Source organism: Verrucomicrobiota bacterium (genome assembly GCA_037139415.1).
Taxonomy (GTDB): domain Bacteria; phylum Verrucomicrobiota; class Verrucomicrobiia; order Limisphaerales; family Fontisphaeraceae; genus JBAXGN01.
Genome location: JBAXGN010000040.1, coordinates 1 through 46,082, shown reverse-complemented (window position 1 = coordinate 46,082; position 46,082 = coordinate 1). Strand labels below are relative to the sequence as shown.

Annotated in this window: 36 protein-coding genes; 27 read left to right on the top strand and 9 right to left on the bottom strand. The window is 54.5% G+C overall.

Features of this window, described 5'->3' with window-relative positions; all coding sequences use genetic code 11:
- Window positions 1–30 precede the first annotated feature (30 nt).
- Window positions 31–690, bottom strand: a complete 660-nt coding sequence (locus tag WCO56_09195; GenBank protein ID MEI7729738.1) for an SUMF1/EgtB/PvdO family nonheme iron enzyme — start codon at window positions 688–690, stop codon at window positions 31–33.
- On the opposite strand from WCO56_09195, the gene WCO56_09190 reads away from it, so the two are divergent.
- From WCO56_09190 to WCO56_09165, 6 genes are all read left to right on the top strand, one after another.
- The gene (locus WCO56_09190; protein ID MEI7729737.1) at window positions 689–1,006 is read left to right on the top strand and encodes a hypothetical protein; all 318 of its coding nucleotides are present in this window, start codon (window positions 689–691) and stop codon (window positions 1,004–1,006) included. The two genes, WCO56_09195 and WCO56_09190, sit on opposite strands and share 2 nt — an antisense overlap.
- A 60-nt stretch (window positions 1,007–1,066) precedes the next feature.
- Window positions 1,067–6,208 carry a PEGA domain-containing protein gene (locus tag WCO56_09185; protein ID MEI7729736.1) on the top strand — a complete coding sequence of 1,714 codons (5,142 nt, stop codon included), beginning with the start codon at window positions 1,067–1,069 and terminating at the stop codon, window positions 6,206–6,208.
- Between the two features lie 52 nt (window positions 6,209–6,260).
- Window positions 6,261–7,754, top strand: a complete 1,494-nt coding sequence (locus WCO56_09180; protein ID MEI7729735.1) for a long-chain fatty acid--CoA ligase — start codon at window positions 6,261–6,263, stop codon at window positions 7,752–7,754.
- 238 nt (window positions 7,755–7,992) lie between these two features.
- Window positions 7,993–8,991 (top strand): IS701 family transposase, encoded by a 999-nt coding sequence (locus WCO56_09175; GenBank protein ID MEI7729734.1) that lies wholly within the window; start codon window positions 7,993–7,995, stop codon window positions 8,989–8,991.
- 577 nt (window positions 8,992–9,568) lie between these two features.
- The gene (locus tag WCO56_09170) at window positions 9,569–11,791 is read left to right on the top strand and encodes a hypothetical protein (protein MEI7729733.1); all 2,223 of its coding nucleotides are present in this window, start codon (window positions 9,569–9,571) and stop codon (window positions 11,789–11,791) included.
- Window positions 11,792–11,807: 16 nt separating this feature from the next.
- On the top strand, window positions 11,808–13,040 hold the full coding sequence (locus WCO56_09165) for an adenylate/guanylate cyclase domain-containing protein (GenBank protein MEI7729732.1): 1,233 nt from the start codon (window positions 11,808–11,810) through the stop codon (window positions 13,038–13,040).
- Between the two features lie 235 nt (window positions 13,041–13,275).
- On the opposite strand, the gene WCO56_09160 is transcribed toward WCO56_09165, so the two are convergent.
- A complete protein-coding gene (locus WCO56_09160) occupies window positions 13,276–14,274 on the bottom strand; it encodes a sugar phosphate isomerase/epimerase family protein (GenBank protein ID MEI7729731.1) in 999 nt (332 codons plus the stop codon).
- Window positions 14,275–14,546: 272 nt separating this feature from the next.
- Between WCO56_09160 and WCO56_09155 the strand changes: the two genes are divergently transcribed.
- From WCO56_09155 to WCO56_09145, 3 genes are read left to right on the top strand one after another with little or no spacing between them, the layout of a single operon-like run.
- Window positions 14,547–15,539 carry a hypothetical protein gene (locus tag WCO56_09155; protein ID MEI7729730.1) on the top strand — a complete coding sequence of 331 codons (993 nt, stop codon included), beginning with the start codon at window positions 14,547–14,549 and terminating at the stop codon, window positions 15,537–15,539.
- Window positions 15,536–15,802 (top strand): hypothetical protein, encoded by a 267-nt coding sequence (locus WCO56_09150; protein MEI7729729.1) that lies wholly within the window; start codon window positions 15,536–15,538, stop codon window positions 15,800–15,802. The genes WCO56_09155 and WCO56_09150 overlap by 4 nt, the downstream gene beginning before the upstream one ends.
- Window positions 15,795–16,214 (top strand): PIN domain-containing protein, encoded by a 420-nt coding sequence (locus WCO56_09145; protein MEI7729728.1) that lies wholly within the window; start codon window positions 15,795–15,797, stop codon window positions 16,212–16,214. Before WCO56_09150 ends, WCO56_09145 begins: the two co-directional genes overlap by 8 nt.
- Before the next feature lie 88 nt (window positions 16,215–16,302).
- Here WCO56_09145 and WCO56_09140 read toward each other — a convergent pair whose 3' ends face one another.
- Entirely contained in the window at window positions 16,303–16,524 is a 222-nt protein-coding gene (locus tag WCO56_09140) for a hypothetical protein (GenBank protein MEI7729727.1), read from the bottom strand.
- 219 nt (window positions 16,525–16,743) lie between these two features.
- Here WCO56_09140 and WCO56_09135 point away from each other — a divergent pair, with 219 nt between their 5' ends.
- From WCO56_09135 to WCO56_09080, 12 genes are all read left to right on the top strand, one after another.
- Window positions 16,744–17,049 (top strand): hypothetical protein, encoded by a 306-nt coding sequence (locus WCO56_09135; protein ID MEI7729726.1) that lies wholly within the window; start codon window positions 16,744–16,746, stop codon window positions 17,047–17,049.
- Window positions 17,036–17,491, top strand: coding sequence for a hypothetical protein (locus WCO56_09130; GenBank protein MEI7729725.1), 456 nt, complete (start codon window positions 17,036–17,038; stop codon window positions 17,489–17,491). The genes WCO56_09135 and WCO56_09130 overlap by 14 nt, the downstream gene beginning before the upstream one ends.
- Before the next feature lie 21 nt (window positions 17,492–17,512).
- Entirely contained in the window at window positions 17,513–17,875 is a 363-nt protein-coding gene (locus WCO56_09125) for a hypothetical protein (protein ID MEI7729724.1), read from the top strand.
- A 6-nt stretch (window positions 17,876–17,881) separates the two neighbouring features.
- Window positions 17,882–19,003 carry a DUF6745 domain-containing protein gene (locus WCO56_09120; protein ID MEI7729723.1) on the top strand — a complete coding sequence of 374 codons (1,122 nt, stop codon included), beginning with the start codon at window positions 17,882–17,884 and terminating at the stop codon, window positions 19,001–19,003.
- Window positions 19,004–19,050: 47 nt separating this feature from the next.
- On the top strand, window positions 19,051–19,770 hold the full coding sequence (locus WCO56_09115; GenBank protein ID MEI7729722.1) for a chromosomal replication initiator protein DnaA: 720 nt from the start codon (window positions 19,051–19,053) through the stop codon (window positions 19,768–19,770).
- A gap of 30 nt (window positions 19,771–19,800) precedes the next feature.
- A complete protein-coding gene (locus WCO56_09110) occupies window positions 19,801–20,502 on the top strand; it encodes a MotA/TolQ/ExbB proton channel family protein (GenBank protein ID MEI7729721.1) in 702 nt (233 codons plus the stop codon).
- Window positions 20,503–20,525: 23 nt separating this feature from the next.
- Window positions 20,526–21,428 (top strand): FtsK/SpoIIIE domain-containing protein, encoded by a 903-nt coding sequence (locus tag WCO56_09105; protein ID MEI7729720.1) that lies wholly within the window; start codon window positions 20,526–20,528, stop codon window positions 21,426–21,428.
- 195 nt (window positions 21,429–21,623) lie between these two features.
- On the top strand, window positions 21,624–21,914 hold the full coding sequence (locus tag WCO56_09100) for a hypothetical protein (GenBank protein ID MEI7729719.1): 291 nt from the start codon (window positions 21,624–21,626) through the stop codon (window positions 21,912–21,914).
- Window positions 21,915–21,919: 5 nt separating this feature from the next.
- Complete coding sequence (locus WCO56_09095) at window positions 21,920–22,480, top strand: 3'-5' exonuclease (GenBank protein MEI7729718.1); 561 nt, start codon at window positions 21,920–21,922, stop codon at window positions 22,478–22,480.
- A gap of 196 nt (window positions 22,481–22,676) precedes the next feature.
- Window positions 22,677–26,927: a DUF262 domain-containing protein gene (locus WCO56_09090; GenBank protein ID MEI7729717.1), complete on the top strand. Its 4,251-nt coding sequence runs from the start codon at window positions 22,677–22,679 to the stop codon at window positions 26,925–26,927.
- A gap of 15 nt (window positions 26,928–26,942) precedes the next feature.
- On the top strand, window positions 26,943–27,191 hold the full coding sequence (locus WCO56_09085; GenBank protein ID MEI7729716.1) for a hypothetical protein: 249 nt from the start codon (window positions 26,943–26,945) through the stop codon (window positions 27,189–27,191).
- Window positions 27,192–27,605: 414 nt separating this feature from the next.
- Entirely contained in the window at window positions 27,606–28,715 is a 1,110-nt protein-coding gene (locus WCO56_09080) for a hypothetical protein (protein ID MEI7729715.1), read from the top strand.
- 1,125 nt (window positions 28,716–29,840) lie between these two features.
- On the opposite strand, the gene WCO56_09075 is transcribed toward WCO56_09080, so the two are convergent.
- Both WCO56_09075 and WCO56_09070 read right to left on the bottom strand, forming a co-directional pair.
- Window positions 29,841–32,876, bottom strand: a complete 3,036-nt coding sequence (locus WCO56_09075; GenBank protein MEI7729714.1) for an FAD-dependent oxidoreductase — start codon at window positions 32,874–32,876, stop codon at window positions 29,841–29,843.
- Between the two features lie 174 nt (window positions 32,877–33,050).
- Window positions 33,051–34,028 carry a D-2-hydroxyacid dehydrogenase gene (locus tag WCO56_09070; GenBank protein MEI7729713.1) on the bottom strand — a complete coding sequence of 326 codons (978 nt, stop codon included), beginning with the start codon at window positions 34,026–34,028 and terminating at the stop codon, window positions 33,051–33,053.
- A 171-nt stretch (window positions 34,029–34,199) separates the two neighbouring features.
- On the opposite strand from WCO56_09070, the gene WCO56_09065 reads away from it, so the two are divergent.
- On the top strand, window positions 34,200–35,228 hold the full coding sequence (locus tag WCO56_09065) for a cysteine synthase family protein (protein MEI7729712.1): 1,029 nt from the start codon (window positions 34,200–34,202) through the stop codon (window positions 35,226–35,228).
- A 390-nt stretch (window positions 35,229–35,618) separates the two neighbouring features.
- Here WCO56_09065 and WCO56_09060 read toward each other — a convergent pair whose 3' ends face one another.
- Together WCO56_09060 and WCO56_09055 are read right to left on the bottom strand one after the other, a co-directional pair.
- Window positions 35,619–38,255 (bottom strand): hypothetical protein, encoded by a 2,637-nt coding sequence (locus tag WCO56_09060; GenBank protein ID MEI7729711.1) that lies wholly within the window; start codon window positions 38,253–38,255, stop codon window positions 35,619–35,621.
- A gap of 19 nt (window positions 38,256–38,274) precedes the next feature.
- The gene (locus tag WCO56_09055; protein MEI7729710.1) at window positions 38,275–39,009 is read right to left on the bottom strand and encodes a DUF1080 domain-containing protein; all 735 of its coding nucleotides are present in this window, start codon (window positions 39,007–39,009) and stop codon (window positions 38,275–38,277) included.
- A gap of 140 nt (window positions 39,010–39,149) precedes the next feature.
- Here WCO56_09055 and WCO56_09050 point away from each other — a divergent pair, with 140 nt between their 5' ends.
- Window positions 39,150–39,539, top strand: coding sequence for a hypothetical protein (locus WCO56_09050; protein ID MEI7729709.1), 390 nt, complete (start codon window positions 39,150–39,152; stop codon window positions 39,537–39,539).
- A gap of 124 nt (window positions 39,540–39,663) precedes the next feature.
- Entirely contained in the window at window positions 39,664–41,271 is a 1,608-nt protein-coding gene (locus WCO56_09045; GenBank protein MEI7729708.1) for a radical SAM protein, read from the top strand.
- 185 nt (window positions 41,272–41,456) lie between these two features.
- Here WCO56_09045 and WCO56_09040 read toward each other — a convergent pair whose 3' ends face one another.
- The gene (locus WCO56_09040) at window positions 41,457–42,503 is read right to left on the bottom strand and encodes an electron transfer flavoprotein subunit alpha (GenBank protein MEI7729707.1); all 1,047 of its coding nucleotides are present in this window, start codon (window positions 42,501–42,503) and stop codon (window positions 41,457–41,459) included.
- A gap of 18 nt (window positions 42,504–42,521) precedes the next feature.
- Window positions 42,522–43,334, bottom strand: coding sequence for an electron transfer flavoprotein subunit beta (locus WCO56_09035; GenBank protein MEI7729706.1), 813 nt, complete (start codon window positions 43,332–43,334; stop codon window positions 42,522–42,524).
- 31 nt (window positions 43,335–43,365) lie between these two features.
- Here WCO56_09035 and WCO56_09030 point away from each other — a divergent pair, with 31 nt between their 5' ends.
- The 3 genes from WCO56_09030 to WCO56_09020 form a co-directional block, all read left to right on the top strand.
- On the top strand, window positions 43,366–43,569 hold the full coding sequence (locus WCO56_09030) for a UvrB/UvrC motif-containing protein (protein ID MEI7729705.1): 204 nt from the start codon (window positions 43,366–43,368) through the stop codon (window positions 43,567–43,569).
- 88 nt (window positions 43,570–43,657) lie between these two features.
- Complete coding sequence (locus WCO56_09025; GenBank protein ID MEI7729704.1) at window positions 43,658–44,596, top strand: SUMF1/EgtB/PvdO family nonheme iron enzyme; 939 nt, start codon at window positions 43,658–43,660, stop codon at window positions 44,594–44,596.
- Between the two features lie 1,289 nt (window positions 44,597–45,885).
- Window positions 45,886–46,082 (top strand): hypothetical protein (locus tag WCO56_09020; GenBank protein MEI7729703.1); only part of this gene is annotated, 197 nt, incomplete at its 3' end.

The window sequence follows — 46,082 nt, the reverse complement described above, 5'->3', positions numbered from 1 at the left end:
TTTCTTATCCTCTCAGCTATCGTCGGCCACTTACACGAAAATATTTATAGCCTCCTCCTTTTGACTCCGCGCATTGCACCACTTCACACAATCATACCACATTACCGTCTGCACCGGGTGGTTGGCCGCCTTCCCAGCCCCGGCCCCGTCAAAGCCGTAGCCATTAGTGGCAGCCCACGTGTACACCGCATCCCATTGCGCCTTTGTCACTGAATTCGTGTCCATGTAAAACGCGCTCACAGTTACCGTGTGCAGGGGCAATGCTGCAGCGTCACTATCTCCGCTCGTATCCCCCATGGTGAAGGTACCAGCGGGGATGTAAGCCATGTTAGTCGGTACCGCGAGCGCCCGATAGAACCGCTGCCCAGAGGCCGGGCCGCTCGCATCCACCCACAAGCATGGCTTGGCCGGGAGTGTGAGATTGGTCAAGGTCGCCCAATTGCCATTCGTTAAATTCACCGCTGTTTGAATAATATAGGCCATCCCCACCTCGCCCGTGATGGTCAACCCCGCATACACTTGGACACTCAGCCCCGGATTGCTTGGCCCCTGCGCCCAGCCACTCAGGACGGTTACGAGCGCCGCCAGAACAAGGCCCTTCTTCAACAGGGTTTCAAAGGAGGATAACAGATTACTGCGCGTCACTGAACGGATGACATTTAAGCCACATTGCCTTTGCATGAAGTTCATGGGCGGTACACTAATGATTACGCCGCTATCCGTCAATCTGGAACGGCAAGTAACGGATTGCCCGTGGGCGCCTCGCTGCATTTCGGAGTTATTCTTAAGCCTGGTCAAGGGGCTGCAAGCGGCCTTGGCCCAACTGGGTAAATGCCCGCTCCACCTGGAGACGGACAACCGCAGCGCCGCCACAACGATCGTGGACCTGAACGGCAACGTGGCCTACTACCTGCGCGGTCCCTCGGGCGTGGTCCCCCAGAAGGCGGACCTGGTGCTGAAGCAATTGCTGGGCGCGGACGCCCCGGCGGGGAAGCCCCGGCCGTGATCGGTGGGATTCCAACAATTTTTGGTTGAATTTACCCACCAACCCGTTTATTACCACTGCATGGCGATCAATCTGCAAGCATTCCAAGAGTTGTTGCAGCAGGCGCACAGAAGGTTGCCCGAAGGTTATTCGGCCTTGGGCACTGTGGCGAGTCTGCTGGAGCATGAGGCGTTGAGGCGCGATCCCGCAACCGAGGAACATGCCACGTTCAATGATCTCTACGCCAAGGTTTTGGAGAATCTGACCGATGCCAAAACCATCTCTGCCCTTTTGGTGGGGGAACAAAAGTTCAAGCTGGATGCCTTGGCCAAGGATAAACTTAAGTGCATCGCACTGAGTTATTCAGCCTCGCCCGCCTTTACCCAGGCGCTCGTCACCAAAGTCAGCGAACGCGCCGCCAAAGTGGAGTTTGCCGAGGGCGAGGATGAGGTGGCGATCTTTGCGGGGGCCATGAATACGCTGCGCACCCTGTTGGATGAGCTGGTGGCGGATAAGGAGCTGGCGGGGATTCTGGAACGGGACTTGCGCAAAGACAAGGCGCTGGCGGAGGAACTGGCGGCGAATCCTGCGTATGCCACGGTAAAAATCAATGAGTTGATGCAAGGGTTGCTGCAGACCATCCGCAAGCGCGAGGATTTTTTGGAACTGATTCTGTTTGCGTTTGGCACCCAGAATGAGCGGATCCAGAATCGCAAGGCGGAGGGGCTCATGGGCGTCCTCAAACAATTGGTCAGCGGATTGGAGCGGCAGAAACGGGTTTGCACCGATAACCTGAAGCGGTTTAAGGTTGGGCACGCGGCGGCCAAACAACATTGCCAGCAATTATCCGCCGCCTTGAATTGCCTGCAACAACTTGCCACCCAAACGGAAGCCGTGCCCAAGCTGATTACCGATCATTTGCAGGCCCATGGTTGCGCGTGCGAGTTTAGGGCCACCTCCATCCCCATCTTGGAACAAGCCAAAACCCTGATGGACTATGCGGATCAAACCGCGACCGCCCGCGAACCGCTGCTGGTCGAGCTTGAGAAATTCAAAAAGGAGCGGGATGAAGCATTGAGCCCCGGCGTTGCGGCGGCGACCTTTATTCAACGGTACTGCAACTTGCATGCGTTGGTGCTTAATACCCAGAATCGCTGTAAAACGTTGTACGTGCAGGAATTGAGGAACCTGTCCAATCTATTGATGGATTGGCCCAACTGCGCGCAAATTGAGGATCGTTTGAAGAAAATTATCGGGGACTATTACCCGCCGATGGAGCCGTATGCGCTTGCTCCCGTCGGTAAACTGGATGTGCGGTCTGATCCATCGGGTTTTGCCATCTTCCTCAATGATGAGGATACTAAAAAGACCTCTCCAATCAGCATCGAGGTCCCGGCGTCCAGAACCTATCGGGTCGAATTGCGCCGCGCTGGTTACCCGCAACCAATGCTGGAAGCGTCTGTTGAACCGGGGCAGATCGCCTCGGTTGATTTCGGACATATTGACCCGCTACCGGTAGAGTTGACGGTGCTGTCCGATCCGCCGGGCGCCGCCATTGCCGTGGCTGCTGGCAGTAGCGGCACTGCCTTTGATGAATTGCCCCAACGCACCGGCGAAGGGGATCCGGTCAGCTTAGTCCCCGGTGATTACCGGGTGCGGATTAGTTTGGAGGGGTTCGACGATCAATCCAAGTCGGTTAAATTGGTGCCCGGCCAACCCGGGAAACTGGATTTTGGCAAATTCAGACCCAAACAGGCCCAGGTGAGTCTGGTCGTGTCGCCTGCCGAGATCAAACACAAGGTCAAAGCCACCTTGGACGGTAAACCATTACCAGCAAGTTCGTGGAACAAACTACCGGTCGAGGCCGGGCGTCAATACACCCTTGAGGTTACTGCCGATGGTTATGTAAAGCGAACGGAGCTGTTGGACGTGACGGCAGGGTTGGTTGCGATTGTGGAAGTTCAGCTTGAGCTGGCGTTGATCCCAGTGGTGCTGACCAGTGAGCCTGCCGGGGCGGAGATCACGCTCAAGCGCAATGGTCAAGTTGTGGCAGGCGGGTCGGAGATACGCGAATCGCTTCCCGCCGGACGTTATTTGGTAACCGTGGTCTTGCCGGGGTACGAATCTCTCAAAGATCAACCGATCGAGTTGGTTTACAAGGAAGGCGAAAGTTTTACCGAAAACTATATTTTAAAAGAAGCGGTGGGGTCACCCCCTCGACCGCAATCACTGGAACTTAATTTACTCTGCGAGCCAGCAGATGCGGTGTTGGAAATTCAGGGGCCAGCCGGGGAATCCTGGGCCGCGACGGGAACTTGGCGGCAAACCGTTGCCGCAGGCTCCTATCAGGTTAAAGCAACGAAGGATGGGTATAAACCTTGGGAAGATGTGATTACCGTTGCAGAAGGCGCGGGCTTGGTCACCAGAAAAATTAATTTGGTCAGTGAGGGCAGCAATAAGCCGGTCACACTGTTGACCATTAATCCTGACCCTAAAGATGCCAGCTTGGAGATTCTGGGACCGAACGGGGAAACCTGGAACTCGACGGGGATGTGGAGCCAACGTGTGCCGGCGGGTTCATATCAAGTCAAGGCGACGAAAGAGGGTTATAAGCCGGCGGAAGAGACAGTGACCGTTGCGGCTGGTGGTGGACCGGTTACCAAGACGCTCAAGTTGACTAAGTTGGTACCGGATATTCTCTTTTCCATTACCTGTACCGATCCGCAAGATGCCGCCTTGGAAATTCAGGGGCCGACCGGGGAGTCCTGGACCGCAACGGGCGCTTGGAGCCTGCGCGTTCCGGCGGGCGCATATCGAGTCAAGGTGACCAAAGAGGGTTGCAAGCCGGTGGAAGAGACAGTTTCTGTCATTGCTGGCGGGGGGCCGATCACCAAGACCTATCGCTTAAGTGCGCCGCCTCCGCCTCCGCCTCCGCCGCCCGGTATTCTCTTTTCCATTACCTGTACCGACCCGAAAGAGGCCGCCTTGGAAATTAAAGGACCGACCGGGGAATCCTGGACCGCAACCGGCGCTTGGAGCCTGCGTGTTCCGGCAGGTTCATATCGGGTCAAAGTGACGAAGGACGGTTGCAGACCGGTGGATGAGGCTGTGACCGTCGCGGCTGGCGGTGGACCGGTCACCAAGACCTACCGATTGATCAAGCTTCCGCCGGATGTCCTTTTTACCGTTGTCAGCCGCACTCCCCCTGATGCTGCCATTGCGATTAAAGGCGTAACTGGCGGTGAGTGGACGGGCACGGGCAGGTGGAGTCAACGGGTAGTGCCTGGCCAATACGAAATCCAAGTATCTAAGTCCGGGTACAAAACCCATCTGGAAAAGATCACAGTATTGGCTACGGGTGGACCTGTTACCAAGTATTTTACCCTTACCCTGCAAACGGAGGTTCCACCCCCGCCGCCACCACCTCCCCCCCCGCCCCCGGGCAAGGTGTCCGTGTCCATCACCGGCATGCCGGCGGGTGTAACGATCACCCTCAAAGGTGCCGGTGGGGAATGGTCGCACAGGGACCGCTTCAAAGAAAGCCTGGAGCCTGGGCAATATCAGTTGTTGGGTAATCTGAGTGGCCATCACCCATACCAGGAAACGATCGAGGTCAGGGCTGGAATATCTTTTTCCAGGACCATTACCTTGAAGCAGATCGAGCCCGCCAATGTGACGGTTACCAGCGATCCTGCGGGAGCGACCATTCTTGTGAATGGCAAAGAGCGCGGCAAGACCGCTCAAAAACTCGCCCTCATGCCAGGGGAGTACACGATTGAGGTCAAATTGGATGGGTTCCTGTCGAAGTCCGAGTCCGTGACTCTGACCGAACGCCAGCCTTGCCCGTTGAAGTTTAAACTTGAAAAAATTGAACCACCTGGCCCTATAAATCCGCCTCCCCCGCTCACTTTGCTTACGATCACCAGCGAACCGAAAGGGGCGAAGGTGCTGGTGGATGGACGGCAAGTCGGTAGGACGCCATGTTCCGTTGAGGTGAATCCGGGCGAGCGGGATATTGAGGTGGATTTGCCCGGGTACAAACGCGGCCATGAGGTGTTGAAGATTGCCAAGGACCCCGTCAAAAAACATTTTACGCTCAAGGAGCCCCCACCGGAAATGGTGCCGCTCACCTTGACCAGTGATCCAGACGGAGCCAGCGTGGAAGTGGATGGCAGCCCCATTGGTGTCACGCCGCTGGAAGAGCATAAACTGTTGCCCGGACCGCATCGGTTCAAGGTGGTCAAGTCGGGTTGCCGGCCATTTTACGGCACCCTGGATATTCCGTCCAATCCCGACGGGCATCTGGAGCACATCAAGTTGGAAAAACAAAATGTCCTGATCTTCATTCTTGCGGGGCTTGGCTTTTTTGCGGTCGCTGCGGTGTTGGTCTATTTCCTGTTTTTCAACTCCGATGATAAAACCGGTGGCAGTCAGCCAAAAACTGGTGGATCGCTACCCGCTACTCAAAATGCCACCACGCCGGCACCGCCCGCACCGGTAGTGTCCACTGTCAGCGTGACGGTGATGTCGGAACCTTTGGGGGCCAGCGTGGAGGTGGATGGCCGGCCGGTTGGCCCACCCACCATGTGTGTCGTGAAAGTTCCCGCTGGCAGCCATACCTTCCGGGTTAGTAAATCCGGCTTCCTGGCGCGGACCATTGAAAAAGAAGTGCTCCGCGATTCCATGCTCGATTTCGGAACTCTGGAACGGGTGGCGGTGGTTGATTCGCGCGGCAGCATATTTATCTGGGCTCGCGAGGAGAGCGGCAAGCAGCGTTATGACGCCGATGTGTACGTCAATGATAAATCCATTAATCAAACCACCCCGGTCTATTGGCCGTTGACGCCAGGGTCCTATACGGTGGATGCGAAATTGCCTGGATTTATCACCGAACCGCAAACGGTGGTCGTTCACGCCAGTGTGACCAACGAGGTCGTGATTCTGCTGAAGAAGAAAAACACGGATTCAAACCCTCGCGCGTCCGTGTCCAGTTCACCGTCTGGACCTCCGGTATCAGTCACGTTGCTTTCCGAACCCATGGGGGCCGCCATTGAAGTGGACGGGGTGCCGCAGAATAGTGTGACCCTCTGTACGTTGGCGATTCCGTCCGGTTTGCGCACCTTGCGTGCCACCAAAGGCGGGTATGAGCCAGTCGTTCTGCACACAAATATTTCCGGCGGGCGGATGATGGTTGATTTTGGTAAAATGCAGCGGGCACCGTGAGTCATCTCTCCACTATGACGGTCGCTTTGATGCTTAGCGGCGGCAAATTCGCATGAATCTTGCCGCTGCTTTTACCGCGCAGGCGGAGCTGAATCCCGGCAAAATCGCCATCTACTGGGGCGATGACACCTTTTCCTATGAGTGGATTCGCAGTCAGTCCGTCCGCCTGGCTGCTGAACTGCGACAGTTGGGGGTGCGTCCGGGTGATCACGTCGGGCTTTGGCTTCGCAATTGTCCCGAGTTTGTTCCTTCGCTGTTTGGCATCTTCATGGCGGGTGGCGTGGCGGTGCCCATCAATAACTTTCTCAAGGCGGACGAGGTGGCCTTCATTATTCAGGACGCCGGTATCAACGTGCTGGTCACAGATACAACGATGGCGGCAGCCGTGGCTCAGCTTGCCGCGACGCCTCCACCTCTGAAGGTTTGGAATGTTGAAAACTTTGCCGCCGCACCGGTGGCGCGCGCGGATTGCCCGCTCTCCTGCTCCCAACGCACTGAAGCGGATTTGGCGGTGTTGTTCTATACGTCCGGCACCACCGGCAAGCCCAAGGGGGCGATGCTCACGCATGGCAACTTGTTGCATAATGTGGCCAGTTGTCATCAGATACTGGAAAGTCAGTCCGCCGACCGGTTTGTGTTACTGCTGCCCATGTTTCACAGCTTCATGCTCACCGTCTGTGTGTTGTTGCCCATGGTGATTGGTTCCAGCATCGTCCTCATCCGGTCCGTGCATCCGGCCAAAAACATCATCCTGGAGGTGTGCCGGCATGGTGCCACCATCCTTCCGGCAGTGCCGGCGTTCTTTCGTGTTTTGGCCCAGGTGGATAGGCCGGTGAAATTGCCGCTGCGGCTTTGCATCAGTGGCGGGGCGGCGCTGCCTGGAGAAATTCTGCGCGAATTCACCGCCAAACTGCCTTACCCGTTGCTGGAAGGGTACGGACTTAGTGAGACCAGCCCGGTGGCCGCTTTTACCCCGATTCGCGGCCCATGGAAAGAAGGTTCCATCGGCCTGCCCATTCCAAACGTGGAATTGAGCGTGCAGGATGATACCGGGAATATTCTGGGGGCTGGTCAGACCGGCGAGATTTGCATTCGCGGCGGGAACGTTATGGCGGGATATTGGAACCAGCCGCAGGCGACGGCTGAAGTCATGCGCGGCCAATGGTTCCTGACCGGGGACATTGGACATCGCGACACCGATGGATATTTTTACATCACGGATCGCAAGAAGGACATGCTCATCGTCAACGGGATCAACGTCTATCCTAGACAGGTGGAAGAACTCATTTACCAGTATCCGGGCATTCGTGAGGCGGCGGTGATTGGCGTGCCGGATGCGCGCCGTGGCGAAGTGCCGCTGGCCTGTGTCTCCTTGAATGAGGGCACCGAGCTTGACGAAAAGGAGCTGCTGCACTTCCTCCGTGAAAAAGTCGCGGATTACAAGGTCCCGCGCCGCATCGTGGTCCTGCCCAAACTGCCGCGCAATGTCACCGGAAAAATCCTGAAAACCGAATTGCGCCAGATGGTGGCGCAAGGGAAATTCTGACGGCTGATTTCTGGTTCCATACTTATATTACTGGTTTAGCATAATTTGACTTCGTAAAGATAAAACTTGCGTCAAGGCCACCCGTGAAGTAAAGTTGCACCGCAATGACAAACCAACATAATATTTCGTAAAACCAGGAGTAATAATGAAAACCAGGAGATGGGGCTGCGGGGCCTCGGCCAACGCCTCATGCACTGTGTGAACACTTTTTCCCACCATTTTAAATCCTATCGGCACGATGTCTCGGTTAGCGCGCCAATACGTTTCCGGTCTGTTGCAAGGCGGCACGCGCAAGAACATGCTGCACATGGCGGAGGTGGTGCCGGAGGCGGATGCGCGTAACTTGCAGCAATTTCTCACTCATTCCAAATGGGATGCCCGCGCCGTGCTGGACCACGTGGCGCGGGAAGCCAACCAGGTCTTGGGCGATCCCGGCGAAGCGTGTCTGGTGCTGGATGAGAGTGGGTTCGCCAAACAAGGCAAGCAGTCGGTGGGCGTCGCCCGTCAGTGGTTGGGCCGGTTGGGTAAAGTCGATAATGGCCAAGTCGGGGTGTTCGGAGTGCTGTGCCGCGGCCCGCGGGCCACGCTGGTGGATGCGCGACTCTATTTGCCCAAGGAATGGACCGAAGATTCCGAACGGTGTGCGGCCGCTGGCGTGCCGGAAACCGAACGCCACTTTCGGACCAAGGACGAATTGGCGGTGGCCATCATCCAGCATGCGCGCGCGCAAAAACTCCAGTTTGGCTGGGTCAGTGCCGACGCGGGCTATGGCAAAAGCCCGGCCACGTTCTATGGGTTGACGGAGCTAAAGGAGACGTTTTTCATCGATCTCCCCTCGGATTTTTCCATTTACCTGGAACCGTTCCTGCCCGCCTTGCCCGCCGCGGGCAAACCGGGGCGACCCGGGGCGCGTTATCGGGCGTCCGTCCCGAAGCAGCGCGTGGACCAACTGCCAGGGTTGGCGGTCGCGGCGGCTTGGCACCAGGTCAAGGTGCGGGAGACCACGCGTGGTCCGTTACGCCTCCGCGCTTGGCGCGGGCGCGTCTATGTGTGGGACGGAAGCGAGCGGGCGCCGTTGCGCCTGACGTTGCTGGTGACGGAAAACCTGGATGGGACGGATCGGAAATACACCCTGACCAACGCGCCGGAAACAACGACCGTGCGCCGGCTGGCGTTTCAGCAACGCCAGCGCTACTGGGTGGAGCGGGTGTTCGAGGACGCCAACCCGACTTGGTGATGTTCAGGAAGGCGTTTCCTGTGTTGCCGTTTCCGACGATGGCCGGTTTGCGCTCGCTGGTTATGATTTGGGGGACGATAGCGCGGAGATTCAGATGTGGAACTTGGTGACCGGAACGAAGGCCGGTACGATCATCAGCACCAACGGCTTGGTGACTTGCCTGGCTTGGGCATCGAGTGGTCACATGGCTGTGTCTGGTAGCTCAGACCATACCGTGAATCTTTGGGACTTGGAGACCGGGCATAAGCTCCAGGAATTCCGTGGGCATGAGGCACCGATAACATGTGTGGCGATTTCGCCTGATGGCAGGCGAATCGTTTCCGGGAGCATGGGCCACACTTGGCATATCGGAAGCCCAATCGTAAGTGATGCCCGCCATAATACGAATACCCGGGCAGTTCTTAAACTTTGGGATGTGATCTCAGGGAAGGAGTTGGTCACGTTTCTCACCCCAGAGTCAACTGTAACTTCTATTGCATTTTCACCTGATGGCAAAAACGTTTTGGTTGGGAGTTCTCATTGGCATACCGAGGTAAGTGATACCGGTTCGTCATCCAGGGGGGGCAGTAACCCGCCTTTGATCTGGCTCGACTGTGAAACTGGACAGGAGCGGGCGATCCTGGAGCCGAAGGGGGCGCATGCGAATATTGCAGTTGTCGCGGTTTCCCCCGGCGGCCAGTTCGGACTTTCGGGTGAAGATGAGGGGGGTGTAAAACTGTGGGAATTGGCCACTGGTCGTGAATTGCGCCGTTTCAATGACGGGCGGAAAGATGGAATTCGCAGTCTACGATTTTCTCCCTCCGGACAGGTATTTGCGTCCGCTAATGCGGCCGGAATAATCACGTTTTGGGATGTTGCATCCGGAGAAAAACTGCGCGCGCAGCAGTTTGGAGACACCCAAGGTCCAGAGGGAACTCCTCCAAGTCGGCTTGCAGCAAAAGTAGTTTTTTCTAAAGATCTGCGTATTGCACTTTGGGGTACGAAGTATCGCGGACTTGGCGTCTGGCTGCTAACCGACAAACCGCTCGTCAAGAAACACATTCATTCATGCAGTGGCTTTGTCCGTATGTCACCCGACGGATTGGTTGGTCTTTCTTTGTACAATTATATTGAGCCAACCCTTTGCTTTTGGGATCTTAGAACCGACAATCCTTTGCTTGAAATCCGGTTTAAAGACCAGCCAAGTAGCGCCGTTTTTTCTGCTGACGGAAAACGCGTTCTTGTTGGCACAAAACCGCGCGATAATCAAAAGCAAAACGATTCGTTATTTCTGTGGGATCTGGTGGGAAATAAAAAAGTGTGGAGTTATCCTGCGGGGCATCGCGTGTCTGCCGTCGCCTTTTCCGTGGACGGGAGACTGGCCATATCCAGTGGAGACGAATTTCGTTCATGGTCCGCCTCCGAAGCGGAGGATGTGGAGGTGCCGATGCGCTTGTGGGAGGTGGCTACCGGAAAGTTGCTTCAGAAATTCTGCTGGATGAAGGCCCCTTCCGCTGGGCCGCAACTACCCAACAAAAGCCGAATGGATATTGAACTTCGATTTCGAGAGATAGGAACACGACGACTGACTGGTGTGGCACTACTGCCTGGCACAAACCTCGCGCTCACCGTTTCGGAGGATTCAACCGCGATACTTTGGGACATGGGGAGCGGGTTGCAAGTCCGCTCAATACGACTCGATTCGCATCCTCGGTCCATGCGCTACAGTGATCATCGACCTGGAGTGTCATTACTTCCGGGCGGTCATTCGTTACTCGTTCTGGGTGTTGGCGGAAACTCCATCAAACACTTGGATATCACCAATTTGACGGAAATTAACACCTTTCCTCAAACCGAATCGTACGGGATGTACGGACACGCGTTGTTTGAGGGTGAGTTGCTAGTTGCCAATGACGAAGAGGCCCAATTGAATATATGGGAATTAAAAACCAGACGCCTGATCCGCACCATCACCCCAAGCTTAATGGGGACTGCTGCCACCTCGATCAACGGCAAGCAACTTGTATGTCTTTCGCAGACCAATTTGATGTTTTGCGACTTCAGTTTTCCGGAACAATTTCGCAATTTTGAACCGCGCCTTCTTCGCGCCCGAGAACTCTTGAATCGGGATCCCAAAAATGCCGAAGCCCTCGCCATACTGGGCGAGTGGTACGCTTTCCTGGGTTTATGGGACTGGGCTATTGAGGTGCTGGAGTTGTCTCGCTCACGCGGTTTTACCGTCTCTTCGCTCGCCTTGGCCAGATCATACTGGAAGTCTGGGCAGCCGCTGGTCGCACGGCAAGAGTTCACGCGTGCCTTGAAGCAGGGTGATGCCCCCGAATATTACCTGCAGCTTTGCATCAATTCTTTGAAGGATGACGCAACCTCAGCCCCGCCTTCAGGACAGTCACTGCCACAGTCTGAGCCCAGGACGGTACGCGCCGTGGAGGACGGATTTTTGGATCCACTGAATGCCAAAGCGATGCTGAATCACCAGGGGCAATTGGTTAAAGTGAAGGGAAAAATCGTTAAGTTTGGAACGTCAAAATCCGGCACCTTCTATTTTTTGAATTTTGCGGAGAACTACCGGTCCGCATTGACGCTCGCCTTCAAACAGAGTGACAACCCCGCAGAGTTCCGTCCTGAAACACTCAAGGAGTATGTGAACAAAACCGTGATTGTGGAAGGCAAGATTATTGATTATCAAGGCGCGCCGGAAATTATCATCACCACCCTTGCTGGAATTAAAGTGCAGGCTGAGTCACAACCCACCAGAGAAGAAGCGTCGTCTGGCGATACAAAGCGCAAACCTCAAAATTGATTTGTGGATTATTAGCATGACAACCTTAAGGAAACAATGGAAACAGGAAACGGTGGTGGCTTTTACCGGGCACATGATGGATCGTCCCGGCAGAACGCCGCCTCGTTTTTTGCCCGCGAAGGAACAAGGTGTCCGCGCCGCGATCCGCAAAAAATTGAATACCTTAAGCCCGAAATATGGTTTCAGTTCGGCACCCTGTGGTGGCGATATCCTTTTCCTGGAGGAGATGCTGGGATTAAAAAGGGAAATCCATATCGTGCTGCCGTATGAAATCGAGCAGTTTAAAGCCGATTGCGTCACTGGATTCCAACATAACCGCGATCACGACTGGGGTGTACGATTTGATCAGATTTTGCAAAAGGCGACCAGCGTTACCATTCTGAGCAAATATCGCGCTGAAAATAATGTGATGGCCAGTGAATGCTGTAACCGTACGGTCCTGGGTATGGGGTTGATCAAAGCCAAGGCCATGGGTACTCAATTAGCGTTGCTGGCGCTGTGGGACGGTTGGTCTGGTGACGCCATTGGAGGCACCCGTACTATGGTGAATCTGGCCATATCGCTTGGGGTCAGGGTCGAGTATATCCGAAATTTGCAACCAAAGAAGGTAAACGATGTGCTTCATGCCAGTTGGCCAACCTCGCCTTCCTTGCCACTTCCGAAAAATTCAGCATCTGCCGTGGAATTTCCCCAAGAAATCTGTGCTGTCTTATTCGCGGATGCTTTGCGTTTCAGCGAAATACCGGAACAACAACTTCCCCTCTTCATCAATGAATACCTGCACCCTTTGGGGCAATTGATTCAACAATCACGGCTCCATGCCTTTGGCCCAAGGGATTTTAATACTTGGGGCGATGGCCTCTATTGCACCTTTGATTCGGTTGGTAACGCAGGCAGGTTTGCGCTTGCCTTGCAGAAGTTTGTGCAGTCAAAAAATTGGAAGAACTTGGGATTTTCGGCTCATTTCAATTTGCGAATTGCCCTGCATGTAGGTCCGGTTTTCCGTTTTCCCGATCCTTTTATGTCCAAAGACAGTTTTTTAGGATCGGCGATCAATTTTGCGGCGCGCATCGAACCCAAGACTCCTCCCGGAGAAATTTATTGTAGCGAAATCTTCACTGCCCTTGCGGCAGCCGAGGGGGTGTCTGATTTTGAATGTGAACATGTTAGCAAATTAACTTTACCAAAAGTGGATGAGGCTAAGCAAATTTTTGTACTGCGAGCGAAGGGGAATCCGGACCCTTGCTAACCGCACTAAGATCAGGGAAAATGGGGCATTCATCAAAGGCTCATTGACGACAAACAAAATTATTCCGCAATCATAAGTTTTCTTTTTTGACTCACTATGCGTTGAAAAAGGGTTCGACGACCTGCTCTTCGTCACCCAGGCCTATGTCTCCTGCCTGATGATTTCAAGCTTCTACATCCTGGTTACGCGGTGAGGTTTTTCATGATTCCACGGCTAAAATATTTCACATTTTAACTCACGATGCGGTGGTAGCGATGGCTGCGCGCAGTTCGGCGAGCACTTTGGGCACTTCCACGAAGGGATCATAGTTCTTGCGTCGCATGGAGAGTGTCTCGATGGGCAGGTAGCCACGGTAACCTCCCTGGCGAATGAGGGTGACTAGTTTCTTGAAATCGGTGCCGGGTGAGTCGGTGCGGCTCTGCATGGTCTCCTTGATCTGCCAATTCACCGCATAGGGCACCATCATGGCGATGTCCGCGTACGGATCGGCCGTCAGGTATTTGCCGGTATCCACCAGCGCGCCACACCATTCATGGTCCACCCGCTTGAGCAGGCTGAGATGCTCCCCGCCCGTGTTGATGAAGTCGCCGTGGTTCTGCACCGCAACGATCACGCCAAACTTCCCGGCGTGCTCTGCGCACTCGCGCAGCGAGTCGGCCATCCAGGTTTCCACCGTCTCGCGGCTCGCGTTGCCGGAGGCCTCCTGCCAGTTCTTGAAAGGGGGCTGCGAATCGGCAAAGACGCGAAGCGCCGGCGCGCCGAGTTTCGCGGCGACCTCAATCCATTCCTTGATGAGCTGCACTCCCGTCGCCCGCACGGTCTTGTCCGCACTGGTGAAATCATTGCGCACGCCGGTGCCGCTGATGGCGAGCCCGAGGTCGTGCGTGTAGCGCTTGAGGTGGTACAGGTAGCTGTCCGCCGGCACCTTGGGATAGCCGGGAAAAAAGTATCCAGTGACATCCACGGCATCCAGGTCGTGTTTCGCGCAAAAATCGCAGACGGCAAAGAGATCAATGCCCGTGGCTGGGTCCTTGGCGTGTGCCGCTAGCAATTCGAGGAAGGAGTAGGCGTTGAGCGCGGGCTTCAGAAACGCTCCGCCGATGCGTTTGATGGGGGCAACGGTCGCCGATGCTGTGGTGAACGAGAGCCCCGCCGTTGCGGCGAATGGCAGCAAGGCGGCGTGTTTAAGAAATTCCCGGCGAGCCGGGCGGGATTGGCTGAGCTTCATGTTCATAATTGCTTTTGTTTTCAGTGTTTACCATCGCTTCATGTATTCAACACGGTATTCAACAGACTAACAAATCCTCCAGGGGACGTTAAGTATTTTTTTAAAAAATCGCTGGGGCGGTCAGGGCTGCATCAAGCTCGGTTTGGTTCAAGCAGGAAGCGCCTGTTCGGGTGTTCCCATGGCTGCGTTTATGGATAAAGCGGGTGGGTGTGCGCCAGTGACCAAGTGAGCTTGCGTTTGCCCGAGTGGCGGGATACGCTTGACCCCGCTGAAGCACCATGACCACCGCACTTGATCGCGATCTGGAAAAGCTCAAAGCCCGTGCGTTTGACCGGGCAAACTGGGCGGAGGATGCTTTGCGCCGCTATCATGCAGTCATCCCCAAGTTGACCGAAGCCGCAGCCCTTTCATTGCACGCGCTATACCAGTGGATGTTTGTTCCACCGACGCTCTGGCCGTTTAATATCCAGGATGTGCTGGTGGATTGCCTGATGACGCTGGAAAAGGGGAAGAAATTAAATGCCCGGCAACAACTGGTCATTGAGATGCTGCCGGAACCACCCGACGAAAGCGTCTGCACAGCGGTGGCGGATCATGAAAAGCAGGTCCATTCGGGCACCTACGAAAAGCTGGTCAAAACCCAGGTCAAATTTTATCAGCACGCCCAGGAAACCAAGACCAATCCCGAGTTGCGCCGCCAATGGGCGCGCATCAAGGCGGTCTTTGATGTCGAAGCCTACCGCGAACATAAGGGCGTGATTCGCCGCAGCATGTGTGTGGAGCGCAATCTGCGGCCGTCGTTTGAAGTGAATATGCGCTCGCCAGCGGAGGTGTTTCAGGCCGTGTTCGATGCGTTTTGCCTGCGGTGGAATCTCTTTGGGATGAAGTACGATCACCCGCTCACCTTCAAACTCTCGGTCAACCTCTCCGCGTACGGCACCATGATCCACATCCCCGCCTACTGGTCGTTTGACCCCAAGCGGGACATCTGCTGGGACGCCATCGCCAAGTTGCATCGCGTGCGGGTACCCAAGCGCCAGGGTGCCGCCTTGGCCGAAGGGCTTGTGGAACGGAAACAGAATGCCGAGAAACTGCCTCACTTGGATGCCGAAGCCAAGCGGCTTGGGTTGAAAGGTGAAAAGAAGCATGAGTTTTTGTGCGCCGGTCTCGGCTGGGTGCCGGGTACTAGTCCCAAACGCATCAGCCGGCTCCGGACGGAATTTATTCCCCGCTTGACCGGGCGGATGACCCGCAGTAAATTTAAGCTATGACAGCAACGGCTGAACATGTGTTGGAAGAAATCCGGACGTTGTCGGTTGACGAAAAACGCGAAATCTGGAGGCAGATTTCCCGTATTCTGGACCAGACCAACCTGGCGGTAAAGGGCGAACAAGACGCCTTGGAGGCGGTTCATTCCCTTTATGGGCGGTTTGCGGGTGGCGGTATGCTCACGCGCCTGCTTCAAGAACGAGCCCGCGACCGGGCGCGAGAAGAAACCAAGCGCCACCGCATGAGTTCGCACCCCAATGGCTGATTCCTTCCTGCTCGACTCTTCCGCTATTATCGCCTTTCTCCAAGCAGAACCAGGTGCGCCACGAGTGCTTGATTTATTGGAAAAAGCCGCGCGGGGAGAAACCATGCTGTATGCCTGCTTTGCCAGTCTTACGGAAGTCCAATACATCACGGCCAGTGATTACGGGGTGGAAGCAGGTCGCAAAGCCATTGCGGACCTGAAACGATTAAGAATCATTTGGATACACTCTGACGAAGCCCTGTGCGCGGCGGCCGCCGAGTGGAAAACCGGCCACAAGATTTCTTTCGCGGATGCTTTTGTGGCGGCATCCGCCATGCACGTGAATGCCATACTGGTGCATAAAGATCCCGAATTTGCTTTGCTTCCTTCCCACGTTAAACAGGAACTCCTCCCGCTCAAGCCCACTGGCTAATCCCAAAACCGGATGGATTCCTCTGTAAGGGTGCTTTTCCCGGAACCGTTTGGCCCGGCGAACATCCGCAGTCTCGGCGTGGGAACGCTCACCGGATGTTGATAACTTTGCCCGACTCAACTCGAACGGGCGGTGCAATCGCTTTTATTGCCACGCGATGCCCGTTGGGAAAAACTTCGTAGATCACCCCGTCGCGTGATTCCAAGACGCTTTGCCCTGACGCAAGCACCCGATCGCGCGCCGTGGCAAACGCAGAACCTGATACCGCCGGGAACTGACTTTCAAGATTATCGATGTCGTGATCTGACATAACCTAACTTTCTGAGATAAAGATAGTCCATTAGAGGTTTCCCAGCAATGGGTTGTTTACCGCACATTCCAACTCCTGATTCCAAGCTCCTATCTTCTTTGATTATATTTTTCTGCCAGCTAATTTTTTGCCATGTCCGCCTCCTGCATTGCCAGCGGGAGATTGAAAACAGCAACAAAATGGGAAGCCGATCATGCAGAAAAATAGACCGGCATAAAAATGGGAACCCAATTGCTTTTGCAGAAAATTGTCATAGAACGCAAACGGCGTCTGGATGGCTTTCAGGCCGCAAATGTATTTCGCGTCTATACCTGTTTCGCGGTTAAATTCCCCACCCCCGTTCCAAGTCTTGACTCCAACCTCTCTTTTCTAGCAGTGATTTTTCTGCCCATCTATTTTTCTGCAAAATTTGGAGTTTTCATTCCGCAATCCGCAATCCGCATTTTCGGACAAAGATTGGGGACATTCAGTTCCTTTGATCCGCTGCCGATACCGGTGCATGGTGTTAGCCATGCTAAATGCTGATCAATTACAGAAGGCGGTTGCCGTCGCTAAACTGCGGTTCAACCTGATTCGGAAAAAATATCCGGACCTGAAAGCCTATCTGGTCCTGGCACTGCCCGGTGGCCAGACTGGGATAGACAGTTCGCCGATCCAAATTCTCAGCGAGTTCCCGGCCATGGTCGTTGACGATAATGCCAAGACCAGTGTGTTGAACCTCCTGCCCCGGCTTAAACAATCGGAGCCCGCTACCGGTCCCGATACCGAACGGCTGAAGAAGGAGCTGGAGCAACTGGTGGCCCAACTCAAATACGACGGAAAATGCCAAGTGGAGCTGCGCTTCCATGATCTCAACTACGATTTAATCTGGAAACTGCAAACCGATGACCTGACCGACCGCAACCTCACTCCCCAAACCAAGGCCTCCATCCGCATTATTTTGGGTACCCTGGCTCAATTCACATAACCATCACATCCGACGACGACTATGAAAACAACAGACTGCAAACACTACCGGCAAGGCGACGTGCTCATTGAGCGCATCGCTGAGATACCCACCACTGCTGTGAGGCAGAATAGATCCACGCGCATCATTTTAGCGCACGGAGAGGCCACTGGACATCATCATGCGCTGGAGACAGTTGATCCCGCTGACTGGTGGAAGGAAGGGGAAATTTCCACAGCCAACCAAAAGCCGACGATGCTGACCGGGTCGTTGTTTGTCTCGCTTCCCGTTGGCGGCGTGGTGAGGCATCAGGAACATTCTGAAATCCAATTGCCCGCTGGTAATTACCGTGTCACCCGCCAGTGGGAGTATGCGCCAGAAGCGATCCGTTACGTAGAGGATTAAACCGCTGTGAAAACTCGGACATTATCTGAAGCGCAACTCGCGCTGATTCCGCAGGTATGGGACGAATGGATCAAAACAGGCAGGGATACCGCCGCCGTTGACCGCGCGAAAGTCCGGGAAATCCTGTGCCGCCTCTATGCTGTGGCTGATAAGTCGGCCCCGCCGCATATTCTTCATTTTGACAGTCCCCTTCAAATTTCAATCGCCGTCGCCCTATTACGGCAGGAGGGTAGAAATATGCGTCATCAACTTGCCGACCCTATCAATGGCGAGGTCCACGAAGCACTGCGCGATAAATTCACCTGCCAAATGAACGAACAAGTCTCCAGCGCGGTCAACGCGCAGATCCGCCAATATATCCGTCGGCAACTCCCCGAACGCCGGACCCACGAAACCTTTTCCGATTTCCGCCGCGCGGCCTATGCGAGAAACATGCAAGTCATCGAACAGATCCACGAACAAATTCATGAAAATGTTCGGAACATGTTTCGGAGCCTTCGAGCATGGACATTCAGGGATGACTTTGGCCAGTTTGATATGTTGCTGGCACGGTATGATTTTCTTGGCCGTTTGGGAATTGACGTTTCAAAGCTGGTTCCTTCTTTCGACCTGGCAAAATCTTGCGGCGCGGCGGCGTTATTCTGGGATTGGGCTTTTATTGGAGCGAAACCGGAATATATTCACTGCAATGAGCAGGGGCGGATTCATTGCGAAACCGGTCCGGCCATTCGCTATTACGACGGTTTTTCTATTTTTGCCATTCATGGTGTCCGCGTGCCGGAAAAGGTGGTGGTTTCCCCAGACACCATAACCGTCGCAGAGATTAATTTGGAAACCAATGTCGAAATGCGGCGGGTGATGCTGGAACGGTATGGGGTGGAACGATACTTGATGGATTCCGGGGCCGTAGAAATACACCGGGATGATTTTGGCATTTTGTACCGCCAGCAACTCCCTCGTGACGAGCCACTGGTGATGGTGAAGGTGGTGAATGCCACGCCGGAACCGGATGGCAGCTTCAAGGACTACTTTCTCCGCGTGCCGCCCACGATGGAGCGGGCGATACAGGCGGTCGCCTGGACCTTCGGCAAGGAGGAAAACGATTATACACCTGAACTCCAGACCTGAGTTAAGACTCCAAGACCCTTTACTACGACGCAAGCAACCAGCATTTTATGTTAAACCCCAGACACACTTTTGAATCATTCATTGTTGGCCATCAAAACGACTTCGCTTGTGCGGCCGCCAAAGCCGTCGCCAATGCTCCCGGTACTACCTACAATCCACTGTTTATTTATGGTGGTGCAGGCCTTGGCAAGACTCATTTGCTGCATGCCATCGGCAACCATGTTTCCAGCAATAATAAAGCCGCGCGCGTTGCCTGTCTTTCATCTGAACAATTTACGGGCGAATGCATTGACGCCATTCTAAACAACCAGCTTGCCATAATCCGCCAGAAATATCTCCAGATGGATGTGTTGTTGATTGACGATATTCAATTTCTTGCTGGCAAGGAACGCCTGCAGGAAGAATTCTTCCACATTTTCAACGCGCTTCACGAAGCACACAAACAGATCGTGTTGGCCTGCAGCCGGCCCGCCTCCGAAATTCCTGGGCTTGAACAACGGCTGGTCTCGCGCTTTGAGTGGGGACAAACCGCCGATTTACAGGTGCCGGACTTGGAAACACGTCTCGCGATTCTTCGTAAAAAAGCGCAGTGGATGGGAGGCCAGGTGCCGGACGACATCCTGAATTTTCTGGCCGCCCATATCCGCACCGACATTCGTCGTCTCGAAGGCGCGCTGATACATGTGGAATCCTATGCCGCGCTCACCGGAAAAAAACTGACCTTGGAAGTCGTTGAAAGCTTATTGCAGGGAGTCCTTTATGAATAACCTAAGGAACCATCCAACCAACATTTCATTATGGCATCCTTTACCCAATTTACAGAACTAACCTTCATCTGGCGGCAGGCGACGCCGGAGGCAAAGGGCATTATTCTTCTGTTACTCCTGTTTTCCGTTATCGCTTGGTCGGTGATGGTGGCCAAGGCCCTGCAAATCCGCCGGGCCAGAAAGCTGAATGCCCACTTTGCCGAGGAATTTAACCGCCAAGCGTCGGTGATGGAGATGCATGAGCGGCGCATAAGCATTGAGGGTTGCCCCATGTTTGCCATCTACCAGGCCGGTTGTTCCAGCCTCAAGACGCGTCTCAAAGCTGGTGGCAGCGGCGAAGCTGCCCGCCAGTTGGTGTCGTTCAAAGGCATGGAACTGGTGAAACGCGCAGTGGAAAACACGGTGGCCGTGGAATCACTCAAGCTGGAATCCGGTTTGATCATACTGGCCATCGCGGTCAGCGGCGCTCCGTTCCTGGGGTTGTTGGGAACCGTTTGGGGCGTGATGAGCACCTTTAGCGGCATTGCCATGAAGGGCGAAGCCAGCCTGGCCACCATGGCTCCTGGCGTATCCGCCGCCCTGGTCACCACCGTAGCCGGTCTGCTGGTCGCCATCCCGTCCATGTTTGGTTACAACTATCTGGTGCATCAATTGCGCGCCACTACCGTAGAATTGGACATCTTCGCCCAGGAACTGGTGTCCAAAATGGAAAATGAGTATCTGCCCGAATAATGAGTCCAGAAACACTTGATAACATGAATAGCATAAACAACTTATTGAAGTCTGAAGCCTGGCGCAACACCAAGTCACATATCCCGCTCGCATTGGGCCTGGATGAATTCAACCGGCCGCTGATCGCCGATTTTCATCGTATGCCCCACCTGTTGATTACCGGCAGCCATCCGGGTTCTGGGAAGGCTGCTTGCCTTCATGCCATCATCGCCTCGCTGGTGGACCGTTTCGCTCCGGACGAACTCCGCTTATTGATGGTTGATTTGAAAACCACTGAATTACAGCGGTACAGTGATTTGCCTCATCTGGTTGCTCCGATCATCACCAACAAAAAACAGACAACCGCGGCAGCCCACTGGGTTGTCGATGAGGTGGAAAAACGCCATTTAATCCTTACCCGTATTGGCGTGTACAGCACCCGGTATTTCAATCAACGCGCCAAGGCTGTTCCACCACCCGTTTGGGTAGATAGCTTGGCAGGGAGAGCGGAAGCGGACGAACTCGTCATTCCAGCCAGGTTCCCGTATATTGTCGTCATCCTAAACGAATTTCAGGTCTTAAACCATGTTTGTGACAAGGCATTACCATCACGTGGGGCCCGTATTAGAATGATGTCCCGTGCCGCAGGTGTCCATTGCATTTCCGCAGCCAATATATCCGGCAGCGACAATCTCACCGAGATCATCGAATGCAGCCAGCCAGCCCGAATCACTTTTGATATGGAAGCCTGCGAGGACTCTGCTGAACCACACCAGCAGCCGGGTAATAGCGCTCTGTTTTATCATCCATCCAATTCCTCCAAAGTGGTCCGTGCCAAAGCTGCTTTTATCAGCGACACGGAACTGCAAGAAATTGTGAAAGCTAATGCCGCACCTGGAAAACCCAATTACGAACCTGAACTGCTCGAACAAATGCATGCAAACTGAAACAACCGCCCTATGTCACGCGCTACCTTAAGAACCGCCTGCACCTGGCCACATTCAATCCCGAATGGGATTGCGCCATCGAAGCCCAACGGTTGGATCGGCCAAGGGCAAAAGGGGTGGACGATCCTACCTTGGGTCGGGTGCGCAGTGTTCCCTCAACTCTGAAAGAGTTGTGTCCTGATCCCTGCAACAACCATGCCCACCTTTGAACAACACTGTGCCGAGGCCCTAGAAACCTCTGGCAAACCGTATGCCGAAGTCCATCGCTGGTTGGATGAATTCGCTGGGCAACCACCCTATGGCATGCGGCACCGGAAGAAACGCCATCACCTAGCAGGCATTGAGGAGGTGCGCAAATTGTGGGGAAACGAGGCCGCCGAAGCCGCCTGCCAACATATTATCACGGATCTTAAACTGGAAGGCTGGCGGGAAACCGACCCCTTTCCCAAAGATGAACCCCACTACCAACGGCTGGGATTGTTCTAAATTATATGACCATCACCAGCCTAGATTTTGAAACCGCCAATCGTTCCCACGTCAGCATCTGCGCCGCCGGGCTCGCGGTATTTAAGGATGGCGAACTGGTCGAGTCGCCTTATTGGCTGGTGCGTCCGCCCAAAGGCCACGGCTGGTTTCGGGATGACTTTACCGAAATCCATAATCTCACCTGGTTCGACGTGAAGAACGCCCCCGAATTCCCCGCCATCGCCCCGGAACTACTAAAACACCTGACCCGTGCCGATATCGTGATCGCACACAATGCGCAATTCGATATCAAAAAATTGCGCGCCACCCTGGATCATTTCGGCCTCCAATGCCCCGCGTTTGATTACCTGTGTACCTATCGCCTCGCTCAACAGGTCTGGCCGGACCTGCCCAACCACCAACTCAGTACCTTGGCGGCGCACATCGGTCACGAATTCAACCACCACCACGCCCAAGCCGACGCCGAAGCCGCCGGACGCGTGCTGCTGGCCATGATGAAACAGGCAAACGCAAAGACGCCAGCCGGGTTGCTTAAGAAAACGGGTGTGGTGTCGGGACGTTTTTGAAATATATATTGTCAGAGCCATCCGGAGGAGTATCAATAACACAACAAATGAAATCACCAGTACATGTTGGGCGTCAGCTCACGGCGGCAATTCGATCTACGCCGAGTTGGCGACATTGGAGTAGCGTTGCGACACGAAAACACCCTCTCAAGCGGGCCATGATAAATGAACACTTAACCAGAAGGGCATCCTTGGCATGAGTACAGTTCCGCTCAAACTCAGGTCGGTGGCAGATCTTGTGGAAAAAAATGAAGTGTTCTTTATTCCCAACTACCAGCGCGGCTACCGTTGGGATGCGGATCAAGTGGAGGCATTGTTGAACGATCTAGCGAAATTCGAGGCAAATAAGGGTTCATCGGAATACTATTGCCTGCAGCCGCTCGTGGTGGTGAAACGGGATAAGGACTGGGAGGTTGTGGATGGTCAACAGCGGCTGACCACAATTTTCCTGATACTGCGGCAGTTAAATAATCCGTCATTTCAGATCCACTATGCACGCCACCCGGAACGTGAAAACGGGCTCTCTGAGTTGCTCCAACCGGATTCCGCAGCAGGCCAAATCCCAGATTTCGTCTCGCCGGATCTCTATTTCCTCGAAAAGGCGGATGAGGCAATTCAGAAATGGTTTGAAGAGCCTAAACATAAACACTGTCAACTGCCCTCGTTGACAGATCCCAATCAGGCCTGTGCCAAGTTCATCTGGCACGAGATCGAGGAGAAGGATGCCAACCATGCGTTCACCCGCCTCAATGCGGGGAAAATCAAACTCCGTGATTCGGAGCTGATTCGGGCACTATTTCTCGGCACAGGAGTGCTTGATCAGGATGATCGCCATCTGATTGCTCTGCGCTGGGATCAAATAGAACGACGCCTTCAGGATCCGGAGTTTTGGAGCTTTTTGAGCGGAAGGGGGAGCACAGACAACCGCATCGAACTGCTTTTTGAGTGGATTGCCCGACAAAGAACCGAGCAGAACAAATGGACAGTGGACAAGGATCGGCAGATTTTCGACCTAATCTTTGATGTGCTGAAGGACAGTAGGGAACGCAAAAAGCTATGGCAGGAAGTGGATGAGCTTTTTGGTACCTTAGAGGAGTGGTTTGAGGATAACCGCCTTTTCCACATGATCGGCTTTCTGGTAGAAGTTGATAAAAACGGCGAGATGATTCCGATCTTGTTGAAGGAGTCTTTAGAGCTTAAGAAAACAGAGTTCACACGTCTCATAAAAAAGAAGATTCGCAAACATGTCTTGGGAGAAAATACCTCGCGCGACAAACTGGAGGGCTATTTGAAAGACTTGAAATATGACGAGCCAAACGCCCGAATAAAAGAGCTCCTGTTATGCCTGAACCTTGCAACTTTGAATGCTGATATAGCCGGTACCGTCCGTTTTTCCTTTCAAGCGTACAAGAAGGATTCATGGGATATTGAACACATCCGCGCGACTGCGTCACGCGAACCGGAAAAACCTGACGAACTACGCTTTGCACTTGCATCGATAAACGCTTATTGGGATCCCCCGCCACCCGCAAATAAGACACTTCTGGAGGATCTTGTGAAAGTGCGGAAAGCACTAAACGAGAAATCTGACGATCGGGACCATCTATATAAACTTTACTGCAGCTTGCGTGATCAGATGGAAGGCATGAGAGGTTTGGGCGCGAGTAATGGGCTCATGAATTTAACGTTGCTCGATGCCGGAACAAATCGGGGATACGGCAATAGTCCCTTTGCCGTGAAACGCGCATGGGTGTTAGGACTCAACCAGCAGACCAAGTATCTTTTACCCTGCACCCGCAGTGTCTTCACCAAAAGTTACTCAAAGGCACCTGACAACTTGCTGAATTGGACACCGGAAGACGCAACCGACTATTTATCCGAGATCACGAGCACTTTGGATACATTCTTTGCCGACACATGGGAGGAGAAAGCACCAGGGAGTTCTCGTGGTGATTCAGATCTGACGAAACCTGATACGCAGGGACAGATAATTTCAGCTCCCACCGCCCCTGGAGATAGAGAAGATACAAAATCACCAGAGCGTAATGGACAGCGCGTTAGCTTCGTTAAACTGATCGCGGAATACGATCGAGTCGAAATCCCTCTAATCCAACGGGACTACGCCCAAGGGCGAGCATCTGCTAAGGCGGTACGGGAAAAGTTCCTCACGGACTTGCTGAACGCATTGAAACACAACGCCCCCCTGAGCTTGGATTTCGTCTATGGTGAGGTTGTCAAGAAGCAGCGCTATGGTGAGGTTGTCGAGAAGCGCATTTTTCAGCCCATTGATGGCCAACAGCGACTCACCACTTTGTTTTTACTCCACTGGTTTCTCGCCTGCGCCGCAGATAAGTTGGAGAACTTTAGAAAAATAATGAAAGATGTAGCAGATAAGGAGAATGAAGCCCGCTTCCGTTACTCTGTAAGGCCGAGTTCTCATCAGTTTTTCTCAAAACTTCTTAATTACAAACCCGAGGACTTGGACAAGCCTCCGGCGGAGCAAATTCAAAACCAGACATGGTTTTTCCGAGCTTGGCGGCATGACCCAACCATCGTCGGCGCGTTGACCATGCTCGACGCAATCCATACGAAGTTTGCTAGTGAAGAGGGACTGCGAGATTTTTACGCAAATTTAGCGGAATCGCCTTCGGCGCCAATTACCATGGATGTACTGGACTTGGGCAGTCTGGGATTATCCGATGAAATCTATGTTAAAATGAATGCCCGTGGTAAAGAGCTGACGGGCTTTGAAAAGTTTAAGGCATGGTTGATCGAGACGCATGGTGAAATCGATTGGCCTAAAAATCGAGACCTTCCGAAATGGAAATTGTTACTCGACTGGCACTGGCTCGATCTTTTCTGGCACTTCCAACATGATAAGCCGCAGCCGGCAGATGCGGTATCCAAGGTTTACTTCAGAACCTTCGTTGCGCTAGCCGTGAATTTCCACGCGTCGCTGGGGAATTTTGAGAAAGCTTGGTTAGAAGCGGATGCAGAGGATCAAGCGCCGCTGTGGGATAAACTCTTCACTCTGGATTGTGTCGAGCACGTCTTTGATGGCCTTAATTGCCTTTCGCCCCGGGATCAGAGTTGTGAGTGGCCGATCGTCTCGCTCCGCCGCCGCCTTATCGATAAAGGTGTGGGACCATTCGACAAGCATGGTCTCGACGCAGTTTTCTTCGAGGGTACGGCGAAACCAGTGACCATCGCAGAGAGGCTGTGGCTTCACGCTATCCACATATTCTTGCGCAATCCTATTCCAGCGGGAGGCCCAGAGGAGGTTCACTGGTTTAGGGTCGTCCGAAATCTATTGGCTAATACCCAATTCGAGGCTAAGAATTTTGCCAACGCAATTAAGAGTCTGGATAAACTTGGCAGTTTAGCAAAAAAGCATGGATCCATGCTCGATGCACTCTCCGATGATAAATCCGAGAATTCCTTGGTCGGATTCCAGCCCGAGCAATTTCTGGAAGAAAAACGCAAGGCACAGCTTATCCGCTGCTCTTCTGTTGGCAGCGAGTGGGAACCTGCGATTATTGTAGCTGAAGCTCATCCGATCTTTAACGGGCAAATTGATTTGCTATTACCACCAGAAGATGACCTTAAAACTTTTAAGCATCGGCTGGAGGTGTTTGCTCGACTTTTCGACAACGAGGGGAAAAGTTATGTTGGCATGGACGACGAGTTTCTGGTGGCAAGGGCAGTCCTTGCCCAGAGCAAGCCAATCAAACTGGGGTGGCAACAAAAAATCATTTTTGTTAATACCAAGAACAACTGGTCTGAAATACTTGATCACAAGTCCGGGCAGAAAGAGTTCCGAGATGGAATGCTATGCCTGATCGACTCTATAAACGGCAATTCGTATATCGAAGCCGGGTTGCGCAAAATGATCGAATCTCCCAGGGCTGATGAGACATACGAGCCGTGGATGCTTGATATTATTCGGCATGGCGGCGAGTTATTAACAAAGTATTCGGACCACAAAAAGATACAGAATTACTGCAACAATGGTTTTTTCCTATTTCGTAAAGTTAATTGGAATGAACATGACATTTTACTCGGTGCGAGTGCCACGCTGAGAAATCGTTTAATCGATGGATTATTAAACAAAACCCATTCCTCGTGGGAATTGCCCGGTGCTGAATGGCGGCGCTTGATTATTGGTCAAAGTGATAAAAACGTATTTTTCAAGGGTCATCATATCAAGTTGACTCGGAAAGCAGGGGATGGGAACGACACAGCGGAATGCCGTTTTGAATACGATAAACTCGTGATCTGTGTTCCAGATTCGGATGGAATTCCGATACAGTTTCCTGAAGACGGCAAGCTGAGCACATTTCTAGCCTCTATTGAGTCCAAATTGGGAAAATCACCGTTGCCTAAAGTGGAACCTGTGCTTTCTGATTTGCGTCACGCCCTGGCTAGCGTAAATCACCAAAACGAATAAAACCAAAAACAAACTATGAACTACTACTGTAAATACTGTGGCTATAAAGCCTCCAGCATCAATAGCTTAACCGTTAATGCCTGTCCACGCCATCCTAGTGAACCCAACAGGGGTAAGCACGTTTTATATGAGGGCGATGAAAAAGCCAAATATGAGTGCAAATATTGCGGCACCAGCGCATCCAGCATTTTGAGCCTGACCACCAATAGCTGCTCGCGCCACCCGCTTGGCGCAAATAAAGGCAAGCATGAACCAGCGCTGTAACCACAATAGACTATTGGGATATGAGTACACCAATCAAACTGACAGACATTTTTCAGATTTCGGACCCGAACCAGTATAAGCTGCATCTTGCCTGCGCCAATCAGGAAGGCACGCATCCGCTTAATGAATATGTAGTACAGGGCACGGGTGGAACGATGAGCTTGTTCGGACGATTAACGAAAAAGGGATTCCCTACGCGTTGGCCAATTTCAAATTTTCCATTCTTGAGGTCTTCGCCTTCAATGCATCCGACGAAGTCATCCTTGAGAGAGAATCTCATTGGAAGAATGTGATGCTTTCACGGCAGTTCGGATATAATAAGAACTGACTTTACGACACGGCCATGAGCATCTGCACCTGATGTTGCATCCGAAATGAAAACAAAACAATGACCACCATTAAGAGGTTATTACTATGGAATACACAAAAGATGAGAATGAACTAATCACCGTTGTACTCAAAGACACCGCTAATAATGATTACCTGTTTAGGGAACACATTACCTTCGACGACACAACTGGTGCTATCATTGCATTTTTCGACCAGCATTTCCAACTTTTCACCGAAGTGTCGTCAAAGAATTTTATCATCTACGTGAAATCCAAGAGTAACTCTCCCCAATTTTTTACGGTGAAGCTTGTTGTCGGGGAGTGTATTGAAGGTGATGGCGAAGATGAAATACGTGTTCCGTATAGCTTAGATTTTAGTAAGTTAAATCCATTAGAGGACAGCGCCGTTTTTCCAGAGCCGGGTTCACCTGTTTTCGCTATGCGTGTCCAAGATAATGGAAAGATACAATGGGAGTTGGTAGCACCGGATAAGAAACCGGCAACTAGGTCTGTTCGTCAGACCGAGTGCACAGACCGGTCACGATCAGTAGAAAATAAGAAGAAAATTGGTTCTAGTTATCGCTATTACGTGGCCAAAGACCAAAAGACAGAGTGGATTTGTTGTTGTCGGCTTGAAGAGGTTGCCGCATTGCTCAACGCAGGTAAAATTCAAGAGGACTATCTGACTTTACAGACAGGTCATGATTTACAGCCTTTCGAACGGACAGCGAAAGATCCTAAAGCTCAATGGGTGACGGTGTCCCAACTTTTGAAAGTGGCGTATGCAGATAAGCCTTTAGTAACCGTGATTATTAAAGATGTCCCGGACAACAAGATTTTGTTGGCTGAGAGGTATTACTCCGATGCGAGCCCGCAGTCGGTGATATATGGAGTTATGGATTTATACTTTGACATACACTACAAAGAGTTCGCTCAGACACCTCCGAGGGCGTTTAGCGTCTATTTCAAGTCAAGTGAACGCCCTCCAATTGTTGTTGATTTTAGACTTATTGTCGAAAATAAAACAGTTTATAGAGAAGTCATCGGATCAATGTATGCCCCGCACGAGGAACACTTTCCCTATCATTACAATGATGGCCCGCTACGCAATGTGGAGCCTCCGGATGAATTCCCAACCGTCCCAATTGAACAAAACCCGCCTAAGTACGATCCCTCAGCGGTGCTTCCTCCATGACCAACAGGACACATGGTGCAGCGCAGGCTTTTCCGAATTAATATTGGAAGTTCCCGGCACGCAGTGATCCAACATCCATCCCAAACCGTAATACGTTTATGAAAATGCATGAGTTATTCGATAGCATGTTCTTTCCCTATGGGTACGGAATTACGGAATTGGAGCTTGGTACCATGGATGGGTTTATCAAGGCCGCCAGGGAAGTTTTTGTCGTGCCAGTGGGAGAGTGAAAACAGCTAAAAATGGGGAAAGGGACATGGCAAAAAGATTAGCTGGCATAAAAATGGGAAACCGATCATGCAGAAAATAGACCGGCATAAAAATGGGAACCCAATTGCTTTTGCAGAAAACTGTCATAGAACGCAACCGGCGTCTGGAGGATGGCTTTCAGGCCGCAAATGCAGTTCGCGTTTTTCGCATGTTTAGCGGTTTAATTCCCCACCCCCGTTCCAAGTCTTGACTCCAACCTCTCTTTTCTAGCAGTGATTTTTCTGCCCATCTATTTTTCTGCAAAATTTGGAGTTTTCATTCCGCATTCCGCATTGAATTGTATTCCTCTGGGCGGCAACCACCTTTTTGAAATCCCTGCTACGCTCGCTCCCATGAATGACATGAGTATTGTCTGCCTGCTGATCACGCGAACTCGCGCGAATCACTCTCATTTCCCCATGTGTCCCATCGGCACCCGCCCGGTTGCGGTCTTTTGCGGATTCCAACTCCTGACTCCCAGCTTCTATCTTCAGGTCATAATGTTTCTGCCAATTCATCTTTTTGCTATGTTCCGATTCCCGGTTCCCATTCGCGTTTATTGGCGTCAATTCGCGGGCAAAATTGTGCTAAAAAATCTATTTCATCACAATTTTATCACAATTCCGCCTTCGGATTTATCATGGCGTACTAGTTTTGTACTAGTTTTATCCTAGTTTTGGATCCGTGTTATCCGTGGTTAAAAATTCTTCGGACTTATTTTTCTGCCGGTTCATTTTTCTGCAAAAATCCAGTCTTCGGTCTTATCCGTGATGATGGCTTTCAGGCCGCAAATGTATTTCGCGTTTTTCGCATGTTTCGCGGTTTAATCCCCACCCTGTTCCAAGTCTTGACCCGAGTTTATCATAGCTGAATGGTTTATTGTCGTTTTGTACGGTCATCCGCCGTTTGAAGCACGTACTGCGCATAGCGGGCAAAGTGACCCCCAATACCACCGCGGTATTGTTCGAGAATTTTTCGCCCCATGCTCGCCTGATCACCGCAATGGACCAGCATTCCCGCGATCAGGAGTTCCTTGAATGCGGCGTTCAGGCTGGTGTCCGGGAGGGTGGTGGCAAGGTCGCGTTTGACCACCTTGCCTGCTGGCAGTTCAATGGCATTGGTCATGACATGGCCGGTAAATCCCGGTGCGTTCAACAGGCGCGCCAGCGGTTCCGTTGCATTCTTAGGGTGGTCGTAATGTCGCAAGGCCATGGCGATGGCGATATAATGCGATAGTTCGCTATCGGGTTTCAGTAGTTTGAGTTTCGCGACAATGGCCGTCAGGCCTTCCGGTGCGCCACTGAATCCCAGTGCGATAATCTGGCGGTCCAATTCGCTGAAGGTGTTGTCCGATTCACGATGCGAGGTAAGGCCGAAACCCTTATCCCAGCCTTTGGCATTTTCCAAGGATGCAATCAGCGTGGGGGCACCAGTTTTGTCGCCGAGAATTCCGAGGATGATCGCGTAGGTTAACTTCTTCTCTGCGGCGGTTGATGCGTGGTGCGCTTGTTGGAGATGCGGGCGAGATGAATCCGGATGCGCCATGATTACGGCAAGACTGAAAATGAATGGGTCGGTGATCGTCCTGGTTTGTTTAATCTCGCGGCTCATGCCGCTAACATCCGCAACAGCCTTTTCAATGGCCGCCTGGTTCATCGGATAGGAGTCTTTGTTTGTGAGCACCCGCTCGTCCAAGATGCCCTGGGCGACGAGTTGTTGTTGGAGCTTTTTGATGTCTATTGCCCGGGTCTGCCCGCCATTCGCGGACGCCGTCGCCGCCGCCACGCCAGCGGCATACCCTTGATTTTGCAGGTCCGATTGCATCCGAATAAGGGTCATGGCATCGCGCTCCGCACCCGCGCCCAGGCCGGTAACCAGAATTCCGTCCAACCCTTTGGGAAGCAGGCTGCGATAAGGCAGATCCACCTCGTACGCTGGCCCCTTCATGTCTTTGACCAGTAACATGGGCGAGGTTGGGAATGCGGCGGCATCGAAGTTGCTTTTATGATGGCTGATCGTATCGGGGAATGACCGATGATTCAGGATATCCGGAGTGGTGAGCATGTAATCCGCAACGATCCGGCGGCGTTCCCGTGAATCGAGTAACTGCCCCATATCGTAGGGTGCCGCCTTGTCTCTTTGCGTACGGGCCCAGGTCATCAGGTGCCAGATGTCCCAAACACTGGTGTCATCCACCATGGCGTAGCAGGTGTTGTTGCCGTTGTCGCCCAGGTTGCGATGCGGATAGCCAGCCAGTTGGACCGATAACATTCCGCCCGCCGCAACGCCGAATTGAGTTTCCGCCCCGGCGCAATCGGCGATATCCGCGTTGCCGGTGGCATCAATCACGGTTTTGGCACGCACCACCCCGCGACCAAAGGGGGTGACCACAACCACCCCGGTTACCTTACCGTTTTCCAAGAGCGCACCGCAGCCGAAGGAGTTAAACCAAATGTCGGCGTTGGATTTCAATAGTTCGCGGCGAAGCCACTCTGATTTCTGAATAACATTCCAGCCCGCCTTGCGGGCAAGAGACCAGCGTTTTTCACCGCTGGTGGCGGCCTCGATTTCCTTGGTGAAGCCGTTCCGGTTGCCGTACCAGTAAGAACCAATCAAGCCGGCGGTGCCGACCCCACCCAATTCATCCAAGTACTCAATCACCAGGGTCTTGGCACCGCACCTGGCCGCTCCGATTCCGGCAGGTGCCCCGGCTGTCCCACCACCGACCACCACCACATCGTAATCGCCCAGAACCGGCAATACGCGCGTGCCGACCTGGATCACGCCGGTTTTACCCGTCGGCATCATTACATTGCGCGGTTCACCAATGGTTGATGTCGATCCGGTTTGAGCCGGTTCACCCGGCAGTCGTACTTCCGCTGGAATGGTCAATGGCTTGGATTCCAAGGCTGCAGCATTACCTACCAATTCGCCTACCGCCAGGAATGCGAGCGGACGCATCATCCCAGGCCGTGCTTTCGCGCATACGTCGGCGTATTCGCTTAAAACATAGAGTCGGGATGATCCCTTTGGACGAAACACGCCCACCTCACAGCGCGCTGCGCCGGGCCAGTCGCTCTCCACCCTCCGTTCTCCGATCAGCGTGTCGGCAGGAAAGTTCAATGCATATTCCGAACAATCCAGCATGCCCACGCCGGACACCAGATTGCGAAGCGTCTGCTCGGCGTGTGCGAATGAGGCATAACTACTGTCGCTTATGGGGATTTGGGCAGCGTATTCATAGACCGGGTAACCGTTGGTGTTTCGACCACTATTGGGATTTTTGAAGGCGATATCCAGTTTGCGTCCGAGGAGACCGGGTCCCGACTGCAACTCGCCGCCCACCACCGTGAACTGAAATGCTTGCTCACCTGGCGTAAACGGCCGAAATTGCGCGCCGACTTGACGCGCGAGCAGTGCCTGGCGGGTGCCATCAATGACCACTTTGGCCTTGATGGCCTGGCTGCCGCTGCGGTTAACCATGACCACGCCGCTGGCCCGGCCTTGGCCATCCACCAGCAAATCGGTCGCATAACAGCCGGTCAGGTAACGCACCCCACGCTTGAGCAAGGCCTGATCGAGCGCGTTCTTGACCGCGAAGGGCGTGGTCACCCGGCCATCGGGGAACAAACTGCGGGCAAGCTCGGATTCCGGCAGTTCGCCCTCGGCCAGCCATAAATGCTGTTGGCCGCAAAGGTCGTCGCCCAGGTAAGGGCGGGGAGCAATCAGCACAACTTGCGCGCCATGCTGTGCGGCAGCACAGGCGGCGGCTACGGCCGCGCTGGACCCGCCCGCCACCACGATGTCCGTCTCATAAAGCACTGGAATATCGCGGAGGGAAGCGGCTACTGGTTCAGCATAACTCACGCTGAGTATCGCACAGTGAATCAAAGTTAAGAGCAAGTGTTTCATCTATTTTACTGTTAATTCCACCGCCCCTTGCCGGGGGGAGAGTCGGAGGTTTAAGGTCTTTGTCCCCTCATCCCAACGCGCTTCTTGCGCCGCCGAGGCTGGTTCGATTTGCCACTCGGGTTTGCGGGGGCAGGTGAGGGTGATAGTATGGAAGCCAGCGCACACTTCTTGTCTTCACATGACTTGGTCCTTCAAGGGTTCTCCACGGGTGAAGCGCGTGAAGTTGTGGAGAAAATGGCGGACCAGGGTTTTGGTCTCGTCTTTGTGGCCGCCGGCAATGTGCGGGGTGATGTAGCAATGCGGTTCCTGCCAGAGCGGGTGATCTTCCGGTAACGGTTCCGGTTCGGTGACATCCAGCCAAGCCGCTTGGAGACGCCCTGTGTGCAGGGCTTCCCGCAGGGCCTCTTGATCCACCGTCGCGCCGCGCCCGATGTTGTAGAAAACTGCGCCTGGTTTGAGGTGCGCGAATCGTTGGGCATTGAAGAAATGGCGCGTCTCGGCGCTATCCGGGAGGAGGTTGACAATATGGTCGGCTTTGGTGGCGAGCGTATGGGCCAGTTGCTCGGACGTGATAACCGGCACGCCCTCATCGCCTCGCGCCTTCCGGCGGTAGGCGATGACGTTCACGTCGAAGGGGCGCAGCAATTCGACCAGCCGTTTGCCGATCGTGCCGTAACCGAGCACCAGGACCGTGGCACCTTGGAGCGGGATACTGGTGCTGCGCAGGGAATGCCAGGCGGGGGTGCCATTGGCGGTGCGGGTTCTGAGGGCCAGGGGAAGGTTCCGGGCCTGCGCCAGCATGAAGCTCAGCACCTGTGTGGCACAGGCGTCGCTATAGACGCTGGCGCTATTGGTCACCGCAATGTTGCGTTGCGCCATGAGGGCGCGGAACGCGGGCGTGTCATAGCGGGTGATGCTCGATGAGCTGATGTGAATCCATTTCAACGGGCTGGGCTCCGCCAACGCCTGGGGATCCGGCTGGCCAAAGGCGATATCGGCCGTGGCAAGTAGCGGATCGGGCTCCGCCTTGGCGAGGACGGACGTGACGGGCGTTTTCGGAAACACCAATTGGTGTCCGCGAGTGCCCGCTTGCAGCAGCTCCAGGATGTCTGGAGTGATCGCAAAATCTACAAAGATACGGAGTGTGTTCATGCTAATTCCCGTCTGTGCCACTGGTTCAGTTTGTGCCTCAAGCCGGTAAATATTGTGGGTGCAGTATGGCCTCGCCCAGTTTGTTTTACAAAGTTTTTCTGCCGATGCTTCCACGGGTGGAACCACTCGCTCCGTCAAGCCATCGAGCGGGAAAAATTTTAAGTTCGCAGAATGTTTTATCGTCAAGCCTATCAGGACTTGGGTAACCTCGTGCCCGTGAAGACGTATTTATCTGTGCCAACAAGCAACCATATCCTTCCCTCAGTGGTGGATGTCATCGGCGATACCCCCGTCGTGGAACTCGCGCGGTTGACGGGCGGACTCAGTGGGCGCATCCTCGCCAAACTGGATTACCTCAACCCTGGCTTTTCCAAGAAGGACCGCATTGCGCGGCAAATCATTGAAGATGCCGAGTTCTCCGGTGCGTTGCGCCCCGGCCAGACGGTCGTGGAATTAACCAGCGGCAACACCGGCACCGGGCTGGCCATTGTGTGCGGGGTCAAGGGATACCCGTTTGTGGCGGTCATGTCGCGTGGCAACTCCATCGAACGGGCACGAATGATGACGGCTTTGGGCGCCGAAGTGGTGCTGGTGGATCAATTGCCAACGTCCACGCCGGGGCAGGTGTCCGGCGGCGATCTGGAATTGGTGGAACAGGAAACCCGGCGAATCGTGACGGCGCGCAACGCCTTTCGCGCGGATCAATTCAATCTGGCGGGTAATTTCCGCGCGCATTATCTCAACACCGGCCCTGAATTCCTCCGCCAATCGGGTGGCAGGCTGGATGCCTTTTGCGACTTTGCCGGAACCGGCGGCACCTTTGCGGGATGCGCCGCCGCCTTTAAAGAACATAATTCCGCGATCCAATGTTTCGTCGTTGAACCGGCGGGGGCGGCGGTTTTATCCGGTGAACCGGTGGCTTATCCGGGACACAAAATCCAAGGGGGCGGTTACGCGATGAAGTCGTTACCGCTACTCAATGCGAAACACATTGATGGCTACGTGACGGTTACCGACACGGCCGCGATTGAGATGGCCCGCCGCTTGGCGCGGGAGGAGGGTATCTTTGCGGGGTTCTCCTCCGGGGCGAACGTCGTCGCCGCCTGCCAATTACTCGAATCCAGATTCGCCGGACAAACGATCGCGGTCATCATTTGCGATTCCGGCCTGAAGTATCTGAGCACCGACTTGTGGCCATAGGAAGTTACATTCCCTGGTTGGGCATCCTAGAACCCAAAAAAATAGGATTAGCGCCCCAAAGCGGAGTTCCAAACCTCAAATACGGTAGTAAAAAGCGTGATATTTGCACCTCCGAACCCCAAAACTGGGGTAAATAGGGGAAAAGCTGGGGTTCCGGACCCCACGTTCGGAGCTCGGAACCCCAGATACGGTCTTAAAAGGTGTGACATCGGAGCAAAAAGCCTCGATTACGGTAGTAAAAGGTGTGACATCGGAGAAAAAAGCTCCGAATGCGGTAGTAAAAGGTGTGGTATCGGAGCAAAAAGCTTCGATTACGGGCCTAAAAGGTGTGGTATCGGAGCTCCGAACCTCGGTTTCGGAGCAAAAAGAGTCGGTTTTTGGCCCCAAAGCCTATGGTTTGGCCGTTTGTTTGAGCCGATAGAGGCCGACGCCGCCGGCCCACAGTTCTTCGGTGGTGGGGTTAAAGCGCAACACCATGGGTTTGAGGTAGGGCAGGTTGCCGGTGATCTCTTGCCAGGTGGTGCCGCCATCGCTGGTCTTGAAGACGCCGCCTTCCGCATCGCCACTCCACGTTAGGGCTGAATACCACACGGTCTTGGGATCGCGTGGATGGCTTTCGAGGCCCACGATCACGTGATTGCCTTTCAGTTTGGTGAGTTGCTTCCAGGTTTTGCCGTGGTCCGTGCTGCGCCAGAGGTTGGCACCGGGGCAATAGACCGTGCCATCACCGGTAACCAGGAGGTTGAACACCCAGGATTCGCCGTTGAACACGGATTGCCACGTGGCGCCGCCATCCTCGCTGCGATGCACGCCGCCGTTGGCGCCGCAAGCGCCCCAGTAAAGCCGTTTGGAATTGGTCGGGTCCACCGCCAGCCCGAAGAACATCCGGCGGCTGCGGGGTTGGTTGGCCAATTGCTTCCAAGTGTGGCCGCCATCCTCGGATTTGAAGATGCCGCCCCCCGGCTTGCCGTTTTCGGCGTCGCCATCCATGCCCAGGTACAGGATGTTGGGATTCTGCGGGTCCACCGCCAGGGCGCGGGCGTAGCTGCGGCCCCACATGGTGTTGCCCATGGGAATGTAAGTGGGGAGACCCGTCGCGCTGCCTTGAAAGGTTTTGCCGCCGTCTTCACTGAGGATGACGCAATTGGGGTGGGCGGAGTTCCACGGGCTGGCCGTCGCGAGGATGTGTTCCGCGCCGGGGTTGCCAGAGATGGCCAGCCGCCAGTTGTGGCCGCCCAGTGTGTCGGAGTACTTGCGCGGCCAGAGTTCGCGCCATTGCGCGCCGTTATCCGCGCTGGTCAAAGTGCCTTCATCCATGGCGGAGACATAGACGCGCCCGCCGTGGAAGCGAATATCGGTGGCGCAGGTGATGTCCGCGCCGCGAACCCGTTCGGTCCAGGTGCGGCCGCCATCCTCGCTCAGGCAGGGACGCCAGTTGGCGCTGATAAAAAGCTCCTTCGGCTTGGCGGGGTTGATGGATAGATTGGTCGGGCGGCTCAGGCGGACGGTTTTGCTCTTGCCACGATCATCCGGCAGGGTGGGGTTGACGATTTCCTCCACCGCGAGCTGCGAGGAGTTGGTCCAGGTTTTCCGTCCGTCGTTGGAAAAGTAGAAGGAGCCGTTCCAATCCACGGTGCCGATGGCATAGACATCCAACGGATTGGCCGGGCTGACCGCCACTTCGATCACGCTCATGCCTTTGGGCAAACCCTGGTTGCACGGCGTCCAACTCTGGCCCTGATCGGTGGATTTTGAAATGCCATCCGTGAAGAACGCCGCGTAGATGAGGTTCGGATCACTCTCCGCGATCGCGATGCTGGAGGCTTTCTTCGGCGTGGGCAATTCGCGCCAGGTCTTGCCCGCATCCGCGCTGAGCACCAGCCCCGAACTCTCCGTGGCCGCCAGCACCAGCGCCGGTTTTTTGGCCGCCACCGCCACGCTGTAAATGTTGCCGGTGGCCGGCGTGCCGATGCGGATGTTCCCGTAGGTCGCGGCGGGCTTCGTCTTGGCCAAATCGTGTACCGTCCAGAGCGCGGGCGCGGCGGCGCTGGCGGTTTTGCCGTCCGGCGTGCGGGTGAGGGCAAAGAAGACGCTGGCGAAACGCCCCACCGAAATCTCGTTCATCAACGGGCCGACGCAGGCGAAGTCCATGCGGTTCAGCGTGGCCCAATCCGGCGTCGCGGGCCAGGACTTGGCTTGCTCCGGCTGCTTTTTCGCGGCGTCGGCGTCCAGGGTGAAATCCTTGGCCGTCAGGATCACGTCGCGCGGCTGGGTCTCCGCAAACAACTCCCGCAGATTCCGGCTGCGGTACGTCGCGCCCGAGGCGGATTTCAAATTCAGGAACGCATCGCGCGGTGGCCGGCCATCGCCCTGGAAGCGGAAACCGAACCCGGTGCAATCCGCGCTGGTGACCTCCTTGGGGAAGGCCAGCGGCATCCACAGCCCGCCGTGCCAGCCGTCGTTCACCTTGCCGAATTGCACGCACAACCCCCCCAGCGTGGCGGTGCCCGACTGCTTGGCGTACGCGACCTGCCACGTTTGCCCGCCATCCGTGCTTTTATACACCTGCCCGTTCGGGCTGGCGGCATAAACCACCTTGCCATCCGTGGGGTCCACCGCCACGGAGCGAATGCTTTTGCCCTTTTCACCGGTGATCCGCAACTCCTTGCGCCCGGTGTGCGGGAGCAACTGCCAATGCTCCCCGCCATCGGTGCTTTTGCACAGGCCGCTTTCCGTGGCGGCATAGACGGTCTGGGGATTCACGCGATCCACCGCGAGCGAGAAGACGCCATAGTTGGCCACCCCCTGGTTGATCATCCGCCAGGTTTTGCCGTGATCCTCGGTTTTATAGACGCCGTTGACATCGCCGCCCATATAGATCACGCCATCCAAGGCGGGATGATGCACCGCCGCATAATAAAACCCGCCGCCGCCCCAACCGCACGGGGTCCATTCGGGTGCCGCGGCTGCGCTGGCTGCCAGCAACAATCCATTGATGCTGATCCACAGCAACTGCCACAATTTCATAGAATTTGTCTCCGGCTCCTTACTGCAGCGGCTTTACTTTCAGGTTCTTGTACCAGCAAGGATGCCCGTGGTCCTGGAGGCCGATGTAGCCTTCCGGCTTTTGATCCTTGAAGGCCCATTTGAACTTGTTCTTGGTGCCATCGGGATTCTTCCCAGCCTCGGTCCACTTGGCGAAATCGGTGTCAATCACGGTTTCGCCGTTGAGGATGATCCGGAGGGTGGAGCCTTGGGAGATGATTTCGATGTGGTTCCATTCGCCCGCCGGCTTGATGGCGTTCTTGCTGGGCTCCAGGAGGTCATAGACCGCGCCCGCATCGTGCTTGTCCGGCTTCGCCTTGCCGAAGGAATCAAACACCTGAATTTCAACGCCGCGATGGATATCCCCGCCGCCCAAATCGGTGCCGTGGATGAAGATGCCGCTGTTGCACTTGGCCTCAAATCGGAAATCACACATGAAATGAAAATTCGTGAACATCCGGTCAAAGTGCGACACGTACACGCCCTGCTTGGAGGTATTGATGCAGCCCTCCTGCGCCTGGCCTTCAGGCATGGGCTTATCCTTGCATTTCCATTGTGCCACGCTCTTTCCGTCGAATAATAACACCCAGCCATCTTGTTTCTCCTGCGCGGTCAGTTCGTTATCCGCCGCATGGGTCACGCCGGGAACCGCGAAGACCAAGCTCGCCATTGCACCGAAAAATAACTTGGCCACGTCCGGCCAAACGGAAGTTTTGCTGTGCGTATGATTCATCATGACGCTCACGCTATGGACCGCCTTGGGTGCGGTCAAGTAAAAACGATTCCTAGTAAAAACGATTCTAGGCACCCTGATCGCCCCCACATATTGTGCATCTTAATGCTTGACGGCAGGCTATATTGTGGTTGCATCACCTCATGAAAATGAAATTGATGATTTTAACGATGGTTTGTTGTGCAACGGTGATTTTCACCGGATGTATTAATACAGTGGATGGCCGAGTTCGGGCGGGGGTGCCCATGAAGAAGGATACCATCCTTGGAAATTACCCGCGCACGGTGCCACAGGTGTTCGAAGCGGCGAAAGTGGTATTGGCTCGGATGGGGACGCTGAACGCGGAAAACACGATTAACAAGTCGCTTTCTGCCAGCGTGGATCTTCACGGCGTGTTTGTGAAGGTCACCGCGGAAGAGGGTAATACCTCGACCGTGGCGGTTCAGGTTCGCAATCGTTATGGCGGCGCAAACATTGACATGGCGGCGCAAATTGAAAAAGAAATCGCCTTGGAATTGATCACCCCGCGCTGATTAGATGGTGCGATGTAGATTTACAACCCTCTTGCTTGGCAAAAAAGGCGGGAAGGGGGGAGTTTTGTTTTTTTCAAGTTTATTATGTTGCTCTTTCTGAGAATTCTGCTAACGATATAAGGACATGCGGCTATTATTAACATCAGTATTCGGGCCATACGGCGTTGACGACGAGTTCGGGCGTAAAGAGAACAAGATGGAGTTATTCCATAATCAGATTACGCGCGAGCAAGGCATCTTCTCATACCGTTTTAACCATCACAGCTTTGGACTGCAGTTTTTGGCACAAAACCTGTCCTTTCCCAGCGTAGTTTTGGACTTTCCCTCGCGCGACCGTTTTATTGAGGAAATCAAAAAAGGCTACGAATACGTAGGGATCAGCTTCATTGTTCCTAATTTGATCAAAGTCCAGGAGATGGCCAAACTGGTGCGGAAATACGCGCCGAAAAGCAAAATCATTTTGGGTGGCCATGGGACGAACATTCCCAACCTGGAATCCCGGGTGGAGCATGATCATATCTGTCGCGGCGAAGGCGTGGCGTTTTTGCGCCAGCTTTTTGGCGAGGATATGAATCGCCCCATTACCCATCCGTTGGCGCACAGTTCGGTGCATCGGCAGGTCATGGGCGTGCCGTTACCGCAGACTTCCGGGGTTCTGATTCCTGGCGTGGGTTGTGCCAATAAGTGCCGGTTCTGCGCCACCTCACATTTCTTTGGAGCCTATACTCCCTATTTAAACACGGGGGCCGACGTCTTCAAGGTGTGCAGTGACTACGAAGAGAAGATGGGCGTCACTGATTTTGGCGTGCTGGATGAGAATTTCATGAAGCTGCCGGAGCGCGCGAAAGAGTTGATTGCACTGATGGAGAAAAATGACAAATATTTCACGTTTGGCATTTTCAGTTCGGCGGAGACGTTGATGCAACTGGGGGATCTGGATTTGTTGGTCCGCATGGGGGTGACCTTTATCTGGATTGGCGTTGAATCCAAAAAAGAGGTGTACGAGAAGAATAAGGGCGTGGATTTCCACAAATTGGTGATGGACCTGCGCCGGCGCGGCATCAGTGTATTGACCTCTGCGATTTTATTTTCGGAGCATCACGACCATAATACCATTTGGGAAGACGTTGATTTCGCCATTTCCTTGCAGCCGGATTATCTGCAATTCATGCAGTTGGGTCCCATTCCGGGCACCTCGTTATACAAGGACTACGTGCAAAAGGGCATGATCATGGATGACGTGCCTTACGAGGAACAGCACGGCCAGGACATGATTTGGTTCCGGCATCCGCATTTCACCCGCGAAGAGAGCCGGGATTTCATCCGTCGCGCGTTTGAGCGCGATTACGAGGTGAATGGCGCTTCCTTCATCCGCTCCATGCGCACGATTTTGTGGGGGTACCAATATACCTCGAGTCACGCCGATCCACGCGTCCGCCGTCGCGCGGCGAATTTTCATAAGCTCGCGGAGCAAATGCGGCACTTCCTGCTGGCGGCCCGGCTTTTCAGCGTTAATAAGAAAACCGCTGAACTGGTGCGCGAAGTCAAAGCGGAGTTTACCAAGCTGTTCGGCTGGTTCGATCCGTTGGCGTTCGGGGTGCTGGCGTATGCCTGCAAGGAACAGTTGCGCCTCAAGACCAAGGGCGAAGCGCGGCAACCCGAGCACATGTACCTTCAATTCCCCAAAAATGTCTCGGTGAATCTTGCGTGTCCTTGTCCCACTGCGGGCTGACGTTCGCGGGCGCAAGTCATCCACATTATCACTTCTGCAAGGCGGTTTACACCGCCTTGTTTTTTTATCTGCATCCTTCTGGAAACTTCAGCCGTTCCGGATTTCTTGGTGTGGTAAAGAAAAGGCCACCGGGTGATGACTCACCCGATGGCCATGATGGATAATCCATGCCGGCGGAGAACCGATCAGTCTGATGCCGGTTTGGTGGCCAGCATTTCGTTCACTTTTTTCATTACCGCAAATGCGTCGGTGACATACAACACGTCCGCTTTACCGCGTGCCCAGCCGCAATTCGCATCCAGGTTGATGGCGCGGCGTTCGTTGATGAAACGCCAGCCGACGGTGTGCGGTTCTTCACCGTGGCAGCAGGTGGCCAGCCCTTTGGCGTGGCGCGGGGTGGAACCGGTCTGCCCGATCTGGTTCAGGTGCGTCAAGAAGGAGAGCACTTGTTGGCCTTCACCGCTAAGGTCCACCAACGATTTGCTGCTGCCGAGCGAGGCGCGGGTAAGCTTCAGAAAACCCAGGATGTGGGTTTCGGCATCTTTCACGTGCGGCTGGCCGTCGGCCTGTTTTTTGGTCCAGCCCGCTCCGGTTACGAAGAGTAATTCCGCATCCGGTCGAATGGTCTGTTCGTCAGCGGGCGGCGCTTGTATCCCGGTAACTTGGGTGCGCTTGCAGGCATCCGGCAGGGCCACGGCCACGGGTTGGATGCTCACCGCGCTGCCATCGCTCTTGAAGGCCGGGTAACAACCAGCGTCCAGTACAATGAACCAAGGGCGTTGGGCGCGTTGCAACAAGGCTTCCATGCGTTGACGGTAGTACCAGCGGGTGACCGTGATTTTCCCGTCGCTCACGCCGACTTGGGTCACATGCGTTTCCGCGCGGCCTTTCAGACGACTCGCGGTACCTGGCAACACGCGCGCCCAGCGCGAGGTGCCTACCGCGACGACGATGGTTGGCTGAACGGTCTGGCAAAGGGTTTCCACTGCCGCCGCGTCACTGGCATAACGGGACTGTTCAAAATCCGCTCCCGCCACACCCAATATCTGGGCGGCACCCAGTCCGCCGAGTTGCGCGGCGGCGGGTTGCACATTGCCGCCGACCACGCCGACGGACAGGCTGCTGCCTGGCAGACTGCTGACGAGGTTATTGGCGGCGGTCAGGGATTCCAGCGCGGCCTTGCCCAGCGAACCATCGGTTTCCGTGTGTATTAAAACGAGAATCTTTTCCATAGTAGGGTTGGTTAAAAGTTATGGTTGGCTGATCCAGGTTACGATTTCCTGTGCCACTTGGTCCGGGTTCAAATCCTTGACCACTTTGGTGTCGCGTTGTTGTTTGGGCAGAGAGACGCTGGCGTAGGTGACGCCCTCGGCGGCTACTTTGACCACTTTGGCGCGTTGCAACGCCGGCATCACGGTGCGCATATTGGTCATGCCCACCTGCGGGTTATTGCGCGGCTCGGGCAGGTTTCCGGTGGCCCAACCCAAAAGGGCAGGGGGGGCGGCGCAGACGGACACTTGATGTTTGCCGCCTTCGATGCGTTCCAAAATCTTCAGCGACCCATCCGCATTTACGGTTAGTTGATCCACGCCTTGGAATTGATCGACAATCCCCAAGCGCTCGCCGATGATCTGCATGGTGACGCCCGCGCCGCGCGAGGCCGATTCCCAACCGCCGAAGACCAGCAGTTTGGCTTTGTCCAGGCCGGGAATGGCTTGGATGGCGTCTGCCAGGGCATTGGCGGTTTCGGTGGCGTCGGTAAACCCGCTGGCCGAGCCGTCCAGGGCAACCAGTTCAAACGGCACCTTTTGGGCGACACTCATCATGACCTGTTGCAGTTTGGCTTTGGGCCCAAGACTAGCCAGGTACACCTTGCTGCCCGGCATTTTGGACGCCAGATTGGCGGCCTCATACAGCGCGTGGCTGGCCCAAGGGTCCAGCACGGCTGGCAGCATCATTTCATTTTTCAGGGCCGGACCAGCAGGGCTGGTCACCGGCTCCAAGGTTTGCAACGGGTCGGGAACCAGGCTCCCGCACACCACAATCTGATACGAAATACTCATAGTCTTAATTAAAACGGCAAGAAAAGAAGGCATGAAAACCGGAATGAATGCAAGCCCGCTTTTTTTATGCCAAGGGACCAACCAACAAATCCGCCGCCCCATCTCCGAGGTGCAGCGCCTGGAAATCGCGATGAAAGAGGTGGTCGCCCGGCAAGCCTTCGAGCAGGCCGCGATTCTGCGTGATCAACTCCGGGCCTTGCGAACCAAACCGGAGGATTCATCCCCAAAATCCTGAGTTATCCGTTTCCCCAATGTCCGGGTGAACGTCTCCAAGGTCGCGGTTATGTTTGACTCTCAAGGCATCCTTTCTTACTCTCCCTGCCATGGCAAGTCCAACCAGCAGCGTGCAATGGGTTCCCGGCCAACCAGTCGGCGCGGGGCGTTTTGTATTGGGGCAACTGCTGATTCTTCTATTGATACTCATCAGCGGCTGCGTCGTTGGCAAGCAGGGGCCGAACCAGCTCGCTGGAAAGCAAACGGGGACCAATAAAGCCGTGCCGCAACTGGGCGAGCGCTGGACGAATAGTCTGGGGATGTCCTTTGCACCGGTGCCGGGGACGAAGGTGTTGTTTGGCATCTGGGATGTGCGGGTGAAGGACTATGCCGCGTATGCAGCCTCCGTTCCGGGGGTGGATGCTTCGTGGAAGAAGGTAGAATATGAGGGCGTGCCAGTGAGCGATGGGCCGGAGCATCCGGTGACGATGGTAAGTTGGGAGGATGCCAAGGCGTTCTGTGCGTGGCTGACCAAGAAGGAACAAGGCGAAGGGAAATTGGCCGCCGGGCAGGAATACCGGCTGCCGACGGATGCGGAGTGGAGCTATGCGGTGGGGATTGGGGATAAAGAAGGAAACGGAACTCCAAAGGATAAGAAAAACGGACAACTTGATGATGTCTATCCATGGGGCAACCAATGGCCGCCGCCGAAGGGGGCGGGGAACTACGTGGATATGACGAGCCGCCAGAAGTTCGGTGAGAAACGGACCTTTATTGAGGGGTATGATGACGGGTACGCGACGACGTCGCCAGTGGGCAGCTTTAAGGCGAATTCGTTTGGTTTATATGATATGGGCGGGAATGTGTGGCAGTGGTGCGAGGATTTCTATGATGGCCAAAGTGGCTCTCGGGTGTTGCGCGGGGCGTTGTGGTACGGCGCTGATCCCGACGATCTGCGATCCTCGTTCCGTAACCTCAACACGCCTGTTAATCGGATCAACTTTTTCGGTTTTCGGGTGGTGGTGGTGGCGGCGGGGTCTGTGCGTTAGGTGATGTTTTTTATGCTTTGTTCTTTGATTCTTTTACCCTTTGGTTTTATTCCGCCCCGCTTGCGGGGCGGGCGATTTTTTTAAAATGATGAATTTCAGCCGGGCCGCCCGTGGGGGTGGCAATGCTGAAGGTGGTCGGGTTGGCAGACCTCTCGGGTGTTGCGCGGGGCCAATAAATTCGGAATTCGGAATTCGGAATGCGGATTGCGGAATGGCGGTTTGGCGTCGCGGCAGTTTCATCCTGAAGCAGGGCAGGGACGCTCTGGCACCCCAGCCGGGGTGCGGCCCCATTTTCCCGCGTTTCCGGTGGTCGCGCCCCGTGCCCCTCGCGACCGACCGTACAAGCTGTCAATCCTTTCGGATTGAGGGAATCCCATCCAGCGGTGGGTTGGAGTCTGGTGACGCAATCCTGTTCAGGATTGGCGAGCTGACCAGGGTTTATCCCGTAGGGATAACGTCATGGGAGGCCAGGGTTGGTTGCGGGGGCAGGGGGCGCAACCTACCCTTAAACGCTCCGAATTTGCGCGCCAACCCGGAAAGGGTTGCGTCCGGCCTTGGATGCGTCGGCCCGCCAATTTCCCGCCGTCCCCAATTGCCGCAACCGCCTACGGGGTTGTTTGGTCACGGTGGACGGGGTTCCCATGGTAGGCGCAGCCCCGTTTACCCTTGCCGCGCCAACCATGGGCTCCGGTGACGCAATCCTTTCAGGATTGGCGGGTGCGTCGTCCATGCTGCGGTTTTCCGGTGGTCGCGCCCCGTGCCCCTCGCGACCGACCGGCTACAAGCTTTCAATCCTTTCGGATTGAGGGAATCCCATCCAGCGGTCGCTTGGGCGGCTGCACCTATATATATATAGGTAGCCGCTGGTCGCGCCACTGCGGATTAGGTAGCCGCGGACGTGAGTCCGCGCTGATCGGATCGGGAAGCGACGTTGCGAGGGAGACCGCCGGTTGAGCCAAAGGCCGACATGTGCGCCGACTGACGGTGTCGGTTGCGATGCATAAAATTTTCACGCATCTTGCGTGAAAATCACACACTGTCGCAACGTCCGACACGCCGTTTTTACCTGCGCTGGCTGCCGTCATGCGTAGTATCCAACCGCCCGCGACCCGCTGGGAATTGGCACGGAGTTTGCTTCATTCTAATTTATATACACCCTGAAAACCATCATGGACAATTGCACCCATCGTGTCTGCAATGATGAATAAGTAAACCAGATGAAAAGACTTGGTAACCATTAGAAATGGATGAAACGCCGGACGGGAACCAAACCAACAATATACAACCGTATGCAACTGCCCAACCCCGCTGCTGCCGTATTTGCCGCCACCCGGAAACCCCGGAAGCGCGCCGGGGATTTCTCCCGTCGCGGCCAAATGCCTCGCGGTGGGTGCTTGGCGGCAAATCCAGCATGCTTGGAAACGTTTTCGGACGCCAAGAAATCGTTCCCAGCAGCCAAGGAATCGTTTTCGGACGCCCGGAAACC

Bases quoted from the DNA above. Each gene is read 5' to 3' on its own strand.
- WCO56_09190 (MEI7729737.1), top strand. From the start codon at position 689: ATGGGCGGTACACTAATGATTACGCCGCTATCCGTCAATCTGGAACGG.
- WCO56_09195 (MEI7729738.1), bottom strand. From the start codon at position 690: ATGAACTTCATGCAAAGGCAATGTGGCTTAAATGTCATCCGTTCAGTG.
- WCO56_09185 (MEI7729736.1), top strand. From the start codon at position 1,067: ATGGCGATCAATCTGCAAGCATTCCAAGAGTTGTTGCAGCAGGCGCAC.
- WCO56_09180 (MEI7729735.1), top strand. From the start codon at position 6,261: ATGAATCTTGCCGCTGCTTTTACCGCGCAGGCGGAGCTGAATCCCGGC.
- WCO56_09175 (MEI7729734.1), top strand. From the start codon at position 7,993: ATGTCTCGGTTAGCGCGCCAATACGTTTCCGGTCTGTTGCAAGGCGGC.
- WCO56_09165 (MEI7729732.1), top strand. From the start codon at position 11,808: ATGACAACCTTAAGGAAACAATGGAAACAGGAAACGGTGGTGGCTTTT.
- WCO56_09160 (MEI7729731.1), bottom strand. From the start codon at position 14,274: ATGAACATGAAGCTCAGCCAATCCCGCCCGGCTCGCCGGGAATTTCTT.
- WCO56_09155 (MEI7729730.1), top strand. From the start codon at position 14,547: ATGACCACCGCACTTGATCGCGATCTGGAAAAGCTCAAAGCCCGTGCG.
- WCO56_09150 (MEI7729729.1), top strand. From the start codon at position 15,536: ATGACAGCAACGGCTGAACATGTGTTGGAAGAAATCCGGACGTTGTCG.
- WCO56_09145 (MEI7729728.1), top strand. From the start codon at position 15,795: ATGGCTGATTCCTTCCTGCTCGACTCTTCCGCTATTATCGCCTTTCTC.
- WCO56_09140 (MEI7729727.1), bottom strand. From the start codon at position 16,524: ATGTCAGATCACGACATCGATAATCTTGAAAGTCAGTTCCCGGCGGTA.
- WCO56_09135 (MEI7729726.1), top strand. From the start codon at position 16,744: ATGGGAACCCAATTGCTTTTGCAGAAAATTGTCATAGAACGCAAACGG.
- WCO56_09130 (MEI7729725.1), top strand. From the start codon at position 17,036: ATGCTAAATGCTGATCAATTACAGAAGGCGGTTGCCGTCGCTAAACTG.
- WCO56_09125 (MEI7729724.1), top strand. From the start codon at position 17,513: ATGAAAACAACAGACTGCAAACACTACCGGCAAGGCGACGTGCTCATT.
- WCO56_09115 (MEI7729722.1), top strand. From the start codon at position 19,051: ATGTTAAACCCCAGACACACTTTTGAATCATTCATTGTTGGCCATCAA.
- WCO56_09110 (MEI7729721.1), top strand. From the start codon at position 19,801: ATGGCATCCTTTACCCAATTTACAGAACTAACCTTCATCTGGCGGCAG.
- WCO56_09105 (MEI7729720.1), top strand. From the start codon at position 20,526: ATGAATAGCATAAACAACTTATTGAAGTCTGAAGCCTGGCGCAACACC.
- WCO56_09100 (MEI7729719.1), top strand. From the start codon at position 21,624: ATGCCCACCTTTGAACAACACTGTGCCGAGGCCCTAGAAACCTCTGGC.
- WCO56_09095 (MEI7729718.1), top strand. From the start codon at position 21,920: ATGACCATCACCAGCCTAGATTTTGAAACCGCCAATCGTTCCCACGTC.
- WCO56_09090 (MEI7729717.1), top strand. From the start codon at position 22,677: ATGAGTACAGTTCCGCTCAAACTCAGGTCGGTGGCAGATCTTGTGGAA.
- WCO56_09085 (MEI7729716.1), top strand. From the start codon at position 26,943: ATGAACTACTACTGTAAATACTGTGGCTATAAAGCCTCCAGCATCAAT.
- WCO56_09080 (MEI7729715.1), top strand. From the start codon at position 27,606: ATGGAATACACAAAAGATGAGAATGAACTAATCACCGTTGTACTCAAA.
- WCO56_09075 (MEI7729714.1), bottom strand. From the start codon at position 32,876: ATGAAACACTTGCTCTTAACTTTGATTCACTGTGCGATACTCAGCGTG.
- WCO56_09070 (MEI7729713.1), bottom strand. From the start codon at position 34,028: ATGAACACACTCCGTATCTTTGTAGATTTTGCGATCACTCCAGACATC.
- WCO56_09065 (MEI7729712.1), top strand. From the start codon at position 34,200: ATGTTTTATCGTCAAGCCTATCAGGACTTGGGTAACCTCGTGCCCGTG.
- WCO56_09060 (MEI7729711.1), bottom strand. From the start codon at position 38,255: ATGAAATTGTGGCAGTTGCTGTGGATCAGCATCAATGGATTGTTGCTG.
- WCO56_09055 (MEI7729710.1), bottom strand. From the start codon at position 39,009: ATGATGAATCATACGCACAGCAAAACTTCCGTTTGGCCGGACGTGGCC.
- WCO56_09050 (MEI7729709.1), top strand. From the start codon at position 39,150: ATGAAAATGAAATTGATGATTTTAACGATGGTTTGTTGTGCAACGGTG.
- WCO56_09045 (MEI7729708.1), top strand. From the start codon at position 39,664: ATGCGGCTATTATTAACATCAGTATTCGGGCCATACGGCGTTGACGAC.
- WCO56_09040 (MEI7729707.1), bottom strand. From the start codon at position 42,503: ATGGAAAAGATTCTCGTTTTAATACACACGGAAACCGATGGTTCGCTG.
- WCO56_09035 (MEI7729706.1), bottom strand. From the start codon at position 43,334: ATGAGTATTTCGTATCAGATTGTGGTGTGCGGGAGCCTGGTTCCCGAC.
- WCO56_09030 (MEI7729705.1), top strand. From the start codon at position 43,366: ATGAAAACCGGAATGAATGCAAGCCCGCTTTTTTTATGCCAAGGGACC.
- WCO56_09025 (MEI7729704.1), top strand. From the start codon at position 43,658: ATGGCAAGTCCAACCAGCAGCGTGCAATGGGTTCCCGGCCAACCAGTC.